The organism is Zunongwangia sp. (assembly GCF_048269745.1).
Taxonomy (GTDB): Bacteria; Bacteroidota; Bacteroidia; order Flavobacteriales; family Flavobacteriaceae; genus Zunongwangia.
The window spans coordinates 1-57,671 of sequence record NZ_JBLXIB010000006.1 but is presented as its reverse complement, the minus strand read 5'-3'; the positions used below and the strand labels follow the sequence as shown (position 1 = coordinate 57,671).

The window sequence follows — 57,671 nt, the reverse complement described above, 5'->3', positions numbered from 1 at the left end:
AAACGAATTGTAAGTAGAAGATGGCTAACATTTGGAATTTTAATTGCTTTTTGTGTAGGTATTTATTTAGAAAACCAAGTTTTACCTTCTGGTTTTGTACCAAGTGAAGACCAAGGTACTATTTATGCGATAATCCAAACACCTCCTGGTGCTACATTAGAAAGAACTAATGAAGTATCTAAAAAATTGCAAGCTATTTGTGAAGATGTTGACGGAATTGCTTCTGTATCATCATTAGCCGGATACGAGATAATGACAGAAGGTAGAGGATCTAATGCAGGGACTTGTTTAATTAACCTTAAAAACTGGTCTAATCGAGATCGTACTGTAACTCAAATTATGGAAGAACTCGAAGAAAAATCTAAAGATTTAGGTGCCGTTATCGAGTTTTTTGAACCACCAGCAATTCCAGGATTCGGATCTTCAGGAGGTTTTTCACTTCGATTGTTAGATCAAAATACAGATACCGATTATCAAGAGTTTGATAAAATCAATAAAGAGTTTTTGGATAATTTAAGAAAGCGTCCAGAGCTTAAAGGTTTATTTACATTTTTTGCAGCCAATTATCCACAATATGAATTAGAAATTAATAATGAATTGGCTATGCAAAAAGGAGTTTCTATAGATAAAGCTATGGAAAACTTAAACATTTTAATTGGTAGTACTTACGAACAAGGATTTATTAAATATAACCGATTTTTTAAGGTATATGTACAATCCGATCCAAGTTTTAGAAGGTTGCCATCTGATGTTTTAAACATGTATGTAAAGAACGATCATGGAGAAATGGTTCCTTATTCTGCTTTTATGAAGTTGAAGAAAAAACAAGGACCAAACGAAGTTACTCGTTTTAATATGTATAATTCAGCGGCTATTCGTGGATTACCGGCGGCAGGATATTCTACTGCAGATGCTATTAATGCAATTAAAGATGTAGCAAAAGAAACCTTACCTAAAAACTATGATATTGCTTGGGAAGGTCTTTCTTATGATGAAGCAAGACGAGGTAATGAATCTATCTATATATTCTTAATAGTATTAGTGTTTGTATACTTTGTTTTAGCGGCACAATACGAAAGTTTTATAATTCCGTTAACCGTAGTTTTCTCTTTACCAGTCGGTGTTTTCGGCTCGTTTATGCTTTTAAAATTAATGGGCTTGCAAAACGATATATATGCGCAAATAGGGCTTATAATGTTAGTTGGTTTACTGGGTAAAAACGCCGTGTTAATTGTTGAATTTGCCGTAATAAAAAATAAGGAAGGTTTAACAGTACTACAAGCAGCAATTGAAGGAGCTAAAGTACGTTTTCGCCCAATTTTAATGACGTCTTTTGCCTTTATAGCCGGACTTATTCCACTTATAATAGCAACAGGAGCCGGAGCTGTAGGTAACCGAACTTTAGGAGCATCTGCGTTAGGAGGTATGCTTTTCGGAACTATTTTCGGAGTGATTGTAGTACCAGGCTTGTATTTTATTTTCGGAAGTTTAGCAGAAGGTAAATCCTTAATAAAATTTGAAGACGAAAACCCATTATCTGAAGATTTCAAATATGATAAATAATTTAAGAAAGTATAAGCATTTTGCTTATGTTGGATTATTCACAGGCGTGTTCTTAACGTTCACGTCTTGTGTGCCAACTTTGGCAGAAAAGTCAGTAAATAAAGAAGTGCCTGAGAATTTTCACAATTCTGATTCTCTTCAAGAGAAAAAAAATAATTCTGAAGATAGTTTAACAGCGGCTAAAACAAATTGGAAAGACTTTTTTAAAGATCCTAATTTAGTGGCGCTTATCGAAACTGCTTTGCAAAATAATCAGGAATTAAATATTATACTGCAACAATTGCAAATTGCTAAAAACGAGATAAAAGCTCGTAAAGGTGAATATTTACCATCGGTTAGTTTGCAAGCAGGCGGAGGAATAGAGAAAGCAGGGAAATATACTCGAGACGGAGCTGTAGAAGAAAATCTGGATATAAAAGAAGGAAAAGCATTTCCGGAACCTTTACCGGATTTTAAAGCTGGATTACATGCACAATGGGAAGTTGATATTTGGAGTAAACTTCACAATGCAAAGAAAGCTGCTGTAATGAATTACTTGGCGAGTGTAGAAGGTAGAAATTTTATGGTTACTAATCTAATTGCTGAAATAGCAAACTCATATTACGAGTTATTAGCCTTAGATAATCAGTTAAAAATTACTAAAAATACTATTGATATTCAGAATAGAGCTTTACGAATTGTTAAACTTCAAAAACAAGCAGCTCGTGTTACTGAATTAGCTGTTAGTAAATTTCAGGCTGAGGTAATGAATACTAAAAGTTTACAGTACAAAATTAAGCAGCAAATTACAGAGACTGAAAATGAGTTGAATTTCTTAGTAGGACGTTATCCACAACCTATAACTCGTAGTTCAGATAGTTTTCCTAATTTAATTCCAAAGCAATTATATACTGGTTTACCATCCCAATTATTAGAAAATCGTCCTGATATTCGCAGAGCTGAATATGAGGTAGCTGAATCTAAATTGAATATAAAAGTAGCCAAAGCTAGATTTTATCCTTCTCTTGGAATTTCAGCTAACATAGGATATCAAGCTTTTAATTCGAAATATTTGTTAGATACCCCAGAATCTTTAATTTATTCGGTAGCTGGAGATTTAATGGCACCTTTAGTAAATAGAAATGCAATTAAAGCAGCCTATAAAAGTGCAAATTCAAGACAAATTCAGGCTGTTTTTGATTATGAACAAACAGTGTTGAAGGCCTACATAGAAGTAGCTAATCAAGTTTCTAAAATTGAAAATTTAAATAAAAGTTACGACTTGAAATCCGGTGAAGTAGATGCATTAAATAAATCGATTACAATTTCAAATCGGTTATTTAAAAACGCACGAGCTGAATATATGGAAGTGTTAATGACGCAACGAGATGCATTAGATTCTAAGTTTGAATTAGTAGAAACTAAAAAAGAACAGTTAATTGCTGTAGTAAATATGTACCAAGCGTTAGGTGGCGGTTGGCAATAAATATATTGTTTTTTCATTAGGTTGTTAGGTTTAGTTAGTTGGCCTCCAGAATTTTTAATTCTGGAGGTTTTTTTATAAAACCTAATGTAATTTATTGATTTTCGATTTTTACCGCATCTGGAACCATAAATTGATATTTGCCGCCATGTTGCATTACATCTCTAACAATTGTTGAAGAAATATGTTCAAATCCTGAAGAAGCCATTAAAAAAACGGTTTCAATTTCTTCCATTTTATAATTGGTTTGTCCAATGGCTTTTTCAAACTCAAGATCAATACCATTTCGTAAGCCACGTAGTAAAAATTTAGCATCAATTTCTTTACAAAAATCAACGGTAAGTCCTTTATAAGTAGTTACTTTAATTTTAGATTCAGCTTTAAAAGTTTCCTTTAAAAATGTTAATCGCTTTTCTAAAGAAAACATATATTTTTTGTTGCTATTGGTGCCAATGGCCAATATAATTTCGTCAAAAAGAGGCAGAGCTCTTTCAATTATATCTACATGTCCTAACGTAATAGGATCAAAAGAACCCGGAAATACAGCTTTTCTCATTAAAAAGTAATTATATGTTTACGAAGTTCTTATAAAAAAAGAAAGAAACAAAATAGATTTTAAGTTATAGGTGCAAACGTTAATTCTATATATTCGTAACATTTATACTATCAATCAAAATTTAATCGAAAATGAAGAAATTTGCTATCGTTTTTTGCATCTTATTTATGGGGAGTTTATCTATGAAATCTCAAACCAAGTCTTTAGAGGGATCTTTATACGGTGTACAGGTAGGATTGCTTGGTATTTGGGGATACCATGAGCTACGCTTGGCCGATGAATTTTCATTTAGAGCAGAAGTAGGTTTTGATGGTGGTTTATGGGCTAATTCTTTTTATTCTGATGGGGATATGCATTATTTACTTGCTCCTGTAATTACTTTGGAGCCTCGATGGTATTATAATTTAAATAAACGGGCTGATAGAGGAAGAAAAACATGGAATAATGCATCTAATTTCTTAAGTTTCGATATTTCTTTACATCCCGATTTATTTGTTATATCAGATCAAGATAATGTAACTGTGCATAACCAAATTTCATTTGTTCCTAAATGGGGAATTAAACGTAATATTAGTCGGCATTTTGGCTATGAATTTGCATTAGGATTAGGATATGCTACCTATTTTAATGAAAAGGACTATTACGATAGTGATGGATCTGTATTTACCTTAGACTTAAAGATTGGTTATAATTTTTAATTATTTATTCAAAGCAGTTTCAATAGCACTACCATATAAATCTTGCAAACTTATACCGGCTTTAGCTGCTTGTTGCGGTAAAATGCTAGCTTGGCTTAAGCCCGGTGTAGTATTCATCTCAATAAAATGAGGTTCTCCGTTATGGAAAATAAATTCAGATCTGCTAAATCCTTTCATTTTTAATTTCTGATAAATGAGTTTAGCAATTTCCTGAACTTTTTTAGTGTCTTTATCTGAAATTCTAGCTGGTGTAATTTCTTGAGATTTACCTAGATATTTAGCTTCATAATCGAAAAAGTCGTTTTCAGAGACAATTTCTGTAACAGGTAACGCTAGAAGTTTTCCCTCATAAGTAATTACTCCAACAGATACTTCTGTGCCGTCTAGAAACGATTCTATAATAGCTTCATTATCTTCTTTAAATGCATTAATAGTTGCATTATATAATTCGTCTTTGTGTTTTACTTTTGTTATACCAAAACTGCTACCGGCTCTGTTAGCTTTTACAAAACAAGGTAATCCTACTTTTTCAATAATAACATCAGGATTAACAATATCTTCTTTATTTAAAAAATAATTTTTAGCAGTTTTAATTCCGTAAGGTTGTAATGTGCTAATTAAATCTCGCTTATTAAAAGTAAGCGCTGCTTGGTAGTAATCAGCAGCTGTTTGTGGAATATTGAGTAATTCTAAATAAGCTTGTAGCAACCCATTTTCACCTGGTGTGCCATGAATGGTATTAAAAACACAATCAAATTTTATAATTTCATCATCAATTTTAACGCTAAAATCATTTTTATTAATGGGGTAAGGCGTATCATCATCTGTAACTACAAACCATTCGTTTTGTAAAATATGGACACGATAAGGCTCGTAAATGCTACGATCTAGATTTTGGTAAACCATGTTACCACTATTAATAGAGATGCGGTATTCACTAGAAAAACCGCCCATTGCGATTGCAATTTTTTTCTTCATATTCAATATCTCAGGTTAAGCTGCGTTTAAAAACAAAAATATCACGAAAAAAGGTTGTCACCAAAACCAAGACGTTTTTATATCTTTGTTTTTTATTTTGTAAATATATGGGATTGTTTAAATTCATTTTCAGTAAAACATTTTTAATTCAATTAGCCTTAGCTTTAGTAATGTTAGTTGTATTGGCATATTTAGGAATGCAATGGTTAGACTATACGACTAATCAGGGCGAACGTATTGAAGTGCCCAATTTATCCGAACTTCAATTAAGCGAAGTAGAAACAACCTTACATCAAAAACAGTTACGTTATGAAATTTTAGATTCGGCAAATTTCAATCCAGAGTATCCGCCGTATTCGGTTATTGCACAAGCTCCGAAAGCCGGAAAATATGTAAAAGAAAATCGGAAAATATATTTAACACTAAATCCTTCAGGATACAGAAAAGTTATAATTCCAGATCTAATTCGGCGAACACGTAGGCAAGCTGAGCCAACTTTAAAATCTTTAGGGTTTGAAATTGGACAGATAATATATAAGCCGGATATTGCTGAAGATGCTGTATTAGAGCTTCGACATAATGGAAAAACGCTTAATGCAGGAGATGAATTAATGAAAACCTCTAAAATAGACCTTGTTTTAGGAGATGGTTCAGGAGGTTATCATGCTCCGGAATCTGATAGTTTAGGAACCGGAGAAGATACACCAATATCAGAATAATTAGATTTTAATGAAGGAGAACCCACAAGAAAATACCGAGCTGGAAGAGCAAAACGACGAAACGCTTTATGAGCATCATAAATTTACTGCGGAGAAAGGCCAAAACCCACTTCGTGTTGATAAATATTTGATGAATTATATCGAAAAAGCGACTCGAAATAAAATTCAAAAAGCCGCAAAAGATGGGAATATTTATGTGAATGATATTCCTGTAAAACAAAACTATAAAGTAAAAGCCGGTGATGTTGTGCAAGTAATGTTTGAACATCCTCCGTATGAATTTTTACTAACACCAGAGAATATACCACTTGATATTGTTTATGAAGATGATACTGTATTGGTAGTAAATAAACCAGCCGGTTTGGTAGTGCATCCCGGGCATGGCAATTACAGCGGTACCTTAATTAATGCGTTGGTGTATCATTTCGAAAATCTACCGAATAATAGTAGTGATCGACCTGGATTGGTTCATAGAATAGATAAAGATACAAGCGGACTTTTAGTGGTTGCAAAAACCGAACAAGCTATGGCGCATTTATCGAAACAGTTTTTCGATAAAACGAGCGAGCGAGAATATGTAGCAATGGTTTGGGGGAATGTAGAAGAAGATGAAGGAACTATCGAGGGTAATATTGGTAGGCATCCAAAAAACCGTCTCCAAAACACCGTTTTTGAAGGTGAAAACGCAGAGAAAGGAAAGCCAGCAGTAACTCATTTTAAAGTGTTGGAGCGTTTTGGTTATGTGACTCTTGTTTCCTGTAAATTGGAAACAGGAAGAACACATCAAATACGTGTGCATATGAAGTATATTGGACACACACTTTTTAATGATGAGCGTTACGGAGGCGAGCGAATTTTAAAAGGAACCACTTTTACAAAATACAAACAGTTTGTAGATAATTGTTTTAAAATTTTACCACGTCAAGCCTTACATGCAAAAACATTAGGCTTTACCCATCCTAAAACGGAGGAGTGGATGAGCTTTAATTCAGAATTGCCGGAAGACATGGTTGGCGCTATTGAAAAATGGCAGAATTACGCAAAAAATCAAAAAGAAATGCTGTAGCATTTAACCAAAAATCAATAATATATAAGACCTTTCTATTGCTCGATAAAGAAGTAATTAAAGGTCTTTTTTATTTTCGGTAAGTCAAGTTGTATCTTTACTTTATAAACTAAAAATTTCAATTCAAAGCTTGTTTTTAAATTGAAATAAGATACAGTTCATCTTCTATGAGCTTATCTTCAGAAAAATAGAAAAGAAAAATGAAAATAGTTGTTTCACCGGCAAAAAGCCTGGATTACGAATCGAAGTTACCTACCACACGAGGAACGCAGCCCGCTTTTCTTGAAACTACAGCAAAACTGAATCGAAAATTGGCCAGGATGACCAAAAAAGAGATTTCAGAATTAATGAGTATTAGCGATAAGCTGGCAGATTTAAATTATACGCGTTATCAGGAATTTGAAGAAGATCATACCAAAAAGAATTCTCGCCCGGCGATGTACGCTTTTAATGGCGATGTTTATAATGGGTTGGATGCTTATACGCTTCCTGATAATAAATTAGACAATATCCAAAATACATTACGAATTCTATCTGGCTTATACGGAATATTAAGACCACTCGATCTTATTCAGCCCTACCGTTTAGAAATGGGAACAAAAATTGGGATCGAAAGTACCGATACGCTCTACGAAGTTTGGAAAGAGAAAGTAACTGATTATTTGAATTCAGAATTAGAAGACGAAGAGCTTTTTGTTAATCTTGCTAGTAACGAATATTTTAAAGCAGTAGATACAAAAGCTTTAAAAGTTCCTGTAATTGCTCCTGTTTTTAAAGATTATAAGAACGGAAAATTGAAAATCATCAGTTTTTATGCAAAGAAAGCTCGTGGTGCTATGGTGCGCTATATTATCGATTCTTCAGCGAAAACTTTAGACGATATTAAAGGCTTCGATTACGATGATTATAAATTTAGCGCAGAGCATACCGATAAGGAGAACGAACCGGTTTTTATTCGATAGCTCTCATTGATTTTTCTAAATTTAAACTAACCAAAACTTAATATTAGCAATAAAAAGCTTTATTTCTTCGGAAGTATTTTCGTAGAAAACCCCAAAAAATAATAACAATGGCTGAAATAAAAGCAGCAATTTTCGATTTCGATGGTACTTTAGTAGATTCTGAACATTATCATTATAACTCCTGGGTAGAGGTTTTAAAGGATTACGGCGCCGAACTGGATTACGATTATTACATTAAAACCTATGCAGGTACTCCTTCACCTATTAATGCTAAGGCGATTATCAAGCAATTTAATTTACCGATTTCTAGTGAAGATTTAACCTATAAGCGCGAACGCATGGCGGAAAAGGTGGTAAAAGAATCTGAAGTTGAATTTATGCCTTTCGCGATTGAAACATTAGATTTTTTTAAAGAAAAGAATATTCCCATCTATTTGGTAACCGGTAGTCCACGAAATAATGTTGAATATCTTTTAGAGAAAACTGATATCGCAAAATATTTTGAATTTATCATCACCAGAACAGATGTAAAAAAGAGTAAACCAGATCCTGAAAGTTACATAACTGCAGTTGAAAAAATTAGTTTACCGAAAACAAATCTTATTGTTTTTGAAGATACCAAAACCGGAGTTGCTTCAGCAAAAGGAGCCGATTTGGAGTGTTTTGCAATTCAAGCAGATGAAAATTTAAAAGAAAACGTACAAGCGGCCGATAAAATTTTCGATAGTCTTCGGGAAGCGACGCAGTATTTAGAAAAAGAAGATCGAATTTAAACAATATTGATATTTTCCATCACAAACACCCTTACCCGCCATTTATTCCAGAGAGTGCAACCAAACTTATCGTTGGAACTTTACCGCCTCCAAGGTTTACGCAAGGAGAATTAAAGGAACGTGATGTTAATTTTTGTTACGGAAGTCAGGATGGTTTACTTTGGCCAATTTTAGACCGAATTTTTGATCTGGAATTAATTTATGATAATTCAGAAAAAGCTATCGCGCAACGCAAGGATTTTCTTCGGAAGCGTGGCATCGGGATTTGTGATGTGGTGGAAAGCAGTTTCAGGGAGAAAATTGATGCTTCAGATTTAGGAATGCAGAAGGTCGAGCTTAGAAATATGCTTCAGATTTTACGAAATCATCCAAAAATTGACACGCTGTTATTTACCGGTGGAAATAGCAAAAACGGACCTGAATATTTCTTACGAAGACATTTGAAAAATTCCGAAGAAGATATCAAACTGAAAATTGTAAATAATGAACCACCAAGAGTTCATCAATTTATATTGGATGGGCGATTGATAAATACCGTTTCGTTAATTGCACCTTCAGGTGCAGCAAATATGGCGATAGGGAGTATGCAGCTTTACAAAGAGTTGAAAGTTGAAAACCCCAATTTTAATACTGTTGATTTTAGAGTACTTCAGTACAAGAATTTTTTTTAGAAGACCCAGTAAATAAAAATCCCTGAAATTCAAATTGAATTTCAGGGATTTTTTGTTTACAGTTTAAATTACTGTAAGTCTTTTTTATCTTGCTCGGCAAGGGTAGTTGGCTTTACTTTAAACTTTTTACGTTTAGGACGTAGCTTCCCGTTAGTACCGATAGCTATTTTCCCTCGCTTTGTTTTTTTATCGCCTCTTCCCATAAAAGTTATTTTTTGTTTTGTTGGTCTTTAATCGTTTTTTCATCGATATCTACTTTGTTAGTAGACTCATTTCTTTTTCCCGTTGGTTGTGTTGGGTTTTTTTGATCTGTTTTTCGTGTTCGGTGGTTATCTTCAATTGGCCCTCCCATAATTCATGTTTTTTAAGTTCATCTTAAAGATACAAACACATACTCTTAAAAGCTCCCAATACATTGTTAGACTTAGGTTAAACCGGCCTTACTGTTTTTATGAATTCAGGAATGCTATCTTTTCCATGCTTATTAATATGTTTAATAAAAGCACTACCAATAATGGCGCCTTTTGCATATTGCGTAGCATCGTTAAATGTTTCTTCATCACTAATTCCAAATCCTACCACTTGTGGATTTTTAAGTTTCATTTCTGAAATTCGCTGAAAGTAAGCTTTGGTTTCTTCGCCAAAACCTTTAGTACTTCCAGTAACGCTGGCGGTACTAACCATATAAATAAATCCGTCGGAAACTTCATCTATAAAACGAATACGTTCTTCGGAAGTTTGTGGCGTGATTAGGAATATATTTTTCAGTCCGTGTTTATCGAATATCGTTTTATAATTATCATTATAAACATCTACCGGAAGATCTGGAATTATGAGTCCGTCGATACCCACTTCTTCACATTTAGCACAAAATTTCTCTACGCCAAATTGAAGTATGGGATTAAAATAGCCCATAATGACTAACGGAATCGAAACTTCAGAACGAATATCTTTCAGTTGCTCAAAAAGTTTATGCGATGTCATTCCGTTTTTTAATGCAATTGTAGAACTTTCCTGGATGGTTGGACCATCAGCTAAAGGATCACTAAATGGTAATCCAATTTCAATAAAATCGACGCCACTTTTTTCAAGATTTTTAATAATATCTACAGTGTCTTCAATTTTAGGATACCCGGAGGTAAAATATATAGAAAGAAGTTTTTTATCTTCTTTCATTTTTTGATTTATTCTATTCATTTTTTCTAGCTTTTAGCCTTCAGCTTTTTATTTTTACTCTTACTTTCTTTTTCCATTGATGAAAAAGAAACTTCTAAAGATTAAAATAATCGATATAGGTATTTAAATCTTTATCACCACGACCAGAAAGATTTACTACTACAACATCATCTTCTTTAAATTTTCGATCTTCGAAAATAGCAAGTGCGTGAGACGATTCTATCGCCGGAATAATCCCTTCTAGTTTTGCTAATTCTAAGCCGGCTTTCATGGCTGCTTTGTCGGTAATCGAAATAAATTCGCCGCGGCCACTTCTAAATAAATTGGCATGCATTGGTCCAACCCCCGGATAATCCAAACCAGCTGAAATAGAATACGGTTCTGTTATCTGGCCATCTTCGGTTTGCATTAAGAGTGTTTTACTTCCATGGATAATTCCTTCTTTACCTAAAGCTGAGGTTGCAGCACTTTCACCGGTATAAATTCCTTTTCCGGCAGCTTCTACAGCAATAATTCCAACTTCAGGATTGTCTAAGTAATGGAAATAGGCACCGGCAGCGTTACTGCCCCCACCAACACAAGCTACTACATAATCCGGATTTTCCCGATTTTCTTTTTCTTTAAGTTGTATTTTAATTTCTTCGGAAATTACCGCCTGAAATCTTGCTACCATATCTGGATATGGATGTGGACCAACCACTGAACCAATAATGTAATGCGTATCTACCGGATTGTTAATCCAATCACGTATAGCTTCGTTAGTAGCATCTTTAAGAGTTTTACTTCCGGATTTCGCCGGAACTACTTTGGCACCAAGCATTTTCATTCGGGCTACGTTTGGCGCTTGGCGTTCAATATCAATTTCGCCCATGTACACAATACACTCAATTCCCATTAGTGCACATACTGTAGCGGTAGCTACACCGTGCTGCCCAGCACCGGTTTCAGCGATAATTCGGTTTTTACCTAAGCGTTTAGCCATTAAAATCTGGCCTACCGTATTATTTACTTTGTGGGCTCCTGTATGGCAAAGATCTTCACGTTTTAAATATACCTTGGTATTGTACTTATTACTGAAACGCTTCGCATAGTAAAGTGGTGTAGGTCGACCTACATAATCTTTAAGAAGTGATTTGAATTCTTTTTGAAAAGAATCTTCTTTCATGATGTCTAGATATTGCTTACGCAATTCCTCTACATTAGGATATAGCATTTCAGGAATATAAGCGCCACCAAAATCGCCATAATATCCTTTTTCGTCTGCTTGATATGTCATTTTATTTAGCATTTTAGCCTAGAGCTTTCAGCTTTTCAGCTTAATTTTTATGTGTATTCTTTAGTAAACCGCTTTTAGCAATTTGCCTTCAGCGATTGGTTGATTCAATTTCAATTTTGTAATTCCAGCTTTATTCTATTTAATTTTTAAATCAATAAATCTTTTCAGCTTTTTAATATCTTTTAAACCGGGTTCATTTTCAAAAGCACTATTAATATCTACTGCATAAAGTAAATGTTGTTTACCGATTTTACTGAAATAGGCATAAAATTTTTGTAAATCGTTTAGTTGTTCTAAACCAATTCCGCCACTCAGGAAAAATGGTTTTTCCGATGGATATTCTTTTAATAAGGTCCAATCGAAAGTTTCGCCGTTTCCTCCTTTATGTTTGCCTTTGGTGTCAAAAAGAAAATAATCTACATGAGCTTCAAAATCTGCTAATTGATTAAAATCGAACTCAGATTTAATGGAAAATACTTTTATTAATTCAATATTTGTTTTCTCTAATACTGCTTTTAATTCGGCACAAAACTCGGCTGATTCTCCACCGTGAAGCTGAATTGCATTAAGATCATGTTTATTAATTTGATCCAGAATTTCTGCAATTTCAGCATTTACAAAAACACCGGTCTTTTTTATTGAATCTGAGATTTTAGGTATTTTAGTACTAAAAAATCGGGGTGTTTTTTCGTAGAAAATAAAACCCATATAATCTGGGTTAATCGCAGCAACATCCTGAATATTTTCAGGGTGTTTCATTCCGCATATTTTGAGTTTTAAATTCATTTTTAAGTTTTTTGCTTAGAGTATTTGAAATGTTTAATTCTGAATATATTAAACAAGATCCTTAATAAACTTCTTAGCATTTTCACCGGGATTGTTGGTTTTCATAAAATTTTCTCCTATTAAGAAACCTTCATATCCAAATTGTTTTAAATCTTTGATAGCCTCTACCGAACTGATTCCACTTTCACTAACTTTTACAAAATCATCTGGTATTTTTTCAGAAAGATCTTTGCTTATTTGAGTGCTAACTTCAAAGGTTTTAAGATTTCGGTTATTTACGCCCAACATATCTAAACTTGGCATGATCGATTTCTTTAATTCATCTTCGTTATGCACTTCAAGCAATACATCTAAACCAAGGTTTTTAGCAAATTCAGATAATTGTTTGATTTGCTCGCGTTCTAAAACTGCAGCAATCAATAGAATTACATCGGCACCATGAGCTTTGGCTTCTAATAATTGATATTCGTCAATAATGAATTCTTTTCTTAAAATGGGCATTTTTACTGAAGCACGGGCATATAATAAATCATCTAGCGAACCTCCAAAATATTTACCATCGGTTAATACTGACATTCCGCTTACTCCTGCATTTTCGTAACCTTTGGCTACATCTTCTACGTTTAGACTATGGTTAATTACCGATTTTGAAGGAGAACGGCGTTTGTGTTCAGCGATAATTCCGCTTTTACTTTTTCTAAGTGCATGGGCTAAAGAAATGGTTTCTCTTTCAAATAAGGCTGAATTTTCTAATTGAGATACAGGAACAACCAGTTTTTTTAAAACCAATTCTTTATGTTTATCGGCAATTATTTTATCTAGAATGTTCATAATTTCTTAGTCGCTTAAGTCTTGTAATTTTTTTAAGGTCTGTAGGGCTTTTCCCGATTTAATAGATTCTTTTGCGGCATGAAAACCTTCTTGTGGCGTATAATTTTTTACTGTTGCAATAGCCATTCCAGCATTTGCACAAACTACATTTTCCTGAGCTTCGGTTCCCTTACCACGAAGGATGTTTACCAAAATCATCGCTGAATTTTCTATAGAGCCACCACCGTAGATTTCTTTTTGCTCTAACTTTCTTACCCCAAAATCTGATGGTTTTAGCATACTCTCTGTCTGGTTAGAAATCATTTTGGTGTCACTAGTTAGTGAAATTTCATCGTAGCCATCTAAAGCATATAAAATGCTGAAATTTTTATCGGTGTTTTGATATAGATACCCATACATTCTGGCTAATTCTAGATTAAAGACACCTACTAATTGATTCTGTGGGAAAGCCGGATTTACCATAGGGCCTAGCATATTGAAGAACGTTTTTACAGCTAAACTTTTACGAATAGGTGCGACATTTTTCATAGCCGGGTGAAATAGGGGTGCGTGTAATACACATATTCCTGCTTTATCGATACATTTTTCTAAAAAATCGGCATTATTACTGAAACGAATTCCTAGGTGTTCCATAGCATTAGAACTTCCACTAACCGATGATACCCCATAATTACCATGTTTTGCGACATGTACTCCGGCACCAGCAGTTACAAAAGATGCAGTTGTTGAAATATTGAAGGTATTTTTACCATCGCCACCCGTACCGCAAAGGTCGATAGGATTGTAATCGCTTAAATCTATAGCTACACACAACTCTAAAAGCGCATCTCTAAACCCTTCTAACTCGGCGATTGTTACGCTTCGCATCATGTAAACGGTTAAAAAAGCGGCAATTTGGCTTTCGTTATATTCTCCGTTAGAAATATTGAATAAAGCTTGTTTAGCTTCTTCTTTGCTTATGGTTTCGTGGTTAATTAACCTATTGAGTAATTCTTTCATTTTATAAGAAATGCTCCGTTAAAAAACGGAAGGTAAATGTATATTTTTGAAAATCCGATGTTTGCTTTTATTCTAGTTTAAGAACTTGTTTTTACCCAATTTTCAATCATCTTTTTTCCTTTTGGAGTTAAAACGGATTCGGGATGAAATTGAACGCCACGAACATCAAATTCACGATGACGCAAAGACATGATTTGTCCTTTATCGTCAAAAGATGTAGCTTCTAAAACATCGGGTAATTCTTTTAAAACTACCCAAGAGTGGTAACGTCCTACTTTTATCTTTTTATCTAAACCGGCAAATAAGGGTTCATCGTCAACTACAATATCAATATCGGTAGCAATACCGTGGTAAACCGATTCTAAATTTCCTAAGGTTCCGCCGTAAACTTCGCCGATAGCCTGCTGGCCAAGACAAACTCCAAAAATGCTTTTGGTGGCGCCATATTTTTCGATAATGGGTTTTAAAAGTCCTGCTTCAGAAGGGATTCCCGGACCGGGAGATAATAATATTTTATCGAAATTTTCTACAAATTCGATATCTAACTGATCGTTTCTGCGAACTGTTACTTCACAATCTAGATCTTCTAAATAATGTACCAGATTGTACACAAACGAATCGTAATTATCTATAACTAATACTTTTTTCATTTTAAAAGTTTCTTTTTGCGTTAGGGATTGAGGTATTGTTGGAGCTCTTTTTAAACGAGTTATCGTGTAAAAAAGCGACTACCGAAAGCCCGACCGCCCCTTAGGGTGATAACGCCATTATTCTATATTTTCAGCAATCTCTAATGCTTTGGTTAATGCGCCTAGTTTGTTATATACTTCTTGTAATTCGTTTTCATCTTTAGATTCTGAAACCACACCGGCACCTGCCTGATAATGCAGCTGATGATTTTTACTGACAAAAGATCTTATGATGATTGCATGATTGAAATTGCCGTGAAAATCCATAAAACCGATGGCACCACCGTAAGCATCGCGGTTTACATTTTCGCATTCTTCGATAAGTTTCATGGCGCTGTGTTTTGGTGCACCGCTTAATGTTCCTGCTGGGAAAGTATCAGCTACTACCTGCATTGTTGGAGTATCGGGATTTTTAGTTCCGGTTACTTTGCTTACCAAATGAATTACATGAGAGAAAAACTGAATTTCACGATAGGTTTCTACTTTTACATTGCTTCCGTTTCGGCTAAGATCGTTTCTGGCAAGATCTACCAACATCACATGCTCGGCATTTTCTTTCTCGTCGGCACTTAGTTGTTTTGCAATTTCAGCATCTTTTTCGTCGTTTCCGGTACGTTTAAATGTTCCTGCGATTGGATGGATTTCGGCTTGGCCTTCGTCGACAACCAATTGGGCTTCCGGTGAACTTCCGAAGATTTTAAAGTTTCCATAATCAAAATAGAATAGGTAAGGAGAAGGGTTAATGCTTCGCAGTGCGCGATATACATTAAATTCGTCTCCTTTAAATTTTTGAGAAAAGCGTCTGGAAAGCACAATTTGGAAAACATCACCACGATAGCAGTGTTTTTTACCGAATTGTACTTGTTTTATAAATTCGTCGTCGGTTAAATTGCTTTCGGTTTCACCGTCGCGATAAAAATTATAAGTAGAAAAATTCTTGACACTTAGTAATTGTTCGATCTCCGGAATTTTATTATCGCCATTGTAAGAATGGTTAAAAATAAAAGCTTGATTGTTGAAGTGATTAATGGCGATGATATTTTGGTACACCGCATAATACATATCGGGTAATTCGAGATCGCCTTTTTTCTTTTTAATTTCTATATCTTCAAAATAGCGAACGCCGTCGTAAGCAATATAGCCAAACAGTCCGTTGTTTATGAATTTAAAGTCGGAATCTTCGGTATTGAATAATTGTCCAAAATTCTGAATTTTTTCAGGAATGTTTATTTCTGAAGTGATTTTTGTGGTTTTTGAAGTGCCATCAGGAAATTCTTCGATAATTTCTTCATTTTGTACTCTTATTGAGGCAATAGGATTACAGCAGATATACGAAAAGCTATTTTTATTGGCGTGATAATCACTACTTTCTAGCAATAAACTATTAGGGTATTTATCGCGAACTTTTAAATACACACTTACCGGTGTAATAGTATCGGCAAGTAGTTTTTTATGGTTAGTTTTTAAAGTATACATACTGTAAAGATTATTGAAACAAAAAAAGGCTTGTCGTGAGACAAGCCTTTTGGTTATATATTTTATATAATGGCAATTTAGCTCACGAAGTTTGAACGTAAGTTAGACCACCACCAAGTATTTGCAATTCTGTTTTTCATTTGTTCAAATATAGTTATGAAATTTGAAAGGACAAATAAAAAGCTAAAAAAAATAAATCCCGTAATCTGTAGGGGATATTACGGGATTTCACTAACGTGTTGGGGAGATTAAAATTTTAAATCTACAGCGATATCAAAATCATCATAAATTGTTTTATCGCCTAAATTATCGAAGAAGCTACCAGAACCGTAGCGTACTTCGTATTCTGTACGATCAATAGTAAGATCTGCGTGTGCAGCTTTTCCATCGTAATCTATATCAAAAGTAATAGGATGTGTAATTCCTTTAATAGTTAAATCGGCTACTACGCCATAGGTATTTTCCGCTTTTTTAGAAGCTGTTTTAATTACCAGTTTCGCTTCCGGGTGATTGGCAACACCAAAAAAGTCGTCAGATTTTAAATGTCCTTCTAACTTTCCTTTACTTTCCCCTTCAAGATCGGTAGATTGAAGAGATGTCATGTCGATAACAAATTCTCCACCCAAAATTTTATCCCCTTCTACATTTAAGTATCCAGATTTTAAATCTATTGTGCCTTCATGGCTTCCTGTTACTTTTTCACCTTCCCATGTGACTTTACTTTCTTTTACATCAATCTTTTTAGTGATACCTGTAAAAGCTAGTGTAGCGACTACAACAACTGAAGCTAAGGCTCCTTTAATGACATTCTTTTTCATAGCAATTTTAATTATTTAGTTTAATTTATATAAAGTTGAATAAATCCTCTGTTGATTTGCGAACTTTTGCTGCATGCTGATAATCATCCTTCTCACTTCGGTATCCAATACAGGCAATTACTGCGGTATGAAGTCCTTTTTCTTCCAAACCTAGAATTTGGTCGAATTCTTCAGCCGAAAAACCTTCCATTGGGCATACATCAATTTTTAAATCTGCAGCCATTGTAAGTAAAAAACCAAGAGCCAAATAAGCTTGTTTCTGAGCCCATTCGTTTTGCTTATCCTCAGGAAGTTGAAGTGTAGAATTTTTAATCATATCTGCCATTCCCTCAAGGTCTTCAACTTTTAGGTTTCTAGTTTCTGCAATATTTTTGATATAGTTATCCACATAAGCTTCATCTAACTTTTTATGGTTGGCAAATACAATTACCTGCGATGCATCGATAAGTTGTGTTTGGTTCCAGGCTGCAGCTTTTAATTTTTCTCTGATCTCTGGGTTTTCAATAACAAAGATTTGATAAGGCTGTAGACCGTAAGAAGAAGCTGAGAGCTGTACTCCTTCAAGTAGTTCTTCTAAATTTTCTTTTGATATTTTTTTATTAGCATCAAATTTCTTTGTGGCGTATCTCCATTTTAAGTTTTCAATAATTGAACTCATAATTTTTGGTTTTATTAGTTTCTAACTTTTTCAAGTATCTCGTTTAGTTTGATTAATTCTTCTTGTGAGATATGTCCAGAAAAATCATTTTCCAGATTGTCGACTATTGGATCCAAAATTTCCAGTAATTGTAAACCTTCTTTAGTAATAATGATTTCAATTTTTCGTCGGTTTTTTTCACAAGTATATCGCTCAACAAGATTTTTATTTATCAACTTATCGACTAGTCTAGTGGTATTACTCATTTTATTTACCATGCGTTCCTGGATGGTACTAAGATTTGCAGGTTTCCCTTTCTGTCCACGTAAAATTCGTAATACATTAAATTGCTGCATGGAAATTTCGTAGGGTTTAAGAGCTTCATTCATCATCGCTGTTGCCTTACCTGCACAAAGCATGATGTTAATAACCAGTTTTTTAGGTTCGTTAAGGTTTGCTGTTTTTAAAAGCTCTTCTGTTTTCATTGTATATACAATATTTGTATATACAAATATATTTTAGAATTTGGGTTAATGAATTAAAAAAATGTTAAAAATTAATTAATTAGTTAAGTGATTGTATTTTTGATTTTTAATATATAATGTATATTTACTAAATAGAATTTAAATATAAATAATAATGAAAGAGCTTTCACAAGAAGATTGGAGTACAAAATTAGAGAATGATGATAATGCTATGATTCTTGATGTTCGTACAGAAGAAGAAGTGGCTGAAGGTTATATTCCTTCATCTAAACATATTGATATTTATAAAGGAGATGGTTTTGTTGAAGAAGTTGAAAAACTAGATAAAGATAAGAATGTATATATTTATTGCCGTTCCGGAAAGAGAAGTGCACAAGCTTGCTCCATTTTAGATCAATTAGGTTTTGCAAATACTTATAATCTAGAAGGAGGATTCATGAACTGGGAAGGAAAGACGGTAAAGTAGTAATGAAGAACAGTTTTTATATATTGTTGCTGATTTTGGCTAGTTTTCAATCTTGTAAAAAATTAGAAGCTAGCGAAATTCAAATGATTTCCGCTGAAGAGATGCAGCAACGATTTCAAACCGAAAATATTCAGGTTATTGATGTTCGTTCTGCTGAAGAATTTTCTAAAGGACACATACTTACCGCTAAAAATATACTAGTTAACGAAAAAGCCGATAATCCTAAATTTTTTGATACTCTAAATAAAGAACAGCCAATTGTAGTCTATGGAAGAGAAAGCAGACAAGCAAAGAAAGCTATTAATATTTTAGAAGATAAAGGTTTTAAAGAGGTCTACGAATTAGAAGGTGGAATAGAAAACTGGATACTTTTAGGTGGGAATCTAGACTAAATATATAATTAAGAATAATAGGAAAAGGGAATTTATAACTTATAAATTCCCTTTTTTAATGTATTAAAATATGTTCTAAATATAGATATTGTCTATATTTAGAACATATTTATTTAAAATAACCAGTATGAAAAAAAATATTACTTTTTTATTTTTATTCTTTTTGATTTCTATTTCAATGAATTCTCAACAATTTATTTTGGGAGTAAAAGGAGGTTTAAATTATACTTTTGGAGCTGAATTAGAAACTGAGGGTGTGCCAGCTTCAGGTTTTAATGGAGGAACATTAGAATCGGATTATAAAGAAGGATTTCATGGAGGTATTTATGGACAGAAAAGTTTTAGAAAGCTATTTGTACGTTTGGAAGCTTTATATAATACAACGAAATCTGACTTTAAATTTGATAAACGTTCTACTTCTTATTCTTTTGATAAGATAAGTATTCCGATTTTAGTAGGGTATCATATTTTTGATCCTATTGATGTTTATTTAGGTCCTGGTTTAAGCATCATGGTTGGGGACGCTGTATTAGAAAATGAAGCGTCCTTTGAAGGTGGTGTAATACCTACTGATAAATCCTATTTATCGGCTAATATAGGAACAAAAGCACATTTTGGACGTTTTGAAATTGATTTGAGATATGAACATAATTTTAAAAGTACAGAAGAAACACCTGTTCTTTTAGATTTTACTTCTTTCGGAGGAATTAATTCTGTTTTTAAAAATAAGCGAGTTAACCAAATAATGTTAAGTGTATCTTTAGTATTGTTTGATTCGAGTTATGTGCCAAGAAGAAAAGCGAATCGGGGTTGTTATTTCTAGAAGAAAAAAGCAGTAGCTTACATGAAACCTAATAAACCAAAAAAATGAAAACAAACTCAAATTTGCTACTGCTTTTAGGTAATTAATAATTCTAAATCTTATATAAAAGTATATTTTTGTGTAGGAATTTTAGTATTAATTAGCTAATTATACTTTTAATAAAGATGAATAACAATTTAGCAACGATGAGCATTAATTTACTAGCTGTTTTCTATAGAAAGACTTTTAAAATTGCTTGATTTTTGATTATGGCTATATAGAAAAAAGAGAATGCCGGTAAACCACTCCCGACATTCTCAAACCTAACCAACTAACCAAATAGTTATCTTCAATATTTTAATAAAGCTCAGGGTAACAAAGACTTATTATCTAAAATTGTAGGGATTTTAGAATGATATTTTAATAGTTGTCCCTGAGCTGACTTATTTTCTTAATTAATAATTTAAATATAGTTTAAAGAGGTAGTTTGTAATTGATAAATTCGATTACAGATTTATATGTATCGGTGGACGGAGAGAAAAAACCGACTAACTGTTTTTATAAAAATACTTTATTAATTTTAAGAATTACTCTGTGTTTTGTTAGGTTCATATCCCATAATAGTAAGTACTAAACTTATAAAAAAATCGACCCAACTTTCGAGAGTTTATTTTTAAAAGAAAATTATTATTTATATTGATTTCATCCAGTATAAAGATAAACTCAATAAAGCTAAGGAGATTGCATTTTAGTTTGTACTATAGTTAAAAAAAAGAATGCCGGTAAACCACTCCCGACATTCTTAAAACTAACCTAACCAACTAACCAATTTATTTTATAAAGCTCAGGAAAATGATGATTTTATCTTCTGAAATTGTAGGGATTTTAAAATAACATTTTCATTACATCCCCCCGAGCTATATACTTTTTCTTATTTATATTTCAAATATAGATAGAGAAAAGTGATTATAGTTAGCAATTTCGTCTATTGCTTTATTTCTATCGATGAAATGTGTAATGAATTCGATTAAAAGTAAAAAGCTAAAAAGTATTATGGTGAATGAGTTTTTATAAATAGGTGTATTCAGTATATAATTATGTAACTAGCATATTTTATATAGATATACTGCTATGCTAGTAAAAATTTAGAATTATTTCTTATTGTGAGTATTTAATTCTGAACAGTTTGTTAAGATATATAAAAGAAAAATGCCGAGAAACCACGCTCGGCATTTTAAAAATTAATCTAACCTAACCAACTAACCATTTAAATAATTTCTTATTTATATGTCAAATATAGTTAGAGGAAAGTGGTTGTAATGTATTTATTCGTTCACAGATCTATAGGTGTCGGTAAATGGAAATAAAAATCTGTTAAACGGATTTATAATAAATTTAAACGTTTCATAAGTTCTGGACGATTGGAGCGGCTTACTGGTATAACGTCTTTTTCAATAAGCACACTATTATCTTCGATATCTATAATCTTATCGATATTAATAATATATGATCGGTGAACTTTTAAAAACAATTGATCCGGTAGTTTCTCATCAATTTTTTTCATGGTAGAATGCACCGTATAATTTTTCCCAGATGTTTTTATTAAAATATAATCGCCTCTAGCTTCAATTAGATAAATAGTTGGAATATCAATTTTAATTAATCGGCGGTCTATATTTACATATAATACATTACCGGTTTCTTGAATAGTATCGCTATCTGATTTTTTAGTAGGAGAAGAGTGATTAGCCTGAAGTGCCTTATTTACTGCTTTATCAAACCGCTCTTTAGTGAGTGGTTTTACAAGGTAATCCACAATACAATCATATTCAAAAGCTTCAATACCAAAATTTCTATCAGAAGTAGATAAAATTACTCTAGGCATATTATTGAAGGTTTGAATAAAATCAAATCCTGAAAAATCTGGCATATGAATATCTAAGAAGATTAAATCTATTTCATGCTGATTTAAATACTTCATTGCAGCTATAGCATTAGTGAAATCTTCTTTAACTTCAAGATTTGGGTTTTGTTCTGCTAACTTTCGAATTATAGTTCTAGCAGCGGCTTCATCATCAATAATGATACAATTCATAAGATAGATTTTTAGGCTTTAGCAATAAAAGTAACCATAACATTTAAAATTTCATTAAATTTAGTTTCTAGACCTTTCTTTTGTTCTCGAAGCTCATTTTCATAATCTATTGCTATTTGATAACTTTTTTCTAAGCCTAAAATACTAATTTTATGTTTAATTTTATGTACGGTATCAGCCGCTCTTTGAAAATCATTATTTTCTAGGTATTTTTTATAGCTGGTCACTTCTTCCGGTAATTCAATTTTTACAACATTCATCAATTCTTTCTCGAAATCTTTGTCGCCTCCGGATAATTGATGGATATACGAATAATTAGGTTGTTCTTGCATCAAAAGTTGTTATTTAGGTAAAGTAAAATAGAATGTGGTGCCTTTTGATAATTCGCTTTCTAACCAAATTTTGCCATCATAAAAATCGACGATTCTTTTAACTATTGAAAGACCAATTCCGGTAGAGAGGGGATCATTATCAATTTTCTCAAATATGCGAAAAATTTTTAAAAAATGTTCTTTTTTTACGCCTTTTCCGTTGTCTGATATAGAGAATTTATAATTATTTTTTAATTCTTTAGCATTTATTTTAATTTCACCATTAGGTTTATCGATACTTTTTATAGCATTTTGAATAATGTTTTGAAAAAGTTGTTGTAACCGAAATTTATCACCAAAAATTATTGGAAGTTTACCTGCTATTTTAATATTTATATGTTCTGGTGTATATAGTAGTTTGATAATATCTTCTACTAAGTCTTGAAGGTCTACCGGATATTTTTGTAGTTCAGCTTGATCTATGGTAGAATAATTTAAAATACCTGAAATTAAACCATCCATTTTTTCTAGTAGTTGCTGAATTAATCGAAGTTGTTCTTGTCCATTTTCATCTAATACGCTAACATAATCTTCTTTTATCCAGCTGACTAAAGAGTTAATACTGCGTAAAGGTGATTTTAAATCGTGAGAAACAACATGGGCATAATCTGATAGCGCTTGATTTTTATTTTCTAAACGGACCAATAAATCTTTTTGTTTTTGATTGCTTAACTGAATTTCTTTAGATTGTTCTTCTATAAATTTAGCAAGCTTAGTTACATTTAGCTCGTTATTCTCTTCTAATGGGGAGTTTTTTAGCTGTAATGCTTTAATTGCAGCATGTAAGCTGTCTAATATTTTTTTTTGATTATCTGCTTCTAATTGAAGTTTACGGTTAGCACTAAATAATTCATCAGAGCTTAGTTTTGTAGCATGCTGAATCATTCTTAGTTGTTCTTCATTATTGGTGTAGGTTTCCTCTATAGCTCTGAAGAAATTTTTAAATTTTTCATCTTCAGCTAAATCTTCTGGAAAATATTTTCGAATTTGTCTTTTTAGAAGCGGATTCATACTTACTCACTAATTAAGGTTAACGTCATGGTTTGGTTATGTAAAATACTTTCTGACGTTTCTGGGGATGGAGTAATTTCTCCATAAGAGTAAAAACCAATAATTGGGGTATGATTTTCTAATTTAATATTTATTTCTTCAATTTCTTCTTCAACTCGTTGGTTTAGAACTAATTTTCTGCCTATGCAGCTAACAAGAATGGCTAATTCCGGTGCTTTTTTTCTGTTATTTAAGCCTTTTTGCGCAGCTATACTTGCACCATTTACAATGCCATCTACCGTGGCTAACATTAATTGTGCTTGTGCTCCTTCTTCAATATCACCAGCGAAAATCATGGTTTTATTTTCGTGATCAATATTTAATATAGTTCGTACTACGCTATGATCTTTTCCTTTTTCTGTTATATGAAGTGGGTAAAATAATGCAGAGTGGGGCAGATCTTTTGCCTTTTCTCCTAAGTATTTTTTATATAAATCTAGTGCGGGTATCCCATCTAACTCAATAAGAATATTTCCTTTTGATTTGGTTACGTTCCTCATAGGTCCAAACGGAATCCATCCGCCATGGCTTGCATAACTAACTTCTAGACTTTCACCGTACAAACCAATTAAAATTACTTCTCCTTCTTGCGGATTTTGATTTAAAGAAGCTAAGGTTTTTTCGAAACGATGATCATCTCCACATAAGCCTCCACTTATAGGTGCTTTAGAGACATTGTATTTTTCCAACCCCGCTAATAATTGGCTTGCATTACAAAATGTTCCTTCTGAAATTAAAAATATATGTTTTAAATTTTCAGGATCTAGTTTTTGTATTAAATGTTGCCCTATTGCCGTAGAGTCTTTTTCGAAATCTAGAATATTGGCTGTTTGAATATTGAAAGTTGCCTTTTCAAAACTTATAATATTAACTATAATACTGTTTTCTTGTACGGTGGTATTATGTATTTCTCCAGCTGAAGTTGCAAAAATTAAATTCTCATACGGAAATTCTTCTCGAATTTCGTTAATAATAGTTTCATCTTGTAAAAGCATTCGCTCTCCAAATATTAAAACTAATGGATTTGTGTGCAATTTTTTATCTTCGCCGTTATATTGCCAAGGAAGCGCATCTTTTTTTATTGCTTGTGTTATTTTCATAATTCTTTTTTAAAGCTAAAAAAGAAGATGGTGCCCTTTCCAACTTCGCTATCTAACCATATTGTTCCTTTATGTAAATCGATAACTTTTTTAACAATACTCAATCCTATTCCGGTAGATTTTTCATTAGTACCTAAGGAATTAAATATTTTAAATATCTTCTCATGGTGTTCTTTTGCAATACCAATTCCATTATCCTTAATGCTGAAAATAAAATGAGTAGTGTTTTCAGAAAAATCAATTTCTACAATTCCATTTTCTTTATCGGTATAGTTTACTGCATTGCTTAATAAGTTTTGAAAAACTTGTTGAATTTTAGTTCGATCTCCTATAATAGTAGGTAAGTGTTGTACTATTTCGATGTTAATATGTTTTGGAATGTAAATTAATTTCAGAATTTCATTCACCAATTCATTCACATCAATTTCTTGCCGTTGAATATTTCCTTCTTCAATGCTGGAGTATTTTAAAATGTTTTCAATTAAATGATCCATTTTTTCTACTCGCTCTTGTATTAAATCTAAATTCATCAAGCTGGTTTCACCTAATTTTTCACGGAAATCTTCCTTAGTCCAACTTAATAATGCAGAGATATTTCGTAAAGGAGATTTTAGGTCGTGCGATACAATATGCGCATATTCATTAAGGTGTTCGTTTTGCTGCTCTAGGTTTTTAAGTAAACTTTCTTTTTGAGTTTGCAGTCTTTTTATTTCTGTAATATCTAAATGAATACCTATAGATCCTATTAATTTCCCGTAAGGGTCGTAATTTGGCCCACCACTAATTAACCAGTACCGGATGTCTCCATTTTTGTTTTTGATTCGGATTTCGTAAGAATTAGCGATTCCGGAAATTCGAATATCTTTATTTTTTTTGAAGTTAGCTTCAGATTCTGGGATTAAGAATATTTCTTTAGCTTGTTTTCCAATAAGTTCATGCATATGGTAACCACTCATTTCGCAAAAACTTTGATTTGCCATTAAAATTTTGTCATTTAAATCAACTTCTAATAATCCCAAATTCATATTCGCAATAATACTACTGTATTTTTCTTTTTGCGATTTTAAATGCTCCTTATAGTTTTTTTGAATTGTTACATCATCGTAACTCCATAAATGGCCTTTATATTTGCCTTCATGATAAATAGGAATGTAACTGCGTTCGTAAATTTTACCATCTTTTAATTCTAACTCTTCAGAAATAACAGTCCTTTTTTCTTGTAAAAGTGTATTTATTCCTTTTACAAATTCGTTAGGTTTTTTTAAAATATTTTTACTTTCTTCTGCAGAGTTTGAACAATCGGCTCCTTTTAAAACTTCTGGCGGAGCATCTATTCCAAACATATTACAGAACTTTTTATTGGTAAGTAAAATTTTTCGATTTTCGTCTTCTAGTAATATACCGGTTTGAAGATTAACAATTAAAGTTGCCATTCTAGCTTCAGATTCTTCAATTGTCTCTTTAGCAATTTTTTCTTTTGTTATATCCTCAATAGTAGCTACTTGGTATTTTATTTTCCCGCGTTCATCGCGAATAGCGGCTACTCTTGTTTTGGCCCATAAGGTTTCGCCAAATTTTGTGAGATATCTTTTTTCGATAACGTAATTATCTATTTCCCCATCAGCCATTTGCGTTAGTAAATGTGTTGAATCTTCTTCTTCTTCAGGATGGGTAAGATCTTTAATACTCAATTGGTTGAACTCTTCATGTGTATAACCAAACATATCGGTAAGCGCTTTATTGACTTTAATGAGTTCTTTAAAATTGGTTTTGGTTAATGAAATTCCGATAGGTGAATTATCAAAAATTAAATCGAGTTGTTTTTTTTGTTCTTCTAATTCGTTTTTTACAATATTCTCTTTGGTTATATCTCGAGCAATTCCCTGCGCAGCAACGGGTTTTCCGTTTTTATCATAAATCATGCTGGCATTAATCTGTATCGTTTTTTCTTTTTGATTCTTGGTTATTATAACCGATTTGTAATTATTATAACTACCGGTGTGGTATAATTGTTTAAAAGCAGATTTTGTATAAGAACGATCATCTGGATGTACTAAATCGAGTAAGTTTATAGGTTCTACATCGATATTGTAACCAAGCATCTCTTTGGCAGCATCGTTCATTTTTAGAACATTTCCTTCAATATCCATTACTATATAAGCATCGATGATATTAATGAAAACTCCCTCTAATTGAGATGTTTTTTCGGTAAGTAATTCTTTTAGTCTGTTATTAGATTGTCGTAATGCTTCGGAGAGCTCAAAAAGTTCGGTTGATTTTTCTTCTAGGATTTTTTCGGCTAGTTTTCTAGCCATTTTTTCTCTTTTAAGCGCTCTTTTTAATATGTCGATTTGTTGTATAGCAGTCATTTTTTGTAGATATGAGAAATCTTACTTGAGTACCATCATCTGTGATTTTTTCTAGTTCTATGGTAGCAGACTCGTGGTAATGTTCAAATGTTTTTTCCATTAAAGCCTTGGCAAACATATACATGGCTCTTTCTGAAAAATACAAAATTTCAAGAAACTTATCCTCTTTTTTTACAATTTTAAATGTAGGAAGTTCTGCGCCAGGATATAATTTTCTTACTTGTACATGAATGTGACTTTCTATAGAAGCTAACATTTCTAAAGGATCTTTATACAAAGAGAAAATTGCAGGATGATGATCTGTTAATACTTTGAAGAAGTATAATCCGTAATTATAAATTAGATCATCTAAAGATATATTAGTTCTTTCGCTTAAGTTTATTAATAGGCTCTGCATTTCCAAAAAATCATAAGTGCCCACTGAAGTATACACTCCGCCAGATTTTAAATTGGCAGCTTCTATAATATGGTCTACTACTTCAAGTCCGAATTTTTCTTCAACCATATCTAAAAATTCTGTAAATACGATACCTTTCATAATTAGTTATCCTTTAATTAATTCATTTTGACTCCAATATTCTAATGCGCTTTTAAGCTTTTCAACATAATTTTCATATTTAAGCGGTTTAATAATATAACCGGCTATACCAATTTTGTAGCACTCTAACAAGTCTTTTCGATTACTAGAAGTTGTTAGTATAATAGTAGGGATATATTTTAAAAGCTCGTCGTTTTTTAAAATTGAAAGAAATTCAATGCCGTTCATTTTTGGCATATTTAAATCTAGAAATATGATATCAGGTAGTTGGTCTTTCTTTTCGAGATGAACCAGAGCTTCTTCACCATTTTTTGCTTCAATAATTTGGTGAGGTAATTGAAGGGATGAAATGGTTCTGTTCAATTTCATTACTTCAATCATATCGTCTTCTATAAGAAGTATCGTTAGTTTTTTTTTCATTTTTATCGTATTTCCTATAACAAATTTGAGCAATTTTATCTGTTATTATAACTCCAATTCGTTTAAAATATTGGCTATGTAGTTTAATGGTTGTTAAGTGTAGACGAATGGTTTAAGCTGATAAGTAACTAAAACTTTTAGTGAAAAGCTATATAATGAATGATTTAATATAGGTTATTCAAAATCCTAGAAAAGTAATACTTATTAAGAAAAATAAAATTTAAAGAAATAGGTGTAACCGAAATCTCTAAATATTACTTTTTACTTTTATATACCCTGTGAAATTATGTTTTTATGCCTTTTATCTAATGATTTTCTTTCTTTTTTGTGATAAAATATACTTATAAATCGATAAAAAGTATTTTTATTTAATTTTTTAACAATTTTGTGTTTGTTTTATAAGTAATTTTTTAAAATGTAAGAATTTTGTGTTTTTTATGGAATTTTTAAGATGTTATGTCGAAAAAAATATATATATGTCCAAAGTATGAGTATTAATTCCTTATTTAGTTCTGTATTCAAAAAAATATTTTAGTTGATCATACCCCTAATGATCGAAGTGGCGGAGCCATATTAACTAATCCTCTAGAATACTTTATCTCCTTTTTTTAAAATTATACTAACCAATAAAATATGATGGGAATATGAAGTGGTTTGTTTTATATACAAAAAGTAAATTCGAAAAAAAAGTTGCAAGTCATTTATCGAAACTTGGTTATGAAGTTTACTGCCCGATGAAAGAACGAGATAGTAAATATTATGGGAAGTCAAAATTGATAGAAGAACCTTTGTTTAAATCTTATGTTTTTGTGAAACATGCTAAAGGACCTAAGACTGATGTACTAGTAACTCCTGGGGTAGTAAAATATCTTTACTGGTTAGGCAAACCAGCTATTGTTCGAGAAGAAGAAATTAATGCAATTGAGAATTGGCTTTCCAAAGGAAATGTTGATGAATGTTTAATAACTTCTATTTCTTCTGGAGATCGAATAAAGATTAAAAAAGGAGTTTTTAAGGGGAAAGATGGAGTTGTTAAAGAAATAGGAAAAGGTTCAGTGAAGATAATTTTGCAAGAATTGGGATGTTCCGTTATTCTAAAAACTACCTGTATAGTTTAAGTTATATGCGTAACAGTTATATTTCACTTGATTTAAAAATATAACCAGTTGTCGATATTAAATGTTGGTAATTAACTTCTAATATTCCAATGTTTTAGTATTTATATTCAGCCAATTTAATAGAGATGATAAAAAAAATAGCTTTAGAGACGATTGTTTCTCAAAGTCGCCTACGCCAATGGTCTAAAATTATATTAGTTTTTGTAGCGGGTCAGGGGGCAGTACAACTTACGCAATTGTTAAGCGGTTTTTTTTTAATCCATTGGCTATCGGTAGAAGAGTATGCACAATATAGTATAGCGTTTGCTTTTCAAAGCACTGCGCAGGTATTAGTGGAATTAGGAATTTCAGGTTCTGTGATTGCTTTGGTAGGTACACGAATTCATGAAAAAAAAGTAATAGGAAATTATATAAAGGCAGGAAAATTTTATAGAAATCGGTTATTTTTAGTGGTAGGATGTGTATGTGTGTTCGCTTTTCCATATGTAACCTATCAGCACCAATGGCCAATTTCGGTAACTATAATTTTACTGATATGTATTCTAACTAATTTATTTTTTTCAGGAAATACAGCTTTTTATATAACACCGTTAATGATTCATAAAAAACTGAAAGATATTTATCAGACTCAGTTGTTTAGTGGTGTAGTTCGTCTATCATTGCTAGGGTTACTGTATTTAGGTACTTTTATAAATGCATGGTTAGCGGCTTTAACCACCAGTATAATGGTGTGGTTTAACGGCTTTACATTTAGAAAAAAATCACAAGAATATATAGTAGAACCCGAAGCTAGTGATTTGACTGTAAGAAAAGAAATGACAGCTTATGTAAAACCCGTAATACCGGGTATTATATATTCTGCTTTTAGTTCTCAAATTTCATTATTTATAATTGGGATTTTCGGTGTCTCACAAAATATTGCTGAGGTAGGCGCTTTAGGAAGATTAGGCCAAATGTTTATGATTTTTAATATGGCCAGTTCAACTTTAATCGTTCCATATTTAGCTAAACAACCTAAAGAGAATTTAAGTAATAAGTTTGCATTTATACTAAGCGGAGCTACTGCTATAGCTATTATATTAGTTTTAGTTGGTTTTTTTGTTCCGGAACCCTTATTATGGATTATGGGAGAAAAATATGCTCATCTTCGGCAGGAAGTGAGTTTATTGATGCTGAATTCTAGCATATTATTTATAAATGTGTTGATGTGGGATATGAATTGTTCCCGAAAATGGCTGTGGTCGTGGATTCCCGTTGTAAGTATCTCTACAAATATAATATTGCAGTTGATTATGATTATAACTATGGACTTAAGTACTACCTATAATGTATTGATATTTAGTGTTATTCTTAGCGTTTTCAATCTTTTAAATAAAATAATTGTAACCCTAATTGGTTTAAAGAAGACTAAAAATGAAATTAATTTACTATCAGGAGAATAAAAATTTTGGAGATGCTTTAAATCCTTATATTTTCAATAGATTATTGCCGAATTTTTTTGATGAAGAACCTTCTTCCATTTTTTTAGGGATAGGCTCTATTTTACAATTTCGTTTTCCGGAAGCAAAGAAAAAAATAGTTTTTAGTACAGGGTATGCTTATGGTAAACCACCAATTTTAGACAGTTCGTATGATATTCAGTGCGTACGAGGGCCGTTAACCGCTAAAAAACTAAAAATGGATACCAAATTAGCGATTACAGATGGTGCTGCATTATTAAAAACCTTTTCTTTTCCTAAGAAAACTAAAACTATTAAAGTGGCTTTTATGCCTCATCACGAAAGTGCTTTATTTTACGACTGGAAAAAAGTATGCGAAATAGTCAGTTTTCAATATATCAATCCGTTAGATGATTTTGAAAAGATTTTGCAAACCATTCTATCTTCAGAATTAATTATAACTGAAGCTATGCACGGAGCAATAGTGGCAGATGTATTTCGTGTGCCGTGGGTGCCACTAAAATTATATCCGCTAATTAATGAATTTAAATGGCAAGATTGGACGGCTTCTTTACAGTTGAAGTATAAGCCTAATTACTGCAAGCCTTTATACGATATTACAGCTACACAACAAAAGGTGAAAACTCGATTAAAAGCTGATAATTTTCTAACTAAAAATCTGTCGAAAGTATATTTTAATTATCAAGAAATGATAAAAAAAGATAAGCTTCTGAAGGATTTTGAAGGATTAAAGAATGCTCCCAGTTTTTTAAGTAATGAGCCGGTTTTAGATGTAAAAGTAGCACAGTTGCAAGAAAAAATAAGTGTTATTCAAAAAAAGTATAGTCGAATTAATATGCTTTAATAATGAAATTAGATAAGATAATTACCCTAGCCAATAAACAGGTTAAAATTCAATTTTTTGCAATGGAACGATCACTTAGAGCTACTGGATGTAAGCTTCCTTTGTGGGTTATTCCATTTAACGAGGATAAATTTGAATTGCCCGATAACGCATTTTGGTGGGAAGATAAAGCGATTTTAAATTGGACTAAAGAACATAACATTTTCGAAATGTGTCGAAAATATCAGTGTTTTCTAACAAATAATTATCAATATGTCGATTCAGATATCATTTTTATTAGAAATCCCGAAGAAGTTTTAGCAGCTCATCAAGGGTTTATTAGTTCTTGTACACATTGGAATAATCCAGACCATACTTACAATGCAGAGAGTCGTTCATATTTCAAAAGTAAAAGTACTATTTGGCAACAAGGAGTCTTTAATGCTGGACAATTTGCGTGCGATAAGCAGTTGTATTCAGTAGAGAAATTAAAAAAGGTTTGCTTAGGGAGGTATCGTAAAACATTAATCGATCAAATTAATATTTATAAAGATCAAGTTGCTATTAATTTATTAGTGCATTTAACGGGTATTAGAGTAACTAACTTAACACTTCCTCCCTTCAATATGCAATCGACCTGGGCAGGCGATTATGAGCATAAAGGTTTTGAAGAAATCTATTGGATAGAAGAAGCTAAAAAACCTTATATAATTCATTGGGCAGGTATACCGAAATATAAAAAGATGGCAATAAATACATATTTCTCTAAATATCTTAGTGAAACAGAAAAGGAAGAATGGAGTGCTTTTATCGAGATAGAACGGAAAAAACGAAAAGAATGGTCTATACGAAACTTAAAGAACCGATTACATCATATTAAAAATGTGCTGAAAAGTGCCTAGAATTTTTATCAATAATGATCAAAATATCTATAGTAATTCCGACACGTCATCGAAATGAACATTTAAAAGAATGTTTGAATTTATTAGCGCCAGATGTGCAGACTTATCCGAAAGAAAATTATGAAATTATTGTTTCTGATGATGGAAGTACAAGTACAGCCGAGAATTTAATAAAAGAAAATTATCCTTGGGTTAAGTGGGTAGCAGGTCCCCGGAAAGGTCCTGCAGCAAATAGAAACAATGGTGTTCGTTATTCTCAATTCGATTGGATAGCATTTACAGACGACGATTGCCTACCGGATAAGAATTGGTTACAAGCTTATAGCCAAAAGCAAGCTAATTTTTTAGAAGAAAATATATTTGAAGGTAAGACAGCTGCCGACCGACCCCAAGAGCGTTATAATGAAGTATCTCCAATTAATACAACAGGAGGGTTACTATGGAGCTGTAATTTGATGGTTCGAAAAAGCTACTATTTTAAAATAGGCGGCTATAGTGAAGATTTTAAGTTTGAATTAGAAGATATTGAATTTAGAACCAGGGTAATAAAAGATGGGCAACAATTAGTTTTTACAGATAAAGCCTATGTATGCCATCCCTGGAGAAAAATTGATAATAACTATAAAGTAGCAGCAGATAGTGTGTTGATTTTTTTAAAAAAACACCCCGATCATATTAAATATTATTCACTAATTACAAGATTGAAAATAATTATAATGATGAGTTTTCAGCTGCTAAAAAATCTTACCAAGTATAAAAGTAGAGGATTAAAATATGCTTTAGTAGATATAGCATATGAATTGAAAAGTGCTTTTCTTATTCAAGCTAAAATTACTGCAAATCAAAAAAAGTTTTAATAAGCGTAACAAAAAAATTAAAAAAGATATGGCAAAATATTGTGTGTTTGGCAGCTCTGGATTTATAGGTAGTTATTTAGTTAAGCAATTACAAGAAGAGGGGCATGAAGTTATTCAGGTAGGCAGAAAGAAAAAGGATGTTGTAAATTATTACGATTGGGACGGACTAACTTATTTGAAATTAGAACGTTTGATGGATGGGGTGACAGGAGTGGTTAATTTGGCATATGCTTCTACCCCTAAAACAAGTTTTGATGATCCTATAGCTGATATTCGAGATAATCTTCCTTCTATAGTTAATTTTTTAGAATGGATGAGTTTTTTCTCTCTAGATAAAATAATAATGGTTTCTACAGGAGGAGCTATTTACGGAAACACTAATGAAAATCCAATTTCAGAAAAAGCAGCCACCAACCCTATTTCTCCTTATGGCATTACAAAATTGGCCGTAGAGAAGTATTCTTCAATGTATTTTACGCATAAAAAATTACCAATTGTAATAATACGTCCAGGAAATGCTTATGGTATAGGGCAAAAACCATTTATAGGACAGGGTTTCATTGCGACAGCAGCATATTCTATTTTAGAACGTAAAAGGTTGAAAATTTTCGGAAAAACAGGAACTGTTCGAGATTATATTCATGTAACCGATGTAGCTAATGGTATCGTTAAAGCTTTAGAGTATGGTCAGGTAGGTGAGACTTATAATCTGGGGACAGGAAAAGGTGTATCTACTAAATATTTGATCGATTTATTATCGAAGATATCACAAAAAGATGGTTACGAAGTACCTAATATCGATTATGAATCTTTGCGGCCATTTGATGTAAAAAGAAATGTACTTAACTGTAAAAAGTTACAACAACATACTGGCTGGTTACCAACTACTAATATAAAAGAAGGTATTCAGGAATACTGGGAACATGCGCTAAAAACGCATCGACAAAAATCCTTAGATCGCATTTTGTGGATTTAAGACTTAGCATAAAGTAGATAAAGATGGAATGTATTAAAATTGTAGATCCTAGAAAAAAAGTAGTTCTTTTTTTGAGCGACCCGGCCGATATAACTCGAGAACGAAAAGCCTATTTAGCAGCATTCGAACAAAATAATGTCACAGTAGTTTGTGTAAAAGATACAGAATTAAAAAGAACGATTGCTAATATTAATAATGATATTATATGTATTCTGTATCCAGATCCCTGTAATGCATTAATTCCTGATGATATTTTGCAATATAATATTCCAACGGCTTGTTTTCAGATTGATGCATACGATGGAACAGCCGCTCGTTTTCGGCAATCAATGCTTTTCGATTATGCTTTTATTTTTCATCCTGAATACGACGAGCTTTTAAAAAAACAGGGACATTCTGGGGCAATTTTGCTACCTCACGCGGTAGAAACTAATTTATATCCATCATTCAATAAAAATAGAACTATAGAAGTAGGTTGGGTTGGACGTTTAGATGGATCATTCTATAAAAATAGAAAGGAGCAAGTAGAAGCAATTAGTAGAAAGTTTACCATGAATAATATTTTTCGATTTTATAATCGGAAAGAATTAATTGAGGTGTACACCAACTCTAAAATTGCAGTGAATATTTCTCGAGACGATTATATGATTGATGCTAATTTAAGATGTTTCGAAATTATGGCTTCAGGAGCCTTATTGCTAACTAAAATGCCAACAGAATTAACGGCTTTACCATTAAATGAGGGAGAACATTTTGTAGGCTATACCGATACTGAAAATTTATTAGCTAAAATTGAATATTATTTAGAGCATGATTCAGAACGTATTCAAATAGCTTTAAATGGATATAAAGCAGTAAACGAGAAACACGATTTTTATCATAGAGCTGCTAAAATTATTGAACTTATTCAAACTACAAATCATCAAAAAATAGCACCTGCTAAATCTTGGAATAAGCAGAAAGTAAATCAGGTTTTATTTGAATATTATTCGCATCGAAGGATCTTACTGAGAACGCTTAAATATGGATTCTTAGTGCTTTTTTCTAGGTATACAAAGCCTTACTATGTATTTAAAAATATTGCCCGAATGATTTTTTTAAACTTTAAATTTTATATTAAATAATATGAGCCTAATAATATTACACGTAGCCGATATTAAAGTTGATCCTTTTTCGGGAATGGGACGAATTGTTTATTTCTGGAAAAAAGCTTTTGAAGAGGCTGGACATACTTTTTATCATATAGGGAGAGAAGAGGTACCTTGTAATCATCCTTCAGAGTTTTTGGGAGGAGCTATGCGTTATTACAAATTGCATTATCGGCATAAAAAGCCCGATGTAATATTAGCTCACGAACCGGTCTCAGGTAAATTCATCGAAACAAAAATTCCAGTAGTTTTATTTAGTCATGGAATCGAACAACGTGAGTGGAATTTGCGTAATACTAAATATCAAAAGTTTCATGACCCTGTAAGGCTAAAAAGTAAATTGTTATTCCCGATTTGGCGGTTAAAAAATTGTAATCGCGGGTTGAAGAAATCTATTCTTCTATTACTATCTAATAGTGAAGACCAGCAGTATGCGATACAGCGATATAATCGGAAAAAAGAAGATATTGTAATTTTTAGAAACGGAGTAAAAAAAGATTTCTTAAATGTTGAAAATCGATTAAATTCAAATTTGAAAGCCTGTACCATTGGATTTAGCGCTACTTGGATCCGTAGAAAAGGAACCGATTTAATTGTTGAAGCAGCTAAAAGATTACAAGCACAAAATATTGAGGTAAAATGGTTGCTGTTTGGAACTGTTTTTACAGAAGAAGAAGTAAAGAAGGACTTTCCGAAAGAAATTCATCCTAATATTGATGTAATTCCAAAGTTTAATACTACAGAAGAAAAAAGCCTTTTTCAGCAGTTAGACTTGTTTATTTTACCAAGTTTCTTTGAGGGGCAATCGTTAGCCTTGTTACAGGCCATGGGGGCAGGGTTATGTAGTATTGCATCAGATTGTTGTGCACAAATCGATTTAATTCAGCATAAAGAGAATGGGTTACTTTTTAAAACTGGAAATGCTTCTGATTTATTAGAGCAAATTAAATTTGCAGTAAACAATCCAGATTTAAGAAAAAAATTGGGCGAAAATGCAGCAAAAAGTGTTGAAGATAGAGATTGGAGTGCTGTTTCAGAAGAAGTGGTTAAGCATATAGAAAAAATTGCTTAATAATACAAAAGCAGTAAAAATATGATTTTACAGAAGCTTTTATTTAAAATAAGAACTTTCAGTAGATATTTATTAGAAAAATTAATTATTCTGCCTTACTCGTTGGCAGGGTTAAAGGTAGGAAATAACACTAGGCTAGGTAAACCTTCTTTTACTTGGCCACATCAAGTTAGTATTGGTAATAATTGTTTATTAGAAAAAAATATTTTTTTTCGGTATGATGGAGTTTGGTCTAAAGGTCCTTCTATAATTATAAAAGATAATGTATATATAGGATCAAATGCCGAATTCAATATAAGTGATCGTATTGTAATTGGAGAAAATAGTTTAATTGCTTCCGGATGTAAATTTGTAGATCATGACCACGGTTATAAATCTTTAGCGATTCCTATCCGGATTCAGCCACCAGAAGTTAAGAATATTGTAATTAAAAACAATGTTTGGTTAGGCTTCAATGTTATTATTCTAAAAGGTGTAACTATTGGAGAAGGGGCAATTGTAGCGGCCGGATCGGTAGTTACAAAATCTATTCCCGATAGGGAAATATGGGGCGGTATACCCGCTAAAAATATAAGAAATAGAGTCGATGAGAACGTTATTAATAACTTGCGGATGTCTTGAATTATCTAAAGATGGTATTGGAGATTATAGTTTTAATCTGGGAAAAACGATTAGCACATACACTATAAAAGTGGTGCTGGTAAGTTTAAATGATGCGTACGTAAGAGAATTTAGAGAAGAGAATAAAGATAACTTGGCAATATGTAGAATTCCACGATCGAAAAAATGGAGTGAAAAAGCACATATTTTTAAAAATATACTCGAAACAGTTAGTCCTGATCATATTAGTTTTCAGTATGTGGTATATGCTTATCACGAAAAAGGATTGCCCTGGTTGGCGAATCGATATATTGTTAATATTCTTAAAAATTATGAGACAAGTTTAATGTTGCATGAACCTTGGATTGGAAGGTCAAAAACTGATACTTTTCCGAATAAAATTATAGGTTTGTTGCAACGAAGATTAATCTATCAGTTGGTTAGAAATATAGCTCCAGTAAAGGTGTTTACTAGCAATAACACCTTTCATAAGTTGCTTAAATTTTATGGAATTTCTAATGAAGTTTTACCCTTGTTTAGCAATATACCTTTTACAGAAAATGCAGCTCTACTTTTTAAAAATGAATTAAAAAATAGGAATACAGAAATTACTAAAAATCAATTGAAAATAGTACTTTTTGGTAGGATTCCTTTTCGATGGAAAATTAGCTCTTTTGCGAAATGGTTGGGTTCAACTAAAACAACAATTTTTACCGTAGGCAGGTCTGATCAGCAACAAGCTGTATATTTTAAAAAACAAATAACAACTATAAATTCTTCGATTTGTGTTGAAATTTTAGGAGAACAAACTTCGGATATCATTTCGGGTATTTTACAATATGCTGATGTAGGTTTAGCCTTAACTCCGGCGGAAATTATGGAAAAAAGTGGAGTGGTAGCTGCTTATAAAGAACATGGTTTACCTATAATTTCGGCTGGAATAAATGAAGATTTTAGGGTGTTAAAATCAGAAGAAATTACACCTAAAAATTATATTTCTTTAAATAAACCACTAAAAGAACAATATTTAAATTTTAAAAAGAAGAATCCCTATTCGGGAGTTGACAGTGTTAGCAGACAATTTCTAGAAAGTACAACCACTTATCATTTTCAAAAAGCAGTGTTTATTTAATTAAAATTAATTATTATGAAAGTTATCGTATCTCACCCTAATAGCAATCAGTTTAATCGTTCTGCTTTAGATGGACTTTTAGCAAAAGGAATGCTTCAAGAATTCAATACTGCTGTAGCTTCTTTCCCTGGAAGTTTTTTAGATAAAGTTTCTAAGATTAATGCATTTTCAGAAATTAAGCGTAGAGGTTTTGTGGGGAATTTACAACCATTTACACATTGTTCTCCTTGGGTAGAAACAGGACGATTACTGGCTAATAAAATAGGACTTAATCCACTTATAAAGCATGAAAGCGGAATATTTTCGGTAGATGCTGTTTATAAAAATATTGATGCTAAAACAAAATCAAGACTTAAAAAAGCTAAAAATAAAGGCGCACAAGGAATTTATGCTTATGAAGATGGTGCTTTGCAGACATTTAGAGAAGCTAGAAAAATGAATTTAGCTTGTTTTTACGATTTACCTATTGGCTATTGGCGGCACGCTAGAAAGTTGTTAGGAGAAGAAAAGCAACGTTCTCCTGAATGGGTATCTACGCTTACCAGTTTAAAAGATTCAGAAGAAAAATTAGCAAAAAAAGATGAAGAACTGGCATTAGCAGATATGATTTTTGTAGCCAGTACTTTTACAAAAAATAGTCTGCAAGATTATCCAGGTACATTACCTGAAATTACAGTTGTTCCTTATGGTTTTCCTAATCCAATTTCTGGACGTAGCTATAATAACTTGAATGCTAATAAAAAACTAAAAATACTATTTGTAGGAGGTTTGTCTCAGCGAAAAGGAATTGCAGATGTATTTAAAGTTGCAGAAAATTTTAAATCTGAAGTAGAATTGACTGTAGTGGGGTATAAAGCGACTAATGATTGTGAAGCACTAAATAAAGCACTTCAACAACATAGATGGATTCCTAGTTTACCACACACTGAAGTATTGGCATTAATGCAGGAGCACGATGTATTAGTATTTCCTTCATTATTTGAAGGTTTTGGGATGGTGATTACAGAGGCTATGTCGCAAGGAACTCCAGTTATAACAACCGAGCGAACAGCAGGTCCCAATTTAATAGATCATGGCGAAAACGGTTGGTTAATTAATGCAGGTTCAATACAGTCGCTTCAAGATTGTGTACAAGAACTTTTAGCCGATAAATCTATTATCGCTAAAGTCGGAAAAAATGCTCTGGAGACCGCTTACCAACGGCCTTGGAAAACTTATGGTGAAGAATTGGCACAGGCAATGGAAAATTATTTTTTAAAAAAATAAAATGAAAAATGCTATAGCAATAGCATCGGAAATCGATAATCAAAAAGAGGTAGAAAATTTGGAAATTTCTTCGCTAAAAAAAGCAATATGGCTTTATTTTTTTTTACTGATTTTTGAAGGAGCACTCCGTAAATGGGCTTTACCCTCTTTATCGGCTCCATTATTAATAATTCGAGATCCGGTTGCTCTATGGATTATTTATACAGCTTGGAGAAAAGAATTTTTACCATATTCTCCGTATTTAGTAGTGACTATTTTTATAACTGCCTTTTCTTTAACTTTTACGATGTTAATAGGGCATGGAAATTTAGGAGTGGGAATTTACGGAGCGAGAATTCTGGTTATACATTTTCCTTTACTATTTATTATTGGTAAAGTTTTTAATATTAAAGATGTAATCGCGATAGGTAAAATAATGTTGTATTTAGCTATTCCGATGACTATTTTAGTTGCATTACAGTTTTATAGTCCACAAAGTGCTTGGGTAAATAGAGGTGTGGGAGGCGATATGGGTGGAGCTGGTTTTAGTGGTGCAATGGGTTATTTCCGACCACCTGGAACTTTCTCTTTTACAACAGGGAATACCATGTTTTATGGTTTATTAGCTGCTTTTGTTTTTTACTTTTTAATTCAGAATAAAAAAGTTAATCGTATCCTTTTAATCCTTTCTGTTTTATCATTATTGATAGCGGTTCCATTATCGATTAGTAGAACGTTACTTTTTGAAGTTATTATCAGTTTTGTTTTTGCTTGTATAACTGCTTTTTTAAACGGAAAATATTCAAGAAAGATCATAGGGATTTTTATCATATTGTTGTTTTTGCTGACTATTGTATCTACTACAGAAGTATTTCAAAAAGGAACAGAGGTATTTTTAACTCGAATAGAATCAGCCAGTAAATTTGAAGGAGGTATGCAAGGCACACTTATCGATCGGTATTTAGGAGGAATGGTAAATGCCGTTGGAGGTTCTGCATCTCAAGATTTACCATTTTTTGGTTATGGATTGGGAATGGGTACTAATGTAGGAAGCATGTTGTTAACTGGAGGTAGAACTTTTCTTATAGCTGAAGAAGAGTGGGGCAGATTAATCGGAGAAATGGGAATTTTATTTGGACTATCTATCATATTCATTCGAGTCACAATATGTATTTCGTGGTTATTTAAAGCTTATCGAAATGTTTTAGAAGGAAATTTATTAGCCTGGATGCTTTTAAGTTTTGGGTTAGTAATTATTCCTCAAGGGCAATGGGCGCAACCCACAGCATTGGGTTTTGGAGTGTTGGTAGGAGGTTTAATTTTAGCATCTTTTAATACATTAAATGAAGAAGAAGTATGAAAATTATTTTTTTCGGGCATCCTCAATTTTTAAGTCATCAAAGTATGCCAAGATTTGCTAAGATGCTAGCGGTAGGTATGGCAAAACGTGGACACGAAGTAGAATTATGGTATCCTTCTCCTAAAATAGCAAGTTTTAGCAGTCAGCTTGCTGTCAAAAAATATTTAGGATACATCGATCAATTCTTTTTATTTCCTTCTCAGGCAAAAAAAAGAATAAAGGAACTTGAAAATAATGAATCAACCTTATTTGTGCTAACCGATCATGCTTTGGGTGTTTGGATGAATTTTATTGCCGATAAACCACATGTTATTCATTGTCATGATTTTATAGCACAAAAAGCAGCATTGGGAATTTGGCAAGAATTTAAAATAGGTAGAACAGGAAAATGGTATCAGCACCTTATTAAAAAAGGCTATTCTAAAGGAAAGAATTTTATTTCAGTTTCAAAGCATACTCAAAAAGATTTGCATCATTTTCTACAAAAACCGCCTTTGTTTTCTGATGTTATTTATAACGGACTTAACAGAGATTTTTCTATAAAAAATAATGTTTCGAATACTAGAATAGCCTTAAGTAGCGAAACATGTATACACTTAAAAGAAGGGTTTCTTTTACATATTGGAGGAAATGAATGGTATAAAAATAGAAAAGGAGTAATAGCTATTTATGAATCATGGCGGAAATTAACTTCAAAAAAGCTCCCTTTGTTATTAATAGGCAACCAACCTGATAGCAAATTAAAACGAGTAAAAAATAATTCTCCTTTTAGAAAGGATATACATTTTTTAATTAATAAAGATGATGATTTTGTGGTTCAGGCTTATGCTAGTGCCTCTTTGTTTTTGTTTCCTTCAAAAACAGAAGGCTTTGGTTGGCCAATAGCAGAAGCAATGGCTTGCGGTTGCCCTGTTTTAACAACCAATGCTACTCCGATGACAGAGGTTGGTTTAGAAGCTGCTTTTTATCTTCCTAAATTTTCGGAAACTATTGATTTAGATACTTGGACTGCTAAATCTGCTCAAAAAATAGAAGATATCCTCAATTTATCGAAAGAGGAAAGAGCAAAAGTGAAAGCAAAAGGAATACAGAATGCTTCACGATTTGAAACAGAAAAAACATTAGATACTATCGAAAAGCGATATGTAGACATACTAGCTAAGAATTATGAAAATACTACATGTAGTCGATAAAATGAATCCTAAAGCAGGAGGCGTATGTCAAGCTATACGAATGATGATTAAAGCACTTTCGGATTCAGAAATTAAAAATGAAGTAGTATGTTTAGATAATAAACATGAAGCAAAAGTAGCTGAAGATGATTTTTTAATTTATGCATTAGGTAGGGTTAATAATCCGTGGCAATATTCGAGTTTACTTAAAGACTGGTTAAAAAATAATATTAATGATTATCAAATAGTAATTATACATGGTTTGTGGCAATATTATGGCTACGCTGTTTACAAAGTATTTAAATCTTTAAAAACAGTTGTTCCTAAATTATTAGTAATGCCTCATGGAATGTTAGATCCGTATTTTCAAGAAGCATCTGGACGTAAATTAAAAGCTATACGTAACTGGGGCTATTGGAAATTAATAGAAAAAAATATTATTAATAGTGCTGATGAACTATTGTTTACTTGTAAAACAGAATTAATGTTGGCAAGAAAACCTTTTACACCCTATTTACCTAAAAGCGAAAAAGTAGTGGGTTTGGGTATTACAAAACCACCAACCGTAAATCCACAAATTGAAATCTCTTTTTTTGAGCATTGCGGATTAAATTCAACAGAAGATTTTATTTTATTTTTAGGAAGAATTCATCCAAAAAAAGGAGTATTGATGCTTCTAAAAGCCTATCAAGAATTACTGAAGCATGATAATAAAATACCAAAATTGGTTTTAGCAGGACCGGGTGTAGATTCACCTTATGGATTGCTTGTTAAAAAAATGCTAGCTGAAAATGAGAAGCTAAAAGAACAGGTAATAGTGCCAGGAATGCTTAGTGGTAACTTAAAATGGGGAGCTTTTTACACTTGTAAAGCTTTTGTATTACCTAGTCACCAAGAAAATTTTGGAATAGCTATTGTCGAAGCGCTTGCTTGCGGTAAGCCGGTTTTAATAACCGATAAAATAAACATTTATACTGAAATTGAGGAATATGATGCCGGCTTAGTAGCTAAAGATACTTTAGAAAGTATAATCGAAATGCTTCAAAATTGGATTTCATTTTCTAAAAAAAATCAGAAAAAAATGGCGGATAATGCCTTGCGATGTTACGAGAATCTTTTTACAACAGAAGCATTTACAACACGAATTATTTCAATTAAAGATACTTATGAAGAGAGCCGTAAAGACTACATTCCAGTCGAAAGTTCGGTTAGACAAGTTTGATAGTTCCATTGGTTTAGATAGAGGAGCTTCTCGATTAAAAGAAGCATTTTGGTACCTTATAAAAATCTTCTTTTTTTTATCAGCAATCCCATATCCTTCTTCTTTTAAAGTTAAATTACTAAATTTTTTTGGAGCAAAAGTGGGGAAAAACATCACTTTAAAACCAAGAGTGAATATTCATTTTCCCTGGAAGTTGGCAATGGGAAACAATGTTTGGATAGGTGAAGAAAGCTGCCTATTAAACTTTGAAAATTTAACAATAGGAAATAATGTGTGCATCTCTCAACGTGCTTATTTATGTGGAGGAAATCATGATTATCGCATTCCTTCAATGCCTTATCGAAATGGACCTATTACCTTAAAAGATGGTTGTTGGGTAGGTGCTTGTAGTTTTATAGGACCGAATGTGGAAATTGGAGAAGATGCGGTAATTACAGCAGGATCTATTATCGTATCTGCTGTTAAATCTAATAGTATCTGCCGAAGAGGACTTCAGGAATTTGAAAAGAAAAGATGGTAAAAATCCTTGAATATAAATTATAATAAAAACATTAGAATTATGAAAAGAATATTAGTAACCGGTGGAGCTGGGTTTATAGGTTCTCACCTTTGTGAGCGACTGTTACGAGAAGGTAATGAAGTAGTTTGTCTTGATAATTATTTTACCGGTAACAAGCAAAATATAGTCACTTTATTAAAACATCCTTATTTTGAATTAGTCCGGCACGACATTACTAATCCATATATGGCAGAAGTAGACGAAATTTATAATTTGGCCTGTCCTGCTTCTCCTGTACATTATCAATATAATTCAATTAAAACCATAAAAACATCGGTTATGGGAGCTATTAATACGCTCGGCCTTGCCAAGCGTGTAAAAGCAAAAATTTTGCAAGCCAGTACAAGCGAGATATATGGAGATCCAGAAATTCATCCGCAGCCAGAAAGTTATTGGGGAAATGTAAATACAATAGGACCACGATCTTGTTACGATGAAGGAAAACGTTGTGCTGAAACTTTGTTTATGGATTATCATAAGCAAAATGGAGTAGATGTAAAAATCATTAGGATATTTAATACTTACGGGCCTAATATGAATCCGCATGATGGTCGAGTGGTTTCTAATTTTATCGTACAGGCCTTAAAAGGAGAAGATATCACTATTTTCGGTAAGGGTACCCAAACACGATCTTTTCAATATGTGGATGATTTAGTGGAAGGAATGATACGAATGATGAATACTCCAAAAGGAGTTACAGGACCTGTGAATATTGGGAACCAAAATGAATTTACCATGCTTGAATTGGCTAATGCAATTTTAGACTTAACAGGTTCTTCGTCTAAACTTTGTTTTAAATCTTTACCGAAAGACGATCCTAAGCAACGACAACCCGATATTTCTAAAGCCGGAGAGATTTTAAATGGTTGGAAGCCTACTGTACAACTAGAAGATGGACTTACTAAAACAATCCAATATTTTGAAAAAGTTTTAATGCAAAAGACTTTAGCATTTTAAAAAATAAAAGAATTAAAATATCATATTATGAAGATATCAATAATTACAGTGGTATATAATAATGAAGATACCATAGAAGATTGTATTAATTCCGTTTTAAGTCAATCTTATGAAGATATAGAATATTTAGTTATTGATGGTGATTCTACCGATGGAACTAAAGAAAAGATAGCTCTTTATAGCGATAAAATCGATTATTATATTTCGGAAAAAGATACTGGCATTTATGATGCTTATAATAAAGGGATAAGTAATGCTACGGGAGATGTAATCGGAATTTTAAATTCGGATGATTTGTTTCATGACAATGATACTATAACAAAAATAGTAAAGGCTTTCGATGTGTCTGGAAGCGATTTAGTATATGGTAAAGGTATTTTTGTTAGTAAAAATAATATTAATGAAGTGAAACGTATCTATCCTTCTAATCCTTTTAAATCTAGTCATTTATTTTTTGGCTGGATACCGCTTCATCCTACCATTTATGTAAAGCGAGAAATTTACCAAGAATATGGATTATACAACCAAAATTATAGTATAGCCGGAGATTATGATATTTCGCTACGCTGGTTCAAAAATAAATATATCGAGAAATTTTATTTAAAGGATTGGATTGTTAAAATGCGTCTAGGAGGTAAGAGTACTACTTTATCGCTTCAGAAAAAAAAATCCAGCGAAGACATGAAGATTATTAAAAATCATAAACTAGGAGGAATAATTACTTTGCTATTTAAAATCGGCAGAAAAGTTCCTCATTATATTATCCCGAGAATTGTAGCTCCCAAACATTTATATAGATGGTTCTAAAACTCAATACTTGTTTTATCAGAAGGCAATCAGAGTTTAGCCTAATTTTGATTACCAGAATTTTTTTATTCCTAGTGGCTAGTCTGTTTTTAAACTCTTGTGTTTCGAGACGAAAAATTGCGTATTTACAAGGAGAAGGAAAACTGAAAATCAATATGGTAACAAATAATTTAAAAATTAAACCTGATGATGTTTTGACTATTCGAGTATCTACAGCGGAACAAGATGCTGCACTACCTTTTAACTTAACCAAAACAGTAGGACAGCCTGGAGTATCAGGCAATGTTGAATTGGAAACCTACTTAGTTTCTAACGACGGAACTATTAATTTTCCTATAGTAGGTAAAGTTCATGTGGTTGGATATACCAATATTGAACTTGCGGAAAAAATTAAACAAAAAATAAGCGATTATGTAAAAGATGCCATCGTAAATGTTCGTGTTTTAAATTTTAAAATAAGTGTATTAGGAGAAGTTAAGAATCCAGGGACTTTTACGGTAGAGGACGATCATATTAGTCTTCCGCAGGCTTTAGGCTTAGCCGGAGATATGACAATTTATGGAAAGCGAAAAAAAGTATTGGTAGTTCGACAAGAAAAAGGAATGCAAACTAGAAATTATGTGGATATAACCGATCCTGATATTGCTGAATCTCCCTATTATAATTTACAACAAAATGATATTATTTATGTTGAGCCGGTTGGCGCCAAAAGGCAGTCAGCTAGTGGGTTGAGTACTGCTTCAGGTTATATTTCATTAGTTTCGGTAATTATTTCTGCCGTGGTATTATTATCTAATAATTAATAAGATGTACAATTTTAGAGCAAAAAAGGAGAAAGGAATAGGCAAACAGCTTAAAACTTATACAAAATATTGGTACTGGTTTGCTATTGCTATTATATGTAGTTTAGGAATTGGTTATTTTTATTTAAAATATGCTACTCCTGTATATAATGCAACAGCAAGTATTATTATTAAAGATAAACAGGCTACAAACAATTCAGATGCTTCATTTGGTTTTAGCGGTGCTGATATTTTAGGAATGCGGTCTCAAAAAATCGAAAGTGAATTATCGATTTTAAAATCGAGAAGACTAATGGAAGATGTGGTAAAAGCATTGAATCTTAATGTGAGTTATAGCTTAGAGGGTAAGTTTCGTTCTATAGAATTGTACGATGATAAACCATTTACAGTCGAAATGCTCTCTTATAAAGCCAAGAAACTATCCAATTATTCTAATACATATCAAATCACTTATTTAGGCGATAGGCAGTTTAGAGTTGTAAATTTAAAAACACTAGAGACCAGTTTAGTTAAGACTAATACAACGTTAGACTTAGGATTTTCAAAAATAATGCTTACCAAACCGAGTGAGCAAGATAAAAATTTACCCATAAAAGTATCTTTTAATTCGGTTACAGCGACAGCTGCTAATTATAGAAATCGAATTAACTTATCGCAAGCCGAAAATAATTCAAATGTTATTTATTTTGAATTAAAAGATCCTGTTGCCAATAAAGCAAAGAATATTTTAGATCAGTTAATTTTAGAATATAATAAAGATGCTATTGAAGATAAAAATTTGATTGCCGAAAATACTGCAAATTTTATTAATGAAAGATTGACGATAATTAATGGAGAATTAGACTCTGTAGAAACCGATAAAGTAGTTTTTAAAAAAGAAAATAAATTAACTGATTTGTCATCAGAGTCTGAAATGTTTGTTAGAAATGCCAGCGAATACAATAATCGGAAGCAGGAAGTAGGTACTCAGTTGGAACTAGTAAACACTATATTGCAATATTTATCATCAGAGAAAAATAATGAACTAATTCCTTCAAATTTGGGGATAGAGGCTACAGGTGTAAATCAGCAAATTTCAGAATATAATACAATGGTATTAGAACGGAATCGTTTGCTGAATAGTTCAACAGAAAAAAACCCGATGGTAAGTCGGATTATTGATAATATCCAGCAAATAAAAAGTAATATTATTCAATCTTTAAAGCAAAATAGAAGTAACCTACAAATTGCATTAAACGATTTAAAGAGACAATCGTATAGTATTAGTTCTAAAATTTTAGAAATTCCCTTACAGGAAAAGCAAAATAGAGGTATTGAGAGACAGCAAAAAATTAAAGAATCTCTTTATTTATTTCTGTTACAGAAAAGAGAAGAAAATACCTTGGCCTTAGCGGTAACTGAGCCTAAGGCTAAAGTAGTTGATCAAGCTTATAGCACTTACGTACCAGTTTCTCCAAATCCTCGTAGTATTTTTTTAGGTTGTACGCTATTAGGTTTTTTATTGCCTTTTTCAAGTATTTACCTTTTTAATGTACTAGATGGTAAGGTTAGAGATAAATCTGATATTCAAGAAAATTTATCAAAAGATATTCCTTTAATTTCAGAAATACCAGCCTTAGGAAAGTTAGAGAGGAATTATTTAATTAAAGAAAATGATCGTTCTGTTCTGGCAGAATCGTTTCGGATGTTGATGGTTAATTTGCAAATCATGCTCAATAAGAAATTAAAACGTTTGGGTTCTCGAGTTATTATGGTTACTTCTTCTATTAAAGGGGAAGGAAAAACGTTTACTGCAATGAATTTGGGAATAACCTTAGCTAATAGTCGGCATAAAGTTTTGATAATTGGGGCCGATTTAAGAAATCCGCAATTACAACGTTATGGATCAACAAAAACGGCTACAAATACCGGTTTACGAGAGTATTTGGAAAAAGATGAAATTTCGTTAGCGAGCTTGATTGAAAAAACAAATTTTCATCATAATATGGATATTCTTTACTCAGGAAATATACCTGCTAATCCTACTGAACTTTTAAAGCCGGAAAAATTAGAAAGTATGTTTACGGAATTACGTCAAAATTATGATTATATTTTGGTAGATACAGCACCTTCTATGTTAGTAGCCGATACCTCTATTTTGAACTGTTATGCAGATTTTACATTGTATTTAATAAAAGCCGGTTTTACAAATAAAGAAAATTTAGAATTTATAGAAGATGCTAAAGAAAATGAGATATTAAGTAATATAGGTTGTGTATTAAACTATGTGCAGTTCTCAAATTTGAGATATGGTAATAAATATGGCTATGGATACACTGCAAAAAAAATAAACTTAAAGTAACAAAGTCGATAACGGCAACTACTTAATATAAGTTTTTTTAAAGTTATGCTGTACTTTTAAAATAATGGGTAACTATTGCTTAAATAAAATTAGATTAAAAAAGCCTCTCAAATTTGAGAGGCTTTTTTGTTGTAAGAAATATAAATATGCTAAAATTTGTCTGTATATAGAAATTTTACGCAACTTTAGGTTATTTTAGAAGTAATAAAATAAGTAGAGCTAAGTATTGCCTTAATAATCGAAATGCTCTAGAAATATGATCTTCGACTGTTTTTTTAGAAATTCCAAGATAATTTGCAATCTCTTCAATTTTTAAATTATCCTTTTGGCGTAATAGAAAAACTTCTTTGCATTTTTTCGGTAATTTTTCGATGGCCTTGTCTAATTTACGTTTTTGTTGAATATTTATTTTTTCTGATTCATTTTCAATTTCTAAAATAGCTTCAAAATAAGCTTCATCACTTCGTAAAATCTTTTTGTTTTGTCTATAGGTATCGATAAATTGATTTCGGCACATAGTGAACATGTATGGGATAAGAGTAATATCTTCGTTCAACTCAAATCGTTTTTCCCACATTTTCATAAAACAAGTTTGCACAATATCTTTTGCTAATGCTTTATCGTTGGTATAGCTCATTATAAAAGTGGTAAGCTTATCAAATAGTGCGTTAAAAACAAATTGAAAGGCGGCTTCCTTACCTGTTTTCAAGTGTTTTATAAGCAATTTATTCTCTGAAAAGGTGTAGGGCACTATTTCAATTTATTAAGGAATTAATATCAAAAGTAAAAAAAGCATAAGAAAGATTTAAGGTTAATTAAATGCTTTATTGAAATAAATAGAAAGTTAGTGTTTAATTGCTTTTTAAAAATTGAAAAACTATCATTTTAGTGAGCGTATAGGTTAGTTGTTTTGTGGATTTTTTAACCAGAATGTATAATTAACTATAATATAATATTAATTTGAAAATTGTAAATAAATATATAAAAAAAGCAGGGGTGTTGAGAATTCTTAACGTTTTTAAGGAAAATACTGCATAGTGAGAACTGAATTTGAGAAATTAGAATATTTAATTGAAAAGTATATTTCTGCTGAAATTTCCTCAGAAGAGCTTACCCAATTAAATAGTCTTCTAGAAAATAAGGAAAATCTTGATTATTTTAAAAAGATGGTTGGGATAGCTTATCGATTACGTTTAGAAAAACAAGAAAGTATAGCCAAACCTAAAACAGTTTATAAGAATCCTGTTTCTCATCATCATAGAATTAAAAAAATAAAAAACAGAAACTATATAAAAATTGCTGCAATTTTAGTAGTTGCATTAGGTATTGGGGGATATTTTTTATTCAAAAATCAATCTATACCATTGCAAAATGAAGAGTTTGTAACCTTGGAATTTTCAGATACTAAAACGAAGAAAGTTTTACAAGAACAGGATAACTTTGAAGTTAAGTCTGAAGATGAAATAGTTTTAATTGAAAAAAAAGGAGATACATTAAGCTATTCTGATGCTAATAATAGAACAAAAATTACTACTAATAATTTAACTGTACCATTTGGTAAAAAAATGTTGGTTTTGCTAGCAGATGGTAGTAAAGTTCACTTAAATTCTGGTAGTAAATTAGAATATCCAAGTGGATTTCGGGAAAACGAATCACGAAATATTAATTTAGAGGGGGAAGCTTATTTTGAAGTAAGTCATGATGAGAGTAGACCATTTATTGTACATACCGATAAAATAGATGTACAGGTATTAGGGACTACTTTTGCAATAAATGCTTATGCCAATAATACAGAGGTTAATACTGTTTTATTAGAAGGATCAGTTTCAGTAAAGTCAACTTCAGAGAAAGTAGCACCTGTTTTGTTAAAGCCCGGTATGCTTGCTCAATATTCTAAAGTAAATAACACATTAGATACTTCTAAAGTAAATACAAAATTATATACAGCTTGGGTAAAAGGGGAGTTAATTTTTGAAGCCACTCCTTTTCTGGATATAGCGAATACTTTAGAAAGGAAGTTTAATATGCGTATCTCTTTTAAGAACAAACAGATTGCAAATGAAAAATTTACTGCAAAATTTAATAATGAAAGTTTAGAACAAATTTTAAAATCTTTTCAAAAAAGCTATGATTTTGACTATGAAATAGAACAACAACATGTAATTATCCACTAAAAAAGAACAGGATATGCTGGCACATAATCCTGTTCAAAATAACAGATTTACCTAGTAAATCTAGTAATAATCTACAATTTAAAAATATGAAAAAAAATTCCTTTTACGAAAGACATAAGAGTCGATGTCTTAAATTTAACTTAACAATGAAATTTAGTATTTTATTACTGTTTCTTTCGATTTTTAATGTGCATGCATATACCTATTCTCAAGGTGTAAAAATTTCGATGGAAGCCCATCAAATTAGTGTGAGAGATTTTTTTGATAAAGTAGAAGAAACAACTGATTATTCTTTTTTATATAGAGTAGGGGATGTAGATCTCGATCGTAAGATAGATGTAATCGCTCATAATATGTCTTTAAATTTAATATTAAAAGAGATATTCAATAAAAGCGAGAATGTTTTTGAAATAGTAGACAATCAGATTGTTATTAAAAAATCATCGAAAGTTTTTGATATTAAAACTATTAAAAAACAAGCACAAAATCCTCAACAAACCGTAACCGGAGTAGTATCCGATATAAACGGGATGCCTTTAATGGGAGTGACCGTAAGAATTAAAAATAAAAATAGAGGAGTAATAACCGATGAAAACGGGAAATATTTTATTACTGCAAAAATAGGCGAGACCCTAGAATATAGCTCTATTGGTTACGAAAAAGTTGCTGTTAAAATCAGCTCAGATGAACCTTTAGATATTGTAATGAAGGAATCTGTAAATGGATTAGATGCAGTGCAGGTAACGGCTTATGGTAAAACTTCTAAAAGGCTTACTACGGGGAATATTGTAACAATAACTGGAGAGGAAATTCAAAAAAGCCCGGTAACAAATGTGTTAGAAGCTGTTCAGGGTAAAGTCCCTGGGGTTTATATTAGGCAAACAAATGGGCAACCCGGTTCGCCTATTAGTATTCAAATGAGAGGGCAAAACTCTATTGGTCCTGTTAGCAATCAAGATCCATTAGTAGTTATTGATGGAGTAAGATACCCTTATGGAGATCTTCCAACAGCACAAGGAACAGGTAGTTTAGTAGGCGGGAATGCTTTAAACTTTATTGATCCAAATACTATAGAAAGTATTAACTTTTTAAAAGATGCTGATGCAACTGCAATTTACGGTTCAAGAGGATCTAATGGTGTAATATTAATAACTACGAAAAAAGGTCGTGTAGGAAAACCCCAAGTTTCCTTTTCTTCTAGAAACGGAGTATCTTTTAGAGGGAAAAGTCCAGAGTTGTTAAACACGCAGGAATATTTAACCTTTAGGCGTGAAGCAATAGAAAATGCCGGAGAAACGATTGGCTTTGGAGATTGGGACCTAAACGGAAATTGGGATACGAATCGCGAAACTGATTGGACAGATTATTTTTTAGATGGAGCTGCCTTTACAACCGCTAATAATGTAAGTTATTCCGGGGGAACAAATAACGTATCCTACCTAATACGAGCTAACTATAATTCAGAAGAGAATATCCAAAATGCTAACGGTAGTAATAAAACTGGCGGGTTGCATTTTAATCTTAACGTAAATAGTGATAATCGGAAATTTAATTTAGGATTAACGGGAACCTATAATACAAGTAAAAACACAGTAGTTCCATTTAATAATTCTTATTTGCTTTATGCACCAAACGCTCCCAAATTATATAATGAAGATGGCAGTTTAAATTGGACTGATTATAATGACATTGAATTGGCACGAAACCCAGCTTCTATTTATGAATTGATTCATGAAAATAAAACAGACAATTTAATTTCAAATTTAAATTTGAAATATATTCCTGTAAAAGGACTTGAAATAGGCACAATGGTAGGGCTTAATGTTTTGTCTTCTAACGAAGTATTTGCAAAGCCAGATACCTACTATCATCCAAATAGCTGGGAAACCAGTAGTAGTGAGTTAAGTGTTTCTAAAATAAGGACTTTAACGGTAGAACCTAATATAAGCTACAATACTAGTTTAGGTGATTTTGGTGAAATTACGGCGAAAGTGGGAGCTACTATAATGGACAAATTAATTGAGAAAAACGATGTATTTGGAACTGATCTTTTAAACAAGGCAGTTATTAAAAATCCGACCATGGCCAATCCTGAAAATATTGGTGCTAATTATACAAGCATAACGAATCGTTACATCGGAGGATTTGGAATATTAAATTACAATTTAGCCAATAAATACCTGTTTAATTTTAATATAAGAAGAGACGGCTCCACTAAATTTGGTCCGGGAAATCAATTTGGAACGTTTTGGTCTGCAGGCGCTGGTTGGATTATGAGTGAAGAAAGTTGGTTTAAAAAATCTTTAAAATTTATAAGTTTTGCAAAACTTAGAGCAAGTTACGGAACAACCGGTATAGACGGTATTAATAATTACAAATATAAAACGGTATACAGTTCTGGCTTTAGTTATAATGGAAATATAGGTTATTTATCCAGTGGGCCTGCCAATCCAGATTTAGCTTGGCAAGTTACAGATAAGGCAGAAATGAGCATTAATTTAGAGTTTTTGGATGGTCGAATTGCAATCACTGAAAGTTATTATGATAACAAATCTACCAAGCAATTATTGGAATTTCCATTATCTATGGTTACTGGGGTAAGTTCTATAACAATGAATGCGCCAGGAAAAGTAAGGAATTGGGGACATGAGATCACTTTAAATACTAAAAACATAGTAACTGATGATTTTACATGGTCTACTAGTTTTAATATTACATTAGCAAAAAATGAATTAGTCTCATACCCTAATGATATAGCAGCTTTACCCAGTACACATTATCAAATTGGTAAATCTGTAAACGGAAGAAGGTTATATAATTATCAAGGAGTAAACCCAGAAACCGGTAATTATAATTTTTGGAAAGACCTAAATAACGATGGGGAAATTACGCAAGATGAAATTGGAGAATGGGAAACAGAAAACACATTAGATTACAATAGGGATCGTACAGAATTTGTAGATTTAAACCCTAAATTTTTTGGAGGATTTCAAAATAATTTCAGATATAAGAATTTTAATTTAAGTGTGTTGTTTTCATTTACCAAAAAGAAGGCACTTAACTTTATTGGTTCACAGAGCGATCAGCCAGGTATTTTTAATATGAATATAGCTAAAGATATTTATGATGCTCGTTGGCAAAAACCTGGTGATATTACAGATGTGGCTAAACCAAGAGCTGGTTATTCTGGATATACCAATTTTGATTATTTTAAACAGAGTACGGGGGCATATTCAGATGCTACCTATGCTAGACTTCAAAATGTGAACTTAAGTTATAATTTCCCTTCAAAGTTTACAGATAAAATCAATTTCAAAAATATAAGAGTGTACTTACAGGGGCAAAATTTATTAACTATTTCTAATTATGATGGAGGTTACGATCCAGAAACACTTGGCGCAGGAACTGCTCCATTAAGAACAGTAGTTTTTGGTTTAAATTTCACATTATAATTTATTAAATACAGAAAAATGAAAATCAATATAAAAAATATAAAATTATTCTTTTGTTTAGGAATTGCATTGTCTTTATCTAGCTGTGAAGATTATTTAGATATTCCGGCGCCTTCTGATGCATTTTATGAAGAAAATACTTTCGTAAACGATGCAACTACTGCTACTACAATTAATGGTATTTTGGCAGACCTTTCTGTTAGTTACTATGTTTCTGATTTGGGTTTAAATACAGGCCTTTATGCCGATGAGTTCACATTAAATCAAACCAACTCTATATCGTATCAGCGTTATTATAATGATGATTTATCTAGTAATAATGCACCTTCATATTGGGGTGATTTTTATTCGTTAGTATATCGGGTAAATGCAATTATTGAAGGCATTAATAAAACAGATGCTATTCTGTCTAATAAAGATCAATATTTAGGCGAAGCTTATTTTATAAGAGCTTTTAGTTTTTACTATTTAACGAATTTATACGGAGACATAGCCTTGCCAACTACTTCAGATTATGAGGTGAATAATAAATTATCGAGGCGATCTCAAGAAGAAGCTTTTCAGCAAATTATAAACGATCTTGAAATGGCAGAAACTTTGTTGGCTGAAGATTATAAAACCAGTGATGGTACCACAACAACATCACAAGCAAGACCAAATAAAACGGCAGCACAAGCCTTGTTGTCCAGGGTTTTACTATATACTGAAAATTGGCAAAAGGTAGAAGAAATATCCTCAGCAATACTAAACGGTACGCAACAAAGTTTGTTGCCTTTAGAGAATGTTTTTAAAACCGATAGTCAGGCTATGATTTGGGAATTAATGCCGAATAATAACGAGAACTCTTACATGAGATATGTGCCTGATTATAATATTTATATGGGATGGGACTATGGAGGTGACTTAGCCTATGATTTTTCTTATGCACCGGTATATTTAAGTGAAAGTCAATTAGGAGCTTTTGAAGAAGGAGACCAACGTTTTGAAAAATGGACATATACGGTAGAATTAGCAGGAGCAACATATTATTTACCTTATAAATATCAGTCAAAAGTTGCAGGAGAAGAAGCTTCTGCCATGTTGCGTATTGCTGAACAGTATTTAATTAATGCAAAAGCAAATGCAGAATTGGGGAATTTAGAAGCTGCAGTTTCAAGAATTAATGAAGTGCGAAATCGTGCCGGATTATTGCCTATTACAGCTACTAGTAAACAAGAAGTTCTAGCAGCACTTGCGAAAGAAAGAAGAGCTGAATTTTTTGCAGAAGACGGATATCGATTTTTTGACTTAAAAAGAACTAATACTATTGATGAGGTAATGAGCGAAGCAGTGAAAAATAAGACAGTTGCTGGAAAAGCTAGTTGGTCTAGTTATAAGCAATATTGGCCAATTTCGTATAGTGAAATTAATGCGAATCCAAATCTAGAACAAACAGAAGGCTATTAATAGTTAGAATCACTAGTTTTAATGAAAAAGAAAAGTATAGAGTATTTCTTATTTTTTATTATGATTGCAGGAGTATTTTCTTGCAATCATAATAAAAAGCAAGAAGATTTTACGGCAAAAAGTAATTCTCAGATAAAGAAAAACCTAGATTCTTTAGCAAATTTAAAAACTGAAGAAGGAAAAAAAGCATTAGAAAATCGTCTAAAGCAATTAAGTAAAACTGATAAGGAAAGTAAGGTTATGCTTACTTACGATTATTTTTACAAATTAAATCAAAATGAAAAAGTAGATTCACTATCAGCAATTTTGAAGCAAAAATTTCCTAATGGGATTAGTGCACGTTTTGCAGCTTACCAAGAAATATTTTCTGTTGATGAGCCCGATAAGGAATACGAGCTATATAAAAGCTGGAAAGAAAAATTCCCTCCTAAAAATTACGATTTAGAAAATCAGGATTTATACAATATGGGGTTGTATTTTATTATGCAAAATTATGCAAAATTAGAAAATTATGATAAAATTGAAGAGTTATCAAAACAACTTATCGATAATCCAAGAATAGTATTTAATTATTATAATATAGCTGAGATATTTTATAAAAAAAATAAACTCGATCAGGCACTTGATTTTTTAAAGAAAACATTAAATAAAGCCAAAAAGTGGAGTTCTGATAAAAAAATTAACAATGTCTTATTGCAAACTATTCAGGATCTACAAATTGATGCTTATTTCTTTTATGCAAAAATTTTAGCTAAACAAGAAAAGTATGAAGAAGCTATAACTTATTTTAAAAAATATAAGCGAAATATCGATTATTTGAGTGTAGAAGCGAATCTAGATTATGCCGATTGTTTAGAGGCTACAGGTAATAAGGAGAAAGCTTTTGAGCAGTTAGACGAGATAATTAAAAATCATGGAGAAGCATATGAGGAAAATTATGAACGTTTTCGTCGATTGTTTATAGAAACTAAAGGATCTCAAGAAGATTTTAAAAATTATGAAAAACAATTAGCCTCGCAATTTCAGAAACAGTTAGAAGAAGAGGTAGCAAAAGAAATGGTTTCAGAACCAGCTCCAAATGTAACTTTAGTAGATTTAGATAATAATAAAATAAATTTATCTGATCTAAAAGGGAAGATTTTAATTTTAGACTTTTGGGCAACTTGGTGTCACCCATGTAAAGCTTCTTTTCCGGCTATGCAAAATATCAAAAAGCGTTATGAAAATGATACAGATGTAAAATTTCTTTTTATCAATACCATGGAAACTCAATCTGAAGCTATTGTGAAAAGAGAGGTAAATAAATTTTTAACTGCAAATAATTATCAGTTTGATGTCTATAAAGACCCAAAAAGTGACTCTAATACATATCCTATAGCAAAAGCATTTAAAGTTCAGGCAATTCCTTTTAAATTTATAATTGATAAAGAAGGTGTTATTCAATATAAGATAAAAGGATATGAAGGAAATTTAAAGTCAGAGGAAGCTAAGCTTACTGCTATGATTGAAATGGTAAAACAAAAAAGCTAAACATTGGTATTTTAAAATAAGTACTCTATATGTAAAGCCCTCTTCTTAAGATAAGGGCTTTACTTATATTTTGTAATAAAAGGCAAAGCTAGTGACCCTATTAAAGTAAATCCGAAAACGAAAATATTATGTATCCTATGTCAAGATTTTTTATAGTGTTTTTTATCTTTCTGAATAGTTGTTTAGTTGTGAATGCCCAAATCTATGATCCTGTAAGCTTTGAAGGGAATCTAGAACAACTAGATGGCGATCAGTACCGTTTAGATATTGTAGCTTCTATTGAGCCAGGAT

General features: G+C 32.0%; 56 protein-coding genes (1 of these 56 running past the window's edge). 34 read left to right on the top strand and 22 right to left on the bottom strand.

Annotated elements, in window-relative coordinates:
- On the top strand, positions 1-1,563 hold the end of the coding sequence (locus ACN0WI_RS08875) for an efflux RND transporter permease subunit (protein ID WP_417886356.1). 1,602 nt of this gene lie to the left of the window's left edge; only the last 1,563 of its 3,165 coding nucleotides appear in the window; its start codon lies beyond the left edge, outside the window; it ends in the stop codon at positions 1,561-1,563.
- Positions 1,553-3,028 (top strand): TolC family protein, encoded by a 1,476-nt coding sequence (locus tag ACN0WI_RS08870; RefSeq protein WP_417886355.1) that lies wholly within the window; start codon positions 1,553-1,555, stop codon positions 3,026-3,028. Before ACN0WI_RS08875 ends, ACN0WI_RS08870 begins: the two co-directional genes overlap by 11 nt.
- Before the next feature lie 91 nt (positions 3,029-3,119).
- Here the strand turns inward: ACN0WI_RS08870 and coaD are convergent, their stop codons facing one another.
- Positions 3,120-3,581, bottom strand: a complete 462-nt coding sequence (gene coaD, locus ACN0WI_RS08865) for a pantetheine-phosphate adenylyltransferase (RefSeq protein ID WP_417886353.1) — start codon at positions 3,579-3,581, stop codon at positions 3,120-3,122.
- A 131-nt stretch (positions 3,582-3,712) separates the two neighbouring features.
- Here coaD and ACN0WI_RS08860 point away from each other — a divergent pair, with 131 nt between their 5' ends.
- On the top strand, positions 3,713-4,279 hold the full coding sequence (locus tag ACN0WI_RS08860) for a hypothetical protein (RefSeq protein ID WP_417886351.1): 567 nt from the start codon (positions 3,713-3,715) through the stop codon (positions 4,277-4,279).
- Here the strand turns inward: ACN0WI_RS08860 and ACN0WI_RS08855 are convergent, their stop codons facing one another.
- Complete coding sequence (locus ACN0WI_RS08855) at positions 4,280-5,257, bottom strand: D-alanine--D-alanine ligase (protein ID WP_417886349.1); 978 nt, start codon at positions 5,255-5,257, stop codon at positions 4,280-4,282. It lies immediately after the preceding gene.
- A 107-nt stretch (positions 5,258-5,364) separates the two neighbouring features.
- On the opposite strand from ACN0WI_RS08855, the gene ACN0WI_RS08850 reads away from it, so the two are divergent.
- The 5 genes from ACN0WI_RS08850 (at position 5,365) to ACN0WI_RS08830 (ending at position 9,448) form a co-directional block, all read left to right on the top strand.
- Positions 5,365-5,976 (top strand): PASTA domain-containing protein, encoded by a 612-nt coding sequence (locus ACN0WI_RS08850; protein ID WP_417886348.1) that lies wholly within the window; start codon positions 5,365-5,367, stop codon positions 5,974-5,976.
- Between the two features lie 10 nt (positions 5,977-5,986).
- On the top strand, positions 5,987-7,042 hold the full coding sequence (locus ACN0WI_RS08845; RefSeq protein ID WP_417886347.1) for an RluA family pseudouridine synthase: 1,056 nt from the start codon (positions 5,987-5,989) through the stop codon (positions 7,040-7,042).
- 200 nt (positions 7,043-7,242) lie between these two features.
- Positions 7,243-8,004, top strand: a complete 762-nt coding sequence (gene yaaA, locus ACN0WI_RS08840; RefSeq protein ID WP_417886346.1) for a peroxide stress protein YaaA — start codon at positions 7,243-7,245, stop codon at positions 8,002-8,004.
- Positions 8,005-8,111: 107 nt separating this feature from the next.
- Positions 8,112-8,777, top strand: a complete 666-nt coding sequence (locus tag ACN0WI_RS08835) for an HAD family hydrolase (RefSeq protein ID WP_417886345.1) — start codon at positions 8,112-8,114, stop codon at positions 8,775-8,777.
- An 11-nt stretch (positions 8,778-8,788) separates the two neighbouring features.
- Positions 8,789-9,448 carry a uracil-DNA glycosylase family protein gene (locus ACN0WI_RS08830; RefSeq protein WP_417886507.1) on the top strand — a complete coding sequence of 220 codons (660 nt, stop codon included), beginning with the start codon at positions 8,789-8,791 and terminating at the stop codon, positions 9,446-9,448.
- Between the two features lie 68 nt (positions 9,449-9,516).
- On the opposite strand, the gene ACN0WI_RS08825 is transcribed toward ACN0WI_RS08830, so the two are convergent.
- From ACN0WI_RS08825 to ACN0WI_RS08770, 12 genes are all read right to left on the bottom strand, one after another.
- Entirely contained in the window at positions 9,517-9,651 is a 135-nt protein-coding gene (locus tag ACN0WI_RS08825; RefSeq protein WP_013070329.1) for a 30S ribosomal protein THX, read from the bottom strand.
- Positions 9,652-9,656: 5 nt separating this feature from the next.
- Complete coding sequence (locus ACN0WI_RS08820) at positions 9,657-9,800, bottom strand: hypothetical protein (RefSeq protein ID WP_417886343.1); 144 nt, start codon at positions 9,798-9,800, stop codon at positions 9,657-9,659.
- A gap of 77 nt (positions 9,801-9,877) precedes the next feature.
- The gene (trpA, locus tag ACN0WI_RS08815) at positions 9,878-10,645 is read right to left on the bottom strand and encodes a tryptophan synthase subunit alpha (RefSeq protein ID WP_417886342.1); all 768 of its coding nucleotides are present in this window, start codon (positions 10,643-10,645) and stop codon (positions 9,878-9,880) included.
- A gap of 73 nt (positions 10,646-10,718) precedes the next feature.
- Positions 10,719-11,900, bottom strand: coding sequence for a tryptophan synthase subunit beta (gene trpB / locus ACN0WI_RS08810; protein ID WP_417886341.1), 1,182 nt, complete (start codon positions 11,898-11,900; stop codon positions 10,719-10,721).
- Between the two features lie 135 nt (positions 11,901-12,035).
- Positions 12,036-12,686, bottom strand: a complete 651-nt coding sequence (locus ACN0WI_RS08805; protein WP_417886340.1) for a phosphoribosylanthranilate isomerase — start codon at positions 12,684-12,686, stop codon at positions 12,036-12,038.
- 48 nt (positions 12,687-12,734) lie between these two features.
- Complete coding sequence (gene trpC / locus ACN0WI_RS08800) at positions 12,735-13,517, bottom strand: indole-3-glycerol phosphate synthase TrpC (RefSeq protein ID WP_417886339.1); 783 nt, start codon at positions 13,515-13,517, stop codon at positions 12,735-12,737.
- Between the two features lie 6 nt (positions 13,518-13,523).
- On the bottom strand, positions 13,524-14,516 hold the full coding sequence (trpD, locus tag ACN0WI_RS08795; protein WP_417886338.1) for an anthranilate phosphoribosyltransferase: 993 nt from the start codon (positions 14,514-14,516) through the stop codon (positions 13,524-13,526).
- Between the two features lie 77 nt (positions 14,517-14,593).
- On the bottom strand, positions 14,594-15,166 hold the full coding sequence (locus tag ACN0WI_RS08790; RefSeq protein WP_417886337.1) for an anthranilate synthase component II: 573 nt from the start codon (positions 15,164-15,166) through the stop codon (positions 14,594-14,596).
- A gap of 117 nt (positions 15,167-15,283) precedes the next feature.
- Positions 15,284-16,681, bottom strand: a complete 1,398-nt coding sequence (locus ACN0WI_RS08785; RefSeq protein WP_417886336.1) for an anthranilate synthase component I family protein — start codon at positions 16,679-16,681, stop codon at positions 15,284-15,286.
- A 248-nt stretch (positions 16,682-16,929) separates the two neighbouring features.
- Entirely contained in the window at positions 16,930-17,499 is a 570-nt protein-coding gene (locus tag ACN0WI_RS08780; protein ID WP_417886335.1) for a YceI family protein, read from the bottom strand.
- Positions 17,500-17,524: 25 nt separating this feature from the next.
- Entirely contained in the window at positions 17,525-18,157 is a 633-nt protein-coding gene (locus ACN0WI_RS08775; protein ID WP_417886334.1) for an NAD(P)H-dependent oxidoreductase, read from the bottom strand.
- 14 nt (positions 18,158-18,171) lie between these two features.
- Positions 18,172-18,621 carry a MarR family winged helix-turn-helix transcriptional regulator gene (locus ACN0WI_RS08770; RefSeq protein ID WP_417886333.1) on the bottom strand — a complete coding sequence of 150 codons (450 nt, stop codon included), beginning with the start codon at positions 18,619-18,621 and terminating at the stop codon, positions 18,172-18,174.
- Positions 18,622-18,775: 154 nt separating this feature from the next.
- Between ACN0WI_RS08770 and ACN0WI_RS08765 the strand changes: the two genes are divergently transcribed.
- The 3 genes from ACN0WI_RS08765 to ACN0WI_RS08755 all read left to right on the top strand — a co-directional run bounded on the left by ACN0WI_RS08765 (position 18,776) and on the right by ACN0WI_RS08755 (position 20,302).
- On the top strand, positions 18,776-19,087 hold the full coding sequence (locus ACN0WI_RS08765; RefSeq protein ID WP_417886332.1) for a rhodanese-like domain-containing protein: 312 nt from the start codon (positions 18,776-18,778) through the stop codon (positions 19,085-19,087).
- 2 nt (positions 19,088-19,089) lie between these two features.
- Positions 19,090-19,479: a rhodanese-like domain-containing protein gene (locus ACN0WI_RS08760; protein WP_417886331.1), complete on the top strand. Its 390-nt coding sequence runs from the start codon at positions 19,090-19,092 to the stop codon at positions 19,477-19,479.
- A gap of 127 nt (positions 19,480-19,606) precedes the next feature.
- Positions 19,607-20,302 (top strand): outer membrane beta-barrel protein, encoded by a 696-nt coding sequence (locus tag ACN0WI_RS08755; RefSeq protein ID WP_417886330.1) that lies wholly within the window; start codon positions 19,607-19,609, stop codon positions 20,300-20,302.
- 1,363 nt (positions 20,303-21,665) lie between these two features.
- On the opposite strand, the gene ACN0WI_RS08750 is transcribed toward ACN0WI_RS08755, so the two are convergent.
- The 7 genes from ACN0WI_RS08750 to ACN0WI_RS08720 are packed head-to-tail and all read right to left on the bottom strand — an operon-like array spanning position 21,666 to position 28,224.
- Positions 21,666-22,376 (bottom strand): LytR/AlgR family response regulator transcription factor, encoded by a 711-nt coding sequence (locus ACN0WI_RS08750; RefSeq protein ID WP_417886329.1) that lies wholly within the window; start codon positions 22,374-22,376, stop codon positions 21,666-21,668.
- An 11-nt stretch (positions 22,377-22,387) separates the two neighbouring features.
- Entirely contained in the window at positions 22,388-22,711 is a 324-nt protein-coding gene (locus ACN0WI_RS08745) for an Hpt domain-containing protein (RefSeq protein WP_417886328.1), read from the bottom strand.
- Between the two features lie 6 nt (positions 22,712-22,717).
- Positions 22,718-23,758 carry a sensor histidine kinase gene (locus ACN0WI_RS08740; RefSeq protein ID WP_417886327.1) on the bottom strand — a complete coding sequence of 347 codons (1,041 nt, stop codon included), beginning with the start codon at positions 23,756-23,758 and terminating at the stop codon, positions 22,718-22,720.
- A gap of 2 nt (positions 23,759-23,760) precedes the next feature.
- Entirely contained in the window at positions 23,761-24,897 is a 1,137-nt protein-coding gene (locus tag ACN0WI_RS08735) for an FIST signal transduction protein (RefSeq protein ID WP_417886326.1), read from the bottom strand.
- The gene (locus ACN0WI_RS08730; protein ID WP_417886325.1) at positions 24,894-27,266 is read right to left on the bottom strand and encodes a PAS domain S-box protein; all 2,373 of its coding nucleotides are present in this window, start codon (positions 27,264-27,266) and stop codon (positions 24,894-24,896) included. The genes ACN0WI_RS08735 and ACN0WI_RS08730 overlap by 4 nt, the downstream gene beginning before the upstream one ends.
- Positions 27,223-27,804: a heme NO-binding domain-containing protein gene (locus tag ACN0WI_RS08725; RefSeq protein ID WP_417886324.1), complete on the bottom strand. Its 582-nt coding sequence runs from the start codon at positions 27,802-27,804 to the stop codon at positions 27,223-27,225. The genes ACN0WI_RS08730 and ACN0WI_RS08725 overlap by 44 nt, the downstream gene beginning before the upstream one ends.
- Before the next feature lie 6 nt (positions 27,805-27,810).
- Entirely contained in the window at positions 27,811-28,224 is a 414-nt protein-coding gene (locus tag ACN0WI_RS08720) for a response regulator (protein WP_417886323.1), read from the bottom strand.
- 644 nt (positions 28,225-28,868) lie between these two features.
- Here ACN0WI_RS08720 and nusG point away from each other — a divergent pair.
- From nusG to ACN0WI_RS08625, 19 genes are all read left to right on the top strand, one after another.
- Positions 28,869-29,342 carry a transcription termination/antitermination protein NusG gene (gene nusG / locus ACN0WI_RS08715; protein WP_417886321.1) on the top strand — a complete coding sequence of 158 codons (474 nt, stop codon included), beginning with the start codon at positions 28,869-28,871 and terminating at the stop codon, positions 29,340-29,342.
- Positions 29,343-29,467: 125 nt separating this feature from the next.
- Positions 29,468-30,784, top strand: coding sequence for a lipopolysaccharide biosynthesis protein (locus ACN0WI_RS08710; RefSeq protein ID WP_417886320.1), 1,317 nt, complete (start codon positions 29,468-29,470; stop codon positions 30,782-30,784).
- A complete protein-coding gene (locus ACN0WI_RS08705) occupies positions 30,756-31,646 on the top strand; it encodes a polysaccharide pyruvyl transferase family protein (RefSeq protein ID WP_417886318.1) in 891 nt (296 codons plus the stop codon). The genes ACN0WI_RS08710 and ACN0WI_RS08705 overlap by 29 nt, the downstream gene beginning before the upstream one ends.
- A gap of 2 nt (positions 31,647-31,648) precedes the next feature.
- Positions 31,649-32,527 (top strand): hypothetical protein, encoded by an 879-nt coding sequence (locus tag ACN0WI_RS08700; protein WP_417886317.1) that lies wholly within the window; start codon positions 31,649-31,651, stop codon positions 32,525-32,527.
- A 14-nt stretch (positions 32,528-32,541) separates the two neighbouring features.
- A complete protein-coding gene (locus tag ACN0WI_RS08695; RefSeq protein ID WP_417886315.1) occupies positions 32,542-33,384 on the top strand; it encodes a glycosyltransferase family 2 protein in 843 nt (280 codons plus the stop codon).
- Between the two features lie 28 nt (positions 33,385-33,412).
- Positions 33,413-34,360: an NAD-dependent epimerase/dehydratase family protein gene (locus ACN0WI_RS08690; protein WP_417886313.1), complete on the top strand. Its 948-nt coding sequence runs from the start codon at positions 33,413-33,415 to the stop codon at positions 34,358-34,360.
- A 23-nt stretch (positions 34,361-34,383) separates the two neighbouring features.
- A complete protein-coding gene (locus ACN0WI_RS08685) occupies positions 34,384-35,484 on the top strand; it encodes a glycosyltransferase family protein (RefSeq protein WP_417886311.1) in 1,101 nt (366 codons plus the stop codon).
- A gap of 1 nt (position 35,485) precedes the next feature.
- The gene (locus tag ACN0WI_RS08680) at positions 35,486-36,580 is read left to right on the top strand and encodes a glycosyltransferase family 4 protein (protein ID WP_417886309.1); all 1,095 of its coding nucleotides are present in this window, start codon (positions 35,486-35,488) and stop codon (positions 36,578-36,580) included.
- A 21-nt stretch (positions 36,581-36,601) separates the two neighbouring features.
- Positions 36,602-37,201: an acyltransferase gene (locus ACN0WI_RS08675; RefSeq protein ID WP_417886307.1), complete on the top strand. Its 600-nt coding sequence runs from the start codon at positions 36,602-36,604 to the stop codon at positions 37,199-37,201.
- The gene (locus ACN0WI_RS08670; RefSeq protein WP_417886306.1) at positions 37,167-38,312 is read left to right on the top strand and encodes a hypothetical protein; all 1,146 of its coding nucleotides are present in this window, start codon (positions 37,167-37,169) and stop codon (positions 38,310-38,312) included. Before ACN0WI_RS08675 ends, ACN0WI_RS08670 begins: the two co-directional genes overlap by 35 nt.
- A gap of 15 nt (positions 38,313-38,327) precedes the next feature.
- On the top strand, positions 38,328-39,578 hold the full coding sequence (locus ACN0WI_RS08665; RefSeq protein ID WP_417886305.1) for a glycosyltransferase family 4 protein: 1,251 nt from the start codon (positions 38,328-38,330) through the stop codon (positions 39,576-39,578).
- A 1-nt stretch (position 39,579) separates the two neighbouring features.
- The gene (locus ACN0WI_RS08660; protein ID WP_417886304.1) at positions 39,580-40,917 is read left to right on the top strand and encodes a hypothetical protein; all 1,338 of its coding nucleotides are present in this window, start codon (positions 39,580-39,582) and stop codon (positions 40,915-40,917) included.
- A complete protein-coding gene (locus ACN0WI_RS08655; RefSeq protein ID WP_417886302.1) occupies positions 40,914-42,110 on the top strand; it encodes a glycosyltransferase in 1,197 nt (398 codons plus the stop codon). The genes ACN0WI_RS08660 and ACN0WI_RS08655 overlap by 4 nt, the downstream gene beginning before the upstream one ends.
- Positions 42,085-43,311: a glycosyltransferase gene (locus ACN0WI_RS08650; protein ID WP_417886300.1), complete on the top strand. Its 1,227-nt coding sequence runs from the start codon at positions 42,085-42,087 to the stop codon at positions 43,309-43,311. The genes ACN0WI_RS08655 and ACN0WI_RS08650 overlap by 26 nt, the downstream gene beginning before the upstream one ends.
- A complete protein-coding gene (locus ACN0WI_RS08645; RefSeq protein ID WP_417886299.1) occupies positions 43,256-43,831 on the top strand; it encodes a colanic acid biosynthesis acetyltransferase WcaF in 576 nt (191 codons plus the stop codon). Before ACN0WI_RS08650 ends, ACN0WI_RS08645 begins: the two co-directional genes overlap by 56 nt.
- 39 nt (positions 43,832-43,870) lie before the next feature.
- Positions 43,871-44,827 (top strand): UDP-glucuronic acid decarboxylase family protein, encoded by a 957-nt coding sequence (locus ACN0WI_RS08640; protein WP_417886297.1) that lies wholly within the window; start codon positions 43,871-43,873, stop codon positions 44,825-44,827.
- A gap of 27 nt (positions 44,828-44,854) precedes the next feature.
- A complete protein-coding gene (locus tag ACN0WI_RS08635) occupies positions 44,855-45,634 on the top strand; it encodes a glycosyltransferase family 2 protein (RefSeq protein ID WP_417886295.1) in 780 nt (259 codons plus the stop codon).
- A 47-nt stretch (positions 45,635-45,681) separates the two neighbouring features.
- On the top strand, positions 45,682-46,437 hold the full coding sequence (locus ACN0WI_RS08630; RefSeq protein ID WP_417886294.1) for a polysaccharide biosynthesis/export family protein: 756 nt from the start codon (positions 45,682-45,684) through the stop codon (positions 46,435-46,437).
- Between the two features lie 4 nt (positions 46,438-46,441).
- The gene (locus ACN0WI_RS08625; RefSeq protein ID WP_417886293.1) at positions 46,442-48,778 is read left to right on the top strand and encodes a GumC family protein; all 2,337 of its coding nucleotides are present in this window, start codon (positions 46,442-46,444) and stop codon (positions 48,776-48,778) included.
- 190 nt (positions 48,779-48,968) lie between these two features.
- Here ACN0WI_RS08625 and ACN0WI_RS08620 read toward each other — a convergent pair whose 3' ends face one another.
- Positions 48,969-49,487 carry an RNA polymerase sigma factor gene (locus ACN0WI_RS08620; protein WP_417886292.1) on the bottom strand — a complete coding sequence of 173 codons (519 nt, stop codon included), beginning with the start codon at positions 49,485-49,487 and terminating at the stop codon, positions 48,969-48,971.
- Positions 49,488-49,815: 328 nt separating this feature from the next.
- Here ACN0WI_RS08620 and ACN0WI_RS08615 point away from each other — a divergent pair, with 328 nt between their 5' ends.
- The 4 genes from ACN0WI_RS08615 to ACN0WI_RS08600 all read left to right on the top strand — a co-directional run bounded on the left by ACN0WI_RS08615 (position 49,816) and on the right by ACN0WI_RS08600 (position 57,380).
- Complete coding sequence (locus ACN0WI_RS08615; RefSeq protein WP_417886291.1) at positions 49,816-50,952, top strand: FecR family protein; 1,137 nt, start codon at positions 49,816-49,818, stop codon at positions 50,950-50,952.
- A 146-nt stretch (positions 50,953-51,098) separates the two neighbouring features.
- Positions 51,099-54,404 (top strand): SusC/RagA family TonB-linked outer membrane protein, encoded by a 3,306-nt coding sequence (locus ACN0WI_RS08610; RefSeq protein ID WP_417886290.1) that lies wholly within the window; start codon positions 51,099-51,101, stop codon positions 54,402-54,404.
- An 18-nt stretch (positions 54,405-54,422) separates the two neighbouring features.
- Positions 54,423-55,850 carry a RagB/SusD family nutrient uptake outer membrane protein gene (locus tag ACN0WI_RS08605; protein WP_417886289.1) on the top strand — a complete coding sequence of 476 codons (1,428 nt, stop codon included), beginning with the start codon at positions 54,423-54,425 and terminating at the stop codon, positions 55,848-55,850.
- 21 nt (positions 55,851-55,871) lie between these two features.
- A complete protein-coding gene (locus tag ACN0WI_RS08600) occupies positions 55,872-57,380 on the top strand; it encodes a redoxin domain-containing protein (protein WP_417886288.1) in 1,509 nt (502 codons plus the stop codon).
- Positions 57,381-57,671: the final 291 nt, after the last annotated feature.

Excerpts from the sequence above, each read along its gene's own strand:
- ACN0WI_RS08735 (WP_417886326.1), bottom strand. The coding sequence starts at position 24,897 with ATGAAAATAACACAAGCAATAAAAAAAGATGCGCTTCCTTGGCAATAT.
- ACN0WI_RS08685 (WP_417886311.1), top strand. The coding sequence starts at position 34,384 with ATGGAATGTATTAAAATTGTAGATCCTAGAAAAAAAGTAGTTCTTTTT.
- ACN0WI_RS08755 (WP_417886330.1), top strand. The coding sequence starts at position 19,607 with ATGAAAAAAAATATTACTTTTTTATTTTTATTCTTTTTGATTTCTATT.
- ACN0WI_RS08660 (WP_417886304.1), top strand. The coding sequence starts at position 39,580 with ATGAAAAATGCTATAGCAATAGCATCGGAAATCGATAATCAAAAAGAG.
- ACN0WI_RS08710 (WP_417886320.1), top strand. The coding sequence starts at position 29,468 with ATGATAAAAAAAATAGCTTTAGAGACGATTGTTTCTCAAAGTCGCCTA.
- trpD (WP_417886338.1), bottom strand. The coding sequence starts at position 14,516 with ATGAAAGAATTACTCAATAGGTTAATTAACCACGAAACCATAAGCAAA.
- ACN0WI_RS08610 (WP_417886290.1), top strand. The coding sequence starts at position 51,099 with ATGAAATTTAGTATTTTATTACTGTTTCTTTCGATTTTTAATGTGCAT.
- ACN0WI_RS08750 (WP_417886329.1), bottom strand. The coding sequence starts at position 22,376 with ATGAATTGTATCATTATTGATGATGAAGCCGCTGCTAGAACTATAATT.
- trpA (WP_417886342.1), bottom strand. The coding sequence starts at position 10,645 with ATGAATAGAATAAATCAAAAAATGAAAGAAGATAAAAAACTTCTTTCT.
- ACN0WI_RS08640 (WP_417886297.1), top strand. The coding sequence starts at position 43,871 with ATGAAAAGAATATTAGTAACCGGTGGAGCTGGGTTTATAGGTTCTCAC.
- yaaA (WP_417886346.1), top strand. The coding sequence starts at position 7,243 with ATGAAAATAGTTGTTTCACCGGCAAAAAGCCTGGATTACGAATCGAAG.
- ACN0WI_RS08775 (WP_417886334.1), bottom strand. The coding sequence starts at position 18,157 with ATGAGTTCAATTATTGAAAACTTAAAATGGAGATACGCCACAAAGAAA.
- ACN0WI_RS08695 (WP_417886315.1), top strand. The coding sequence starts at position 32,542 with ATGATCAAAATATCTATAGTAATTCCGACACGTCATCGAAATGAACAT.
- ACN0WI_RS08600 (WP_417886288.1), top strand. The coding sequence starts at position 55,872 with ATGAAAAAGAAAAGTATAGAGTATTTCTTATTTTTTATTATGATTGCA.
- ACN0WI_RS08655 (WP_417886302.1), top strand. The coding sequence starts at position 40,914 with ATGAAAATTATTTTTTTCGGGCATCCTCAATTTTTAAGTCATCAAAGT.
- ACN0WI_RS08845 (WP_417886347.1), top strand. The coding sequence starts at position 5,987 with ATGAAGGAGAACCCACAAGAAAATACCGAGCTGGAAGAGCAAAACGAC.
- ACN0WI_RS08850 (WP_417886348.1), top strand. The coding sequence starts at position 5,365 with ATGGGATTGTTTAAATTCATTTTCAGTAAAACATTTTTAATTCAATTA.
- ACN0WI_RS08665 (WP_417886305.1), top strand. The coding sequence starts at position 38,328 with ATGAAAGTTATCGTATCTCACCCTAATAGCAATCAGTTTAATCGTTCT.
- trpC (WP_417886339.1), bottom strand. The coding sequence starts at position 13,517 with ATGAACATTCTAGATAAAATAATTGCCGATAAACATAAAGAATTGGTT.
- ACN0WI_RS08645 (WP_417886299.1), top strand. The coding sequence starts at position 43,256 with ATGAAGAGAGCCGTAAAGACTACATTCCAGTCGAAAGTTCGGTTAGAC.
- ACN0WI_RS08670 (WP_417886306.1), top strand. The coding sequence starts at position 37,167 with ATGAGAACGTTATTAATAACTTGCGGATGTCTTGAATTATCTAAAGAT.
- ACN0WI_RS08790 (WP_417886337.1), bottom strand. The coding sequence starts at position 15,166 with ATGAAAAAAGTATTAGTTATAGATAATTACGATTCGTTTGTGTACAAT.
- ACN0WI_RS08780 (WP_417886335.1), bottom strand. The coding sequence starts at position 17,499 with ATGAAAAAGAATGTCATTAAAGGAGCCTTAGCTTCAGTTGTTGTAGTC.
- ACN0WI_RS08635 (WP_417886295.1), top strand. The coding sequence starts at position 44,855 with ATGAAGATATCAATAATTACAGTGGTATATAATAATGAAGATACCATA.
- ACN0WI_RS08675 (WP_417886307.1), top strand. The coding sequence starts at position 36,602 with ATGATTTTACAGAAGCTTTTATTTAAAATAAGAACTTTCAGTAGATAT.
- ACN0WI_RS08650 (WP_417886300.1), top strand. The coding sequence starts at position 42,085 with ATGAAAATACTACATGTAGTCGATAAAATGAATCCTAAAGCAGGAGGC.
- ACN0WI_RS08860 (WP_417886351.1), top strand. The coding sequence starts at position 3,713 with ATGAAGAAATTTGCTATCGTTTTTTGCATCTTATTTATGGGGAGTTTA.
- ACN0WI_RS08680 (WP_417886309.1), top strand. The coding sequence starts at position 35,486 with ATGAGCCTAATAATATTACACGTAGCCGATATTAAAGTTGATCCTTTT.
- ACN0WI_RS08690 (WP_417886313.1), top strand. The coding sequence starts at position 33,413 with ATGGCAAAATATTGTGTGTTTGGCAGCTCTGGATTTATAGGTAGTTAT.
- ACN0WI_RS08730 (WP_417886325.1), bottom strand. The coding sequence starts at position 27,266 with ATGACTGCTATACAACAAATCGACATATTAAAAAGAGCGCTTAAAAGA.
- nusG (WP_417886321.1), top strand. The coding sequence starts at position 28,869 with ATGAAGTGGTTTGTTTTATATACAAAAAGTAAATTCGAAAAAAAAGTT.
- trpB (WP_417886341.1), bottom strand. The coding sequence starts at position 11,900 with ATGACATATCAAGCAGACGAAAAAGGATATTATGGCGATTTTGGTGGC.
- coaD (WP_417886353.1), bottom strand. The coding sequence starts at position 3,581 with ATGAGAAAAGCTGTATTTCCGGGTTCTTTTGATCCTATTACGTTAGGA.
- ACN0WI_RS08785 (WP_417886336.1), bottom strand. The coding sequence starts at position 16,681 with ATGTATACTTTAAAAACTAACCATAAAAAACTACTTGCCGATACTATT.
- ACN0WI_RS08870 (WP_417886355.1), top strand. The coding sequence starts at position 1,553 with ATGATAAATAATTTAAGAAAGTATAAGCATTTTGCTTATGTTGGATTA.
- ACN0WI_RS08740 (WP_417886327.1), bottom strand. The coding sequence starts at position 23,758 with ATGAATCCGCTTCTAAAAAGACAAATTCGAAAATATTTTCCAGAAGAT.
- ACN0WI_RS08725 (WP_417886324.1), bottom strand. The coding sequence starts at position 27,804 with ATGAAAGGTATCGTATTTACAGAATTTTTAGATATGGTTGAAGAAAAA.
- ACN0WI_RS08720 (WP_417886323.1), bottom strand. The coding sequence starts at position 28,224 with ATGAAAAAAAAACTAACGATACTTCTTATAGAAGACGATATGATTGAA.
- ACN0WI_RS08765 (WP_417886332.1), top strand. The coding sequence starts at position 18,776 with ATGAAAGAGCTTTCACAAGAAGATTGGAGTACAAAATTAGAGAATGAT.
- ACN0WI_RS08605 (WP_417886289.1), top strand. The coding sequence starts at position 54,423 with ATGAAAATCAATATAAAAAATATAAAATTATTCTTTTGTTTAGGAATT.
- ACN0WI_RS08855 (WP_417886349.1), bottom strand. The coding sequence starts at position 5,257 with ATGAAGAAAAAAATTGCAATCGCAATGGGCGGTTTTTCTAGTGAATAC.
- ACN0WI_RS08770 (WP_417886333.1), bottom strand. The coding sequence starts at position 18,621 with ATGAAAACAGAAGAGCTTTTAAAAACAGCAAACCTTAACGAACCTAAA.
- ACN0WI_RS08625 (WP_417886293.1), top strand. The coding sequence starts at position 46,442 with ATGTACAATTTTAGAGCAAAAAAGGAGAAAGGAATAGGCAAACAGCTT.
- ACN0WI_RS08820 (WP_417886343.1), bottom strand. The coding sequence starts at position 9,800 with ATGGGAGGGCCAATTGAAGATAACCACCGAACACGAAAAACAGATCAA.
- ACN0WI_RS08705 (WP_417886318.1), top strand. The coding sequence starts at position 30,756 with ATGAAATTAATTTACTATCAGGAGAATAAAAATTTTGGAGATGCTTTA.
- ACN0WI_RS08760 (WP_417886331.1), top strand. The coding sequence starts at position 19,090 with ATGAAGAACAGTTTTTATATATTGTTGCTGATTTTGGCTAGTTTTCAA.
- ACN0WI_RS08700 (WP_417886317.1), top strand. The coding sequence starts at position 31,649 with ATGAAATTAGATAAGATAATTACCCTAGCCAATAAACAGGTTAAAATT.
- ACN0WI_RS08835 (WP_417886345.1), top strand. The coding sequence starts at position 8,112 with ATGGCTGAAATAAAAGCAGCAATTTTCGATTTCGATGGTACTTTAGTA.
- ACN0WI_RS08825 (WP_013070329.1), bottom strand. The coding sequence starts at position 9,651 with ATGGGAAGAGGCGATAAAAAAACAAAGCGAGGGAAAATAGCTATCGGT.
- ACN0WI_RS08805 (WP_417886340.1), bottom strand. The coding sequence starts at position 12,686 with ATGAATTTAAAACTCAAAATATGCGGAATGAAACACCCTGAAAATATT.